The organism is Peribacillus sp. CSMR9 (assembly GCF_033141925.1).
Classification (GTDB): Bacteria; Bacillota; Bacilli; order Bacillales; family DSM-1321; genus Peribacillus; species Peribacillus simplex_A.
Window position 1 is genome coordinate 1 of the sequence record NZ_JAOPHO010000007.1, and the last position, 55,341, is coordinate 55,341.

General features: G+C 41.7%; 68 protein-coding genes (1 of these 68 only partly in view). 37 read left to right on the plus strand and 31 right to left on the minus strand.

The window, feature by feature from the left end:
* Positions 1-78: 78 nt before the first annotated feature.
* A complete protein-coding gene (locus N9I19_RS06260) occupies positions 79-738 on the minus strand; it encodes a YhcN/YlaJ family sporulation lipoprotein (protein WP_317777283.1) in 660 nt (219 codons plus the stop codon).
* A 112-nt stretch (positions 739-850) separates the two neighbouring features.
* Between N9I19_RS06260 and N9I19_RS06265 the strand changes: the two genes are divergently transcribed.
* The gene (locus N9I19_RS06265; RefSeq protein WP_061465475.1) at positions 851-1,126 is read left to right on the plus strand and encodes a YutD family protein; all 276 of its coding nucleotides are present in this window, start codon (positions 851-853) and stop codon (positions 1,124-1,126) included.
* Positions 1,127-1,157: 31 nt separating this feature from the next.
* Here the strand turns inward: N9I19_RS06265 and N9I19_RS06270 are convergent, their stop codons facing one another.
* Positions 1,158-1,451 carry a cytosolic protein gene (locus N9I19_RS06270; RefSeq protein ID WP_125162572.1) on the minus strand — a complete coding sequence of 98 codons (294 nt, stop codon included), beginning with the start codon at positions 1,449-1,451 and terminating at the stop codon, positions 1,158-1,160.
* Positions 1,452-1,517: 66 nt separating this feature from the next.
* Positions 1,518-1,784 (minus strand): DUF3055 domain-containing protein, encoded by a 267-nt coding sequence (locus N9I19_RS06275; RefSeq protein WP_061465473.1) that lies wholly within the window; start codon positions 1,782-1,784, stop codon positions 1,518-1,520.
* 447 nt (positions 1,785-2,231) lie between these two features.
* Between N9I19_RS06275 and N9I19_RS06280 the strand changes: the two genes are divergently transcribed.
* A complete protein-coding gene (locus N9I19_RS06280; RefSeq protein ID WP_061465472.1) occupies positions 2,232-2,669 on the plus strand; it encodes a DUF86 domain-containing protein in 438 nt (145 codons plus the stop codon).
* Between the two features lie 23 nt (positions 2,670-2,692).
* A complete protein-coding gene (locus tag N9I19_RS06285) occupies positions 2,693-3,460 on the plus strand; it encodes a TIGR01457 family HAD-type hydrolase (protein WP_284469325.1) in 768 nt (255 codons plus the stop codon).
* Positions 3,461-3,538: 78 nt separating this feature from the next.
* Here N9I19_RS06285 and N9I19_RS06290 read toward each other — a convergent pair whose 3' ends face one another.
* Positions 3,539-4,036, minus strand: coding sequence for a phosphatidylglycerophosphatase A family protein (locus N9I19_RS06290; protein WP_061465470.1), 498 nt, complete (start codon positions 4,034-4,036; stop codon positions 3,539-3,541).
* A 200-nt stretch (positions 4,037-4,236) separates the two neighbouring features.
* Here N9I19_RS06290 and yutH point away from each other — a divergent pair, with 200 nt between their 5' ends.
* From yutH to thrB, 5 genes are all read left to right on the plus strand, one after another.
* Complete coding sequence (gene yutH, locus N9I19_RS06295; protein ID WP_317777284.1) at positions 4,237-5,238, plus strand: spore coat putative kinase YutH; 1,002 nt, start codon at positions 4,237-4,239, stop codon at positions 5,236-5,238.
* Positions 5,239-5,346: 108 nt separating this feature from the next.
* Complete coding sequence (locus N9I19_RS06300; protein ID WP_317777285.1) at positions 5,347-6,261, plus strand: L,D-transpeptidase family protein; 915 nt, start codon at positions 5,347-5,349, stop codon at positions 6,259-6,261.
* A gap of 178 nt (positions 6,262-6,439) precedes the next feature.
* Complete coding sequence (locus tag N9I19_RS06305; RefSeq protein WP_317777286.1) at positions 6,440-7,738, plus strand: homoserine dehydrogenase; 1,299 nt, start codon at positions 6,440-6,442, stop codon at positions 7,736-7,738.
* Positions 7,735-8,796: a threonine synthase gene (gene thrC / locus N9I19_RS06310; RefSeq protein WP_061465467.1), complete on the plus strand. Its 1,062-nt coding sequence runs from the start codon at positions 7,735-7,737 to the stop codon at positions 8,794-8,796. Before N9I19_RS06305 ends, thrC begins: the two co-directional genes overlap by 4 nt.
* Positions 8,793-9,737, plus strand: coding sequence for a homoserine kinase (gene thrB, locus N9I19_RS06315; RefSeq protein WP_317777287.1), 945 nt, complete (start codon positions 8,793-8,795; stop codon positions 9,735-9,737). The genes thrC and thrB overlap by 4 nt, the downstream gene beginning before the upstream one ends.
* A gap of 193 nt (positions 9,738-9,930) precedes the next feature.
* Here thrB and N9I19_RS06320 read toward each other — a convergent pair whose 3' ends face one another.
* Positions 9,931-10,167, minus strand: coding sequence for a NifU family protein (locus N9I19_RS06320; RefSeq protein ID WP_034310199.1), 237 nt, complete (start codon positions 10,165-10,167; stop codon positions 9,931-9,933).
* Positions 10,168-10,340: 173 nt separating this feature from the next.
* On the opposite strand from N9I19_RS06320, the gene N9I19_RS06325 reads away from it, so the two are divergent.
* Positions 10,341-10,664: a YuzD family protein gene (locus tag N9I19_RS06325; RefSeq protein ID WP_089361877.1), complete on the plus strand. Its 324-nt coding sequence runs from the start codon at positions 10,341-10,343 to the stop codon at positions 10,662-10,664.
* A 102-nt stretch (positions 10,665-10,766) separates the two neighbouring features.
* Here the strand turns inward: N9I19_RS06325 and N9I19_RS06330 are convergent, their stop codons facing one another.
* Entirely contained in the window at positions 10,767-11,834 is a 1,068-nt protein-coding gene (locus N9I19_RS06330; protein WP_061465464.1) for an NAD(P)/FAD-dependent oxidoreductase, read from the minus strand.
* A 302-nt stretch (positions 11,835-12,136) separates the two neighbouring features.
* On the opposite strand from N9I19_RS06330, the gene N9I19_RS06335 reads away from it, so the two are divergent.
* Positions 12,137-12,373, plus strand: a complete 237-nt coding sequence (locus N9I19_RS06335) for a YuzB family protein (protein WP_284469332.1) — start codon at positions 12,137-12,139, stop codon at positions 12,371-12,373.
* A 67-nt stretch (positions 12,374-12,440) separates the two neighbouring features.
* Here the strand turns inward: N9I19_RS06335 and N9I19_RS06340 are convergent, their stop codons facing one another.
* Positions 12,441-13,175: a DUF2225 domain-containing protein gene (locus N9I19_RS06340; protein WP_317777327.1), complete on the minus strand. Its 735-nt coding sequence runs from the start codon at positions 13,173-13,175 to the stop codon at positions 12,441-12,443.
* Between the two features lie 188 nt (positions 13,176-13,363).
* Here N9I19_RS06340 and N9I19_RS06345 point away from each other — a divergent pair, with 188 nt between their 5' ends.
* Positions 13,364-13,726, plus strand: a complete 363-nt coding sequence (locus N9I19_RS06345) for a HesB/IscA family protein (RefSeq protein ID WP_317777288.1) — start codon at positions 13,364-13,366, stop codon at positions 13,724-13,726.
* Between the two features lie 214 nt (positions 13,727-13,940).
* Here N9I19_RS06345 and N9I19_RS06350 read toward each other — a convergent pair whose 3' ends face one another.
* On the minus strand, positions 13,941-14,933 hold the full coding sequence (locus N9I19_RS06350) for an NAD(P)/FAD-dependent oxidoreductase (protein ID WP_061465460.1): 993 nt from the start codon (positions 14,931-14,933) through the stop codon (positions 13,941-13,943).
* 464 nt (positions 14,934-15,397) lie between these two features.
* Here N9I19_RS06350 and N9I19_RS06355 point away from each other — a divergent pair, with 464 nt between their 5' ends.
* A complete protein-coding gene (locus N9I19_RS06355; RefSeq protein WP_317777289.1) occupies positions 15,398-16,615 on the plus strand; it encodes an NAD(P)/FAD-dependent oxidoreductase in 1,218 nt (405 codons plus the stop codon).
* Here the strand turns inward: N9I19_RS06355 and N9I19_RS06360 are convergent.
* Positions 16,602-16,763, minus strand: coding sequence for a hypothetical protein (locus tag N9I19_RS06360; protein ID WP_317777290.1), 162 nt, complete (start codon positions 16,761-16,763; stop codon positions 16,602-16,604). The two genes, N9I19_RS06355 and N9I19_RS06360, sit on opposite strands and share 14 nt — an antisense overlap.
* 100 nt (positions 16,764-16,863) lie before the next feature.
* Between N9I19_RS06360 and N9I19_RS06365 the strand changes: the two genes are divergently transcribed.
* From N9I19_RS06365 to N9I19_RS06375, 3 genes are all read left to right on the plus strand, one after another.
* Positions 16,864-17,346 carry an NUDIX domain-containing protein gene (locus tag N9I19_RS06365; RefSeq protein WP_375166192.1) on the plus strand — a complete coding sequence of 161 codons (483 nt, stop codon included), beginning with the start codon at positions 16,864-16,866 and terminating at the stop codon, positions 17,344-17,346.
* Positions 17,347-17,454: 108 nt separating this feature from the next.
* Positions 17,455-17,772, plus strand: a complete 318-nt coding sequence (locus tag N9I19_RS06370) for a YuiB family protein (RefSeq protein ID WP_061465457.1) — start codon at positions 17,455-17,457, stop codon at positions 17,770-17,772.
* Between the two features lie 130 nt (positions 17,773-17,902).
* The gene (locus N9I19_RS06375) at positions 17,903-18,598 is read left to right on the plus strand and encodes a 3D domain-containing protein (RefSeq protein ID WP_061465455.1); all 696 of its coding nucleotides are present in this window, start codon (positions 17,903-17,905) and stop codon (positions 18,596-18,598) included.
* Positions 18,599-18,662: 64 nt separating this feature from the next.
* Here the strand turns inward: N9I19_RS06375 and N9I19_RS06380 are convergent, their stop codons facing one another.
* Together N9I19_RS06380 and N9I19_RS06385 are read right to left on the minus strand one after the other, a co-directional pair.
* Positions 18,663-19,451 carry a cobalamin-binding protein gene (locus tag N9I19_RS06380; protein WP_284469337.1) on the minus strand — a complete coding sequence of 263 codons (789 nt, stop codon included), beginning with the start codon at positions 19,449-19,451 and terminating at the stop codon, positions 18,663-18,665.
* A gap of 9 nt (positions 19,452-19,460) precedes the next feature.
* Positions 19,461-19,943 carry a divergent PAP2 family protein gene (locus tag N9I19_RS06385; RefSeq protein ID WP_061465453.1) on the minus strand — a complete coding sequence of 161 codons (483 nt, stop codon included), beginning with the start codon at positions 19,941-19,943 and terminating at the stop codon, positions 19,461-19,463.
* A gap of 275 nt (positions 19,944-20,218) precedes the next feature.
* On the opposite strand from N9I19_RS06385, the gene N9I19_RS06390 reads away from it, so the two are divergent.
* A complete protein-coding gene (locus tag N9I19_RS06390; protein WP_317777291.1) occupies positions 20,219-21,724 on the plus strand; it encodes a leucyl aminopeptidase in 1,506 nt (501 codons plus the stop codon).
* A 61-nt stretch (positions 21,725-21,785) separates the two neighbouring features.
* Here the strand turns inward: N9I19_RS06390 and N9I19_RS06395 are convergent, their stop codons facing one another.
* The gene (locus N9I19_RS06395; RefSeq protein ID WP_141133612.1) at positions 21,786-22,115 is read right to left on the minus strand and encodes a YuzC family spore coat inner layer protein; all 330 of its coding nucleotides are present in this window, start codon (positions 22,113-22,115) and stop codon (positions 21,786-21,788) included.
* Between the two features lie 320 nt (positions 22,116-22,435).
* Here N9I19_RS06395 and N9I19_RS06400 point away from each other — a divergent pair, with 320 nt between their 5' ends.
* The 6 genes from N9I19_RS06400 to N9I19_RS06425 all read left to right on the plus strand — a co-directional run bounded on the left by N9I19_RS06400 (position 22,436) and on the right by N9I19_RS06425 (position 27,341).
* A complete protein-coding gene (locus N9I19_RS06400) occupies positions 22,436-23,185 on the plus strand; it encodes a GTP cyclohydrolase II (protein ID WP_089361870.1) in 750 nt (249 codons plus the stop codon).
* A gap of 14 nt (positions 23,186-23,199) precedes the next feature.
* Complete coding sequence (ribD, locus tag N9I19_RS06405; RefSeq protein WP_317777292.1) at positions 23,200-24,300, plus strand: bifunctional diaminohydroxyphosphoribosylaminopyrimidine deaminase/5-amino-6-(5-phosphoribosylamino)uracil reductase RibD; 1,101 nt, start codon at positions 23,200-23,202, stop codon at positions 24,298-24,300.
* 16 nt (positions 24,301-24,316) lie between these two features.
* The gene (locus N9I19_RS06410; protein ID WP_317777293.1) at positions 24,317-25,411 is read left to right on the plus strand and encodes an FAD-dependent monooxygenase; all 1,095 of its coding nucleotides are present in this window, start codon (positions 24,317-24,319) and stop codon (positions 25,409-25,411) included.
* A 15-nt stretch (positions 25,412-25,426) separates the two neighbouring features.
* Complete coding sequence (locus N9I19_RS06415) at positions 25,427-25,990, plus strand: 5' nucleotidase, NT5C type (RefSeq protein WP_089361868.1); 564 nt, start codon at positions 25,427-25,429, stop codon at positions 25,988-25,990.
* 140 nt (positions 25,991-26,130) lie between these two features.
* Positions 26,131-26,523, plus strand: a complete 393-nt coding sequence (locus N9I19_RS06420; protein WP_061465446.1) for a hotdog fold thioesterase — start codon at positions 26,131-26,133, stop codon at positions 26,521-26,523.
* Positions 26,524-26,621: 98 nt separating this feature from the next.
* Positions 26,622-27,341: an MOSC domain-containing protein gene (locus N9I19_RS06425; RefSeq protein ID WP_317777294.1), complete on the plus strand. Its 720-nt coding sequence runs from the start codon at positions 26,622-26,624 to the stop codon at positions 27,339-27,341.
* Positions 27,342-27,395: 54 nt separating this feature from the next.
* Here N9I19_RS06425 and mnhG read toward each other — a convergent pair whose 3' ends face one another.
* From mnhG to N9I19_RS06460, 7 genes are read right to left on the minus strand one after another with little or no spacing between them, the layout of a single operon-like run.
* Complete coding sequence (mnhG, locus tag N9I19_RS06430; RefSeq protein ID WP_317777295.1) at positions 27,396-27,734, minus strand: monovalent cation/H(+) antiporter subunit G; 339 nt, start codon at positions 27,732-27,734, stop codon at positions 27,396-27,398.
* On the minus strand, positions 27,718-28,002 hold the full coding sequence (locus N9I19_RS06435; RefSeq protein WP_061465443.1) for a Na(+)/H(+) antiporter subunit F1: 285 nt from the start codon (positions 28,000-28,002) through the stop codon (positions 27,718-27,720). Before N9I19_RS06435 ends, mnhG begins: the two co-directional genes overlap by 17 nt.
* Positions 28,002-28,478, minus strand: coding sequence for a Na+/H+ antiporter subunit E (locus N9I19_RS06440; protein WP_317777296.1), 477 nt, complete (start codon positions 28,476-28,478; stop codon positions 28,002-28,004). The genes N9I19_RS06435 and N9I19_RS06440 overlap by 1 nt, the downstream gene beginning before the upstream one ends.
* Positions 28,479-28,484: 6 nt before the next feature.
* Positions 28,485-29,966, minus strand: a complete 1,482-nt coding sequence (locus N9I19_RS06445) for a Na+/H+ antiporter subunit D (RefSeq protein ID WP_089361864.1) — start codon at positions 29,964-29,966, stop codon at positions 28,485-28,487.
* Positions 29,959-30,300, minus strand: a complete 342-nt coding sequence (locus N9I19_RS06450) for a Na(+)/H(+) antiporter subunit C (protein ID WP_317777297.1) — start codon at positions 30,298-30,300, stop codon at positions 29,959-29,961. The genes N9I19_RS06445 and N9I19_RS06450 overlap by 8 nt, the downstream gene beginning before the upstream one ends.
* Positions 30,300-30,722 carry a Na(+)/H(+) antiporter subunit B gene (locus N9I19_RS06455; protein ID WP_089361862.1) on the minus strand — a complete coding sequence of 141 codons (423 nt, stop codon included), beginning with the start codon at positions 30,720-30,722 and terminating at the stop codon, positions 30,300-30,302. Before N9I19_RS06455 ends, N9I19_RS06450 begins: the two co-directional genes overlap by 1 nt.
* Entirely contained in the window at positions 30,719-33,124 is a 2,406-nt protein-coding gene (locus N9I19_RS06460; protein WP_317777298.1) for a Na+/H+ antiporter subunit A, read from the minus strand. Before N9I19_RS06460 ends, N9I19_RS06455 begins: the two co-directional genes overlap by 4 nt.
* A 505-nt stretch (positions 33,125-33,629) precedes the next feature.
* Here N9I19_RS06460 and N9I19_RS25190 point away from each other — a divergent pair.
* Positions 33,630-33,761: a DUF5366 family protein gene (locus N9I19_RS25190; RefSeq protein WP_353957958.1), complete on the plus strand. Its 132-nt coding sequence runs from the start codon at positions 33,630-33,632 to the stop codon at positions 33,759-33,761.
* A gap of 552 nt (positions 33,762-34,313) precedes the next feature.
* Here N9I19_RS25190 and N9I19_RS25195 read toward each other — a convergent pair.
* Positions 34,314-34,490, minus strand: a complete 177-nt coding sequence (locus N9I19_RS25195) for a transglycosylase domain-containing protein (protein ID WP_411730411.1) — start codon at positions 34,488-34,490, stop codon at positions 34,314-34,316.
* Positions 34,471-34,710, minus strand: coding sequence for a transglycosylase domain-containing protein (locus N9I19_RS06465; protein WP_284469348.1), 240 nt, complete (start codon positions 34,708-34,710; stop codon positions 34,471-34,473). The genes N9I19_RS25195 and N9I19_RS06465 overlap by 20 nt, the downstream gene beginning before the upstream one ends.
* Positions 34,711-35,280: 570 nt before the next feature.
* Between N9I19_RS06465 and kapD the strand changes: the two genes are divergently transcribed.
* Positions 35,281-35,904, plus strand: a complete 624-nt coding sequence (gene kapD / locus N9I19_RS06470) for a 3'-5' exonuclease KapD (protein WP_061465435.1) — start codon at positions 35,281-35,283, stop codon at positions 35,902-35,904.
* Positions 35,905-35,941: 37 nt separating this feature from the next.
* Here kapD and kapB read toward each other — a convergent pair whose 3' ends face one another.
* Positions 35,942-36,328 carry a kinase-associated lipoprotein KapB gene (gene kapB / locus N9I19_RS06475; protein WP_317777299.1) on the minus strand — a complete coding sequence of 129 codons (387 nt, stop codon included), beginning with the start codon at positions 36,326-36,328 and terminating at the stop codon, positions 35,942-35,944.
* Positions 36,329-36,506: 178 nt separating this feature from the next.
* Between kapB and N9I19_RS06480 the strand changes: the two genes are divergently transcribed.
* The 4 genes from N9I19_RS06480 to N9I19_RS06495 all read left to right on the plus strand — a co-directional run bounded on the left by N9I19_RS06480 (position 36,507) and on the right by N9I19_RS06495 (position 38,760).
* Positions 36,507-37,097, plus strand: a complete 591-nt coding sequence (locus N9I19_RS06480) for a peptidylprolyl isomerase (RefSeq protein WP_284469350.1) — start codon at positions 36,507-36,509, stop codon at positions 37,095-37,097.
* A gap of 133 nt (positions 37,098-37,230) precedes the next feature.
* Positions 37,231-37,455, plus strand: coding sequence for a hypothetical protein (locus N9I19_RS06485; RefSeq protein ID WP_089361857.1), 225 nt, complete (start codon positions 37,231-37,233; stop codon positions 37,453-37,455).
* Positions 37,456-37,640: 185 nt separating this feature from the next.
* Complete coding sequence (locus N9I19_RS06490; RefSeq protein WP_089361856.1) at positions 37,641-38,117, plus strand: GNAT family N-acetyltransferase; 477 nt, start codon at positions 37,641-37,643, stop codon at positions 38,115-38,117.
* A 28-nt stretch (positions 38,118-38,145) separates the two neighbouring features.
* Positions 38,146-38,760: a PH domain-containing protein gene (locus N9I19_RS06495; protein ID WP_061465430.1), complete on the plus strand. Its 615-nt coding sequence runs from the start codon at positions 38,146-38,148 to the stop codon at positions 38,758-38,760.
* 41 nt (positions 38,761-38,801) lie between these two features.
* Here N9I19_RS06495 and N9I19_RS06500 read toward each other — a convergent pair whose 3' ends face one another.
* Positions 38,802-39,659, minus strand: a complete 858-nt coding sequence (locus N9I19_RS06500) for a manganese catalase family protein (protein ID WP_317777300.1) — start codon at positions 39,657-39,659, stop codon at positions 38,802-38,804.
* A 141-nt stretch (positions 39,660-39,800) separates the two neighbouring features.
* On the opposite strand from N9I19_RS06500, the gene N9I19_RS06505 reads away from it, so the two are divergent.
* Positions 39,801-40,556, plus strand: a complete 756-nt coding sequence (locus N9I19_RS06505) for a TraR/DksA C4-type zinc finger protein (protein ID WP_317777301.1) — start codon at positions 39,801-39,803, stop codon at positions 40,554-40,556.
* Positions 40,557-40,594: 38 nt separating this feature from the next.
* Here N9I19_RS06505 and N9I19_RS06510 read toward each other — a convergent pair whose 3' ends face one another.
* A complete protein-coding gene (locus N9I19_RS06510; protein ID WP_317777302.1) occupies positions 40,595-41,770 on the minus strand; it encodes a MalY/PatB family protein in 1,176 nt (391 codons plus the stop codon).
* Between the two features lie 101 nt (positions 41,771-41,871).
* Between N9I19_RS06510 and N9I19_RS06515 the strand changes: the two genes are divergently transcribed.
* Positions 41,872-42,132, plus strand: coding sequence for a DUF1871 family protein (locus tag N9I19_RS06515; protein ID WP_089361851.1), 261 nt, complete (start codon positions 41,872-41,874; stop codon positions 42,130-42,132).
* Between the two features lie 479 nt (positions 42,133-42,611).
* Here N9I19_RS06515 and N9I19_RS06520 read toward each other — a convergent pair whose 3' ends face one another.
* The gene (locus N9I19_RS06520; protein WP_284469353.1) at positions 42,612-43,454 is read right to left on the minus strand and encodes an alpha/beta fold hydrolase; all 843 of its coding nucleotides are present in this window, start codon (positions 43,452-43,454) and stop codon (positions 42,612-42,614) included.
* A 308-nt stretch (positions 43,455-43,762) separates the two neighbouring features.
* On the opposite strand from N9I19_RS06520, the gene N9I19_RS06525 reads away from it, so the two are divergent.
* Both N9I19_RS06525 and N9I19_RS06530 read left to right on the plus strand, forming a co-directional pair.
* A complete protein-coding gene (locus N9I19_RS06525) occupies positions 43,763-44,263 on the plus strand; it encodes an Lrp/AsnC family transcriptional regulator (RefSeq protein ID WP_061465425.1) in 501 nt (166 codons plus the stop codon).
* Positions 44,260-45,429 (plus strand): aminotransferase, encoded by a 1,170-nt coding sequence (locus N9I19_RS06530; RefSeq protein ID WP_317777303.1) that lies wholly within the window; start codon positions 44,260-44,262, stop codon positions 45,427-45,429. Before N9I19_RS06525 ends, N9I19_RS06530 begins: the two co-directional genes overlap by 4 nt.
* 156 nt (positions 45,430-45,585) lie before the next feature.
* Here N9I19_RS06530 and N9I19_RS06535 read toward each other — a convergent pair whose 3' ends face one another.
* Together N9I19_RS06535 and N9I19_RS06540 are read right to left on the minus strand one after the other, a co-directional pair.
* Positions 45,586-45,942: a helix-turn-helix domain-containing protein gene (locus N9I19_RS06535; protein WP_317777304.1), complete on the minus strand. Its 357-nt coding sequence runs from the start codon at positions 45,940-45,942 to the stop codon at positions 45,586-45,588.
* A gap of 141 nt (positions 45,943-46,083) precedes the next feature.
* Positions 46,084-47,427 (minus strand): sodium-dependent transporter, encoded by a 1,344-nt coding sequence (locus N9I19_RS06540; RefSeq protein ID WP_289336886.1) that lies wholly within the window; start codon positions 47,425-47,427, stop codon positions 46,084-46,086.
* Between the two features lie 347 nt (positions 47,428-47,774).
* Between N9I19_RS06540 and yugI the strand changes: the two genes are divergently transcribed.
* Entirely contained in the window at positions 47,775-48,179 is a 405-nt protein-coding gene (gene yugI, locus N9I19_RS06545) for a S1 domain-containing post-transcriptional regulator GSP13 (protein ID WP_061465421.1), read from the plus strand.
* A gap of 142 nt (positions 48,180-48,321) precedes the next feature.
* Here yugI and N9I19_RS06550 read toward each other — a convergent pair whose 3' ends face one another.
* Positions 48,322-48,555, minus strand: coding sequence for a DUF378 domain-containing protein (locus N9I19_RS06550; protein WP_061465420.1), 234 nt, complete (start codon positions 48,553-48,555; stop codon positions 48,322-48,324).
* A gap of 202 nt (positions 48,556-48,757) precedes the next feature.
* On the opposite strand from N9I19_RS06550, the gene N9I19_RS06555 reads away from it, so the two are divergent.
* From N9I19_RS06555 to N9I19_RS06565, 3 genes are all read left to right on the plus strand, one after another.
* Positions 48,758-49,921 carry an iron-containing alcohol dehydrogenase gene (locus N9I19_RS06555; RefSeq protein ID WP_289336887.1) on the plus strand — a complete coding sequence of 388 codons (1,164 nt, stop codon included), beginning with the start codon at positions 48,758-48,760 and terminating at the stop codon, positions 49,919-49,921.
* A gap of 147 nt (positions 49,922-50,068) precedes the next feature.
* Positions 50,069-51,415, plus strand: a complete 1,347-nt coding sequence (locus N9I19_RS06560) for a glucose-6-phosphate isomerase (protein WP_317777305.1) — start codon at positions 50,069-50,071, stop codon at positions 51,413-51,415.
* A gap of 400 nt (positions 51,416-51,815) precedes the next feature.
* Positions 51,816-52,220, plus strand: a complete 405-nt coding sequence (locus N9I19_RS06565) for a YugN-like family protein (protein WP_125161597.1) — start codon at positions 51,816-51,818, stop codon at positions 52,218-52,220.
* On the opposite strand, the gene N9I19_RS06570 is transcribed toward N9I19_RS06565, so the two are convergent.
* Together N9I19_RS06570 and N9I19_RS06575 are read right to left on the minus strand one after the other, a co-directional pair.
* Positions 52,217-53,209 (minus strand): potassium channel family protein, encoded by a 993-nt coding sequence (locus N9I19_RS06570; RefSeq protein ID WP_317777306.1) that lies wholly within the window; start codon positions 53,207-53,209, stop codon positions 52,217-52,219. The genes N9I19_RS06565 and N9I19_RS06570 overlap by 4 nt on opposite strands.
* Before the next feature lie 273 nt (positions 53,210-53,482).
* Entirely contained in the window at positions 53,483-54,769 is a 1,287-nt protein-coding gene (locus N9I19_RS06575) for a glycosyl hydrolase family 18 protein (protein WP_317777307.1), read from the minus strand.
* 168 nt (positions 54,770-54,937) lie between these two features.
* On the opposite strand from N9I19_RS06575, the gene N9I19_RS06580 reads away from it, so the two are divergent.
* The gene (locus N9I19_RS06580; protein ID WP_061465414.1) at positions 54,938-55,147 is read left to right on the plus strand and encodes an alpha/beta-type small acid-soluble spore protein; all 210 of its coding nucleotides are present in this window, start codon (positions 54,938-54,940) and stop codon (positions 55,145-55,147) included.
* A 59-nt stretch (positions 55,148-55,206) separates the two neighbouring features.
* Here N9I19_RS06580 and N9I19_RS06585 read toward each other — a convergent pair whose 3' ends face one another.
* On the minus strand, positions 55,207-55,341 hold the 3' portion of the coding sequence (locus N9I19_RS06585) for a glycerophosphodiester phosphodiesterase (RefSeq protein ID WP_289336890.1). The gene runs 615 nt beyond the window's last position; only the last 135 of its 750 coding nucleotides appear in the window; the start codon falls outside the window, past its right edge; its stop codon occupies positions 55,207-55,209.

Sequence of the window (55,341 nt, forward strand, 5' to 3'; positions counted from 1 at the left end):
GTCTCGCACTTCCGCTCCAATCAACCTTAAATAGTTTCGTTTTAAAAACAACAATCTTTACGAAAAGAGCCTTTTTAATTAACGATTATCCATTTTTTGATTGATGTTATCGTGATGATCCCTTTTATCGTTAACCATTTCTCCGTTTTCATTTTCTGCGTTACTCATTTTGTATCCTTGAGGCGATTTCAGCATTCTTTTGATGGTTTGTTCAATCGTATAGTCGATCCCTTTGCTGCCGGATTTCAATGTAGCGAAATTCTCGACATCTTGGGAAAGGTTTTGAAAATCATCACTGACGTAGACGTGATAGTAGCGAGGAACGACGGACATAGCTGTTCGTTTAACTTGGTCAGCGGTTTCAGTCCGATCCTTGGTATTTGTATCGTATACGACAAGAACTTCCTCATCCGTTACGAGGGTAGCCGCATCATTGACATTTGGAATCTGTACACTGAGCTTAGAAATGACATCAGACAATTGTTCACGGTCAATGGAAGCAGCCTTGTTAGAAATGTTACGGCCGTCAATGGTTGTACTATTGGTGCGGGTAAAACCGAAATCATCACTTTTATTGTCATGATTGCGATAATCCTCGTCATAATATTGGGTCGGATTATTTACGTTTGTTGGGTTACCAGCATGATTTTTTGCACCGAGCCCCTGATCATGTTTATTAGAACATCCGGTCAGTGCAATAATCGAACTTAAACCTATTGTTATTATCGTTTTTTTCATCAATAACACCCCCATAACTTTAGGATGAACATATTTCTCTATTTTTCGCTTAGTAATTGATGGGGAATCAGTTATAATTTAAGAAGGAATGTATTTTTGAGAGGTGAAAGCAATGATTAACATCAATAACATGACCTATGAAATAATTGAGGATGAAAGGGAAGGCTATAACGAAGAAGCGTTTAAAGCCAGATACAGTGAGATTTTAACGAAGTATGATTATATTGTAGGGGATTGGGGTTACGGCCAATTGAGGCTGCGTGGATTTTTTGATGATTCTAATCAGAAAGCGACCTTCGATACAAAAATAAGCACGCTTACTGAATATTTATATGAATACTGCAATTTTGGCTGTCCATATTTCGTCATGAAGAAAATAAAGAAATGAAAAAGGCCAGAATTTACTCTGGCCATCCATGTTAAGAGCTTCCGTATCCTTTATAAGGAGGCTGCTCATGGTTTTCTGGATCATCATGTGTCGGATGAGCACCAGGATATTTTCGAGGTAAGTCTTCGTGCAACGATTTATTTTCAAAATTAAAGGCACTTTGATATCGTTGCCCTTCCTGCCATGGTGTGTTTTTATTTTGAACTGGTGCATCCTTTGCTATGGATGATCCAAAAGGTCCTTCGGGAAATTCTTCAGGAATTAAATAATCCCGCTGTTTTTCGACATTGGAGAAATCGTGGTATATTTCCTCTTCTTTGCCCAAGGTAATCCCCCCTCATGTAATCGTACATTCAGTAGGTTTTCCCGATTAAGAAAAAAACTTCAGCTTTCAGACGATTTCCATTAAAAAGTGACTTAATTCTTCCGCTTCCGCTTCTGACAACTGAAAGGCATGCTCAAGATAGCCTTCCTCTTCTAAATCATCAGGTCCAATGATCGCGAATCGGTTACTCTGCATATTTAAAACAAGTTTCTTCCCATAAAAACGATCAGTTGTCGTAATGGCCAAATCGAATCTTGATTCTTCGCCCATGAAACTTATGAACCGGGTTTTTGAATCAACGACGTCATTGTATAAATAAAAACGATCTTCCATAATATCATTCCCTTCTTATGTTCACATTTGTAATTCCATCATAACAAAGTGACTTCAATAGGGGAACAGACATTTTCGGGCTCCAAAGGTGGAGGAACTTCGTCACGCGTCTTAATGCATTAGGATCGTCCAGCAATCATGCCGCGAGAGAGTTTTCCTCGATTAAAGGAAAATTGTCAAGAATGCAAATAGGACGTAATTTTGGTTACTTTTATTTCAATGGATGACGGGAAATGCGACCCCTGTAAAAAAGTCAATGTACGTTTCTGCCGATGTTTAGTAGAGGGATCGGTTCAAAGGTTGTGGCTGAAGGAATTGAGAGTAGGGGAGAAGCTATGGTATTATCAAGGAATAAGGTTGTTTTTGGTACAGGGTTATAACTCGGCTGGCCAATCAACCATAGTAATGCTTCCTATATCATCTTAGATCAGAAAGGATCTGGAAAAAATGTACTTTGTAGACCGCCAAAAGATTGAACAAATATTAGGTTTTCTTGAAAAGCAGCTTGGACTTTTTGAAGGGCATGATAATTGGGATGGAGACATTGAGGAACTTATCGCTGAAAGGCTCATACAGACTTCCATCGATTCCGTGTTGGATGTAGGAAATGCAGTAATTGATGGTTTTATTATGCGTGATCCGGGAAGTTACGAAGATATTATCGATATCCTTCATGATGAAAAAGTCATTTCAGAAGAAAAAGCGATACAATTTAAAAAGGTTTTGCCGCTAAGGAAAATGCTGGTTCAAGACTTCATTGAAGTTGATCACAACGAATTGCATAAGGTATTCTCGGAAAATATCGCGGCATTTAAGCAATTCCCGAATTTGGTGAGGAACTATTTAACAAACGAATTGGGACCTGTATCTGCTTTTAAAAACTAGTATTGTTAGGAAGGCGAATTCAAATGAAGTCGTATAAAGGGTATTTAATTGACTTAGATGGCACCATGTATCGCGGGACTGAGCAAATTGCGGAAGCTGCAGGTTTTATAAATGACCTAAAAAAAAGGGATATCCCTTATTTATTCGTCACCAACAACTCGTCCCGGACTCCGGCACAGGTAGCGGATAAATTGAGAAGCATCGGCATATCAACGGAAGATGATCAGGTTTTCACGACAAGCATGGCCACAGCGAATTACATAGCTGAACAAAAGGAAGCTGCATCGGTCTATGTAGTGGGTGAAGAAGGCATTATCGAGGCTCTCAAGGAAAAAGGAATGAAGCTTGTGGATGAGCATCCAGACTTTTTGGTAATGGGCATCGACCGCGGCATCAATTATGAAAAGTTGTCAAAAGCCTGCCTTGCAGTTAGAAATGGCGCAGTTTTCATTTCAACAAATGGCGATATTGCCATTCCTACTGAACAAGGCCTTTTGCCGGGGAATGGTGCTTTGACATCCGTTGTTTCCGTTTCGACTCAGGTACAGCCGATTTTCATTGGAAAACCTGAATCCGTCATAGTGGAACAGGCTCTAAGAGTATTAGGGGTACCTAAAGAAGAGACAATCATGGTTGGGGATAACTATGATACGGATATCCTCGCCGGCATTAATGCAGGGATCGATACATTGCTTGTACATACTGGGGTAACGACCAAAGAACGCTTGAAGCAATATAAGGAGCAGCCGACGCATGTGGTGGACACGCTCGACCTATGGCGCTTCGAATGAAAAAACCAGGCCTGCGAAAGCAGCCCTGGTTTTTTTATGTCGCAAAACAGTGAAAATCAATGAATGAATTATGGCTTACTATTCTGCATTTTCGGTTCTGTGGGCAAGCCGGCTTGAAGCGGCAGCTGCAATTGCTCCAACAATATCATCTAGAAAGGTATTTACCTTACCTGTGCTTTTATCGTTCAAATATTTTAAGATACCCGGCTTTTGCTTATCGATGAAACCATAATTAGTAAAGCCGATGGATCCGTAAACATTCACAATAGAAAAAGCTAATATTTCATCCACCCCATATAGGCCTTCATCTATTTCAATGATGCTTAGCAAGGGTTCCTCGAGCAGTTTTTTCTCGGCTAGAATATCCAACTGTATGCCGGTCAGTATGGCATTTTGGACCTCGCGTTTTGAAAGGACCCGTTCTACATTGTGAAGGCAATCAGCCATTTGGAGATTTTCATGGTAACCTGATTGTAAATACATGACAAGTTCAGCGATATCCTCCAATTTCACTCCTCTTTCAATTAACCATCTTCGAGCCGTTTGTTCAGATATTGATTGTTCAATATTAGCCATGTAATCACCCATTTCTCTATATTTTAAAGGGATAGTTCTAATGCCGGCAGTTTTTAGTTGATCAAAATGAAAACCCATGTTTTAATGCGAATTTCCAATAAGGTTTCGATAATCATTCAGAAAACGGATTATTCCACATATATATAAGTATATGATGTCCAATATTTCTATTATATCCATTTAATGAGGGGGGCCATTCCATGATAGAAGAAATCATTTTTAATAATTATGGTATACAGGTAGGGCTTGAAGAAACCAATAGCAGGTTTCCAAGCTTCCGTTCAGGGAATATGGTTTACAGCATCGTTCCCATTGGAAATATGGAGCAGGAGGAATTAGTGGAACGGCATAAAATGTCTCAACACCTGATTTCACAAGGAGATCGCTACGTATCGGCCTTTGTCCTTGCCAATCATGGAAGTTTTGTTTCGGAAGCGGATGAACAATTATTCATCCTTCTTGCCAATCAGGCTTTAGAAGGCCCGAAAAATTTCAACCCAGGAAGACGGCTGGCAAGATTTCACCAGCGTGGGAGAAATATTACTGAAACGATTCGAACATGTTCAAGGATTGGTAAATGGAAAGAGTTATGGGAACAAAGGATCGATCAGTTAGAAATGATTTGGAGGGATAAGCTCAATGCCCATCCTGATAACCAGTTTGAAAAATTATTTATAGAAACCTTTCCCTATTATATGGTGCTTGGTGAAAATGCGATTCAATATTTGGTCGACACGGAAATTGATGATACCCCGCAAATTGTCGATAGTGGAACAGTATGTTATGAACGTTTTTTACATGATACCTGGAAAAGCAATAAATGGATGAAAAATCCGTTTGATTGGGTGTTCGACCACGGCACCAGGGATGTGGCGGAATGGGTGAGGGAACACTATTTTCAAAATGTACATACCCATCAGAAAGGCATTGGCCATTTCTTTCACGAATATCAGGCTATTGAACAATTCTCCAGCTTTTCAGCCCGATTGTTATATTCAAGAATACTATTTCCCATTCATTATTTTGAAACAGTAGAAGAGTATTTTTCAAAAACGACGGAATCAAGGTCAAATGAATTGGAGGACAAAATATCGTCGATCACGAAATCCTCCCAACAATATGAATCATTCCTCAAACATTTTTATGAATTGGCGGAAGTTCCGGCCAAGCAATATAATTTACCTCAAATTGACTGGATTTAGGAAAGAAATATGATTCATCCTTAATTACTATGTTATGATGATAACAAGATTTTTTTGAATAGTTAGATATTTAAAGTGAATTACTTAAAGATGTGGAAAGGTGAGTCCATGAAAAGATTGATAATGGCGGCCCTTTTATTCCTTTTAGTCATCCAGTCGACAAATCTTGCGAAAGCTGAAACGAAAATAAGTTGTGAAGCAACTCAATTCAAGATTGTCATGAAGTCTACTACTGATATGAAAGAAAAGGCGTCGGCTGCAAGTAAAACATTAAAGAGTTATAACAAAAATAAAGAATTATCGGCAAGTGGGAGAACTGGAAACTGGTATAAGGTCTGTCACTCAAAAAAGACTGCATATATCAAGATGGCAGATGCAAAAGAGGTTTTCAGTTCCGATGAAAAAACCCTTCTGAAGAAATTCGATATGAGAAAGGGTGTTAACCAAGTTGTATCGGTAAAAGGGAAATCGATGAGTGATACGGAGGTCACGATCCAAACGTATGAAAAGAAACAAGGTGAATGGAGACGGGCATTAAAGGGGATGGAAGGCGTCATTGGGAAGAACGGCTTCACGAAGAGCAAAAAAGAGGGCGATGGAAAATCACCGGTTGGGATTTATTCATTTGGTACTGCTTTTGGAAGCGAAACGAAGCCGGCCGGTATGAAAATGAGCTATAGGAAAACGACCAATTATGACTACTGGATTGATGATCAAACCTCAAAGGATTATAACAATTGGAAAACCTATAAAGGGAATCCGGTAGATAAATGGAAGTCTTTCGAAAGGATGAATCATGAACTATATAAGTATGGGGCGGTCATCAATTATAATACGAATCCCATCATAAAAGGAAAAGGCAGTGCAATCTTTCTTCATATATGGAGAGGGGAAACAAAGCCGACGGCGGGATGTATAGCCACTTCCGAAAAGAACGTCCTCAGTTTACTGAAATGGATGGATCCCTTGCAAAAGCCACATATAGTAATGGGTACAAATGATTCATTAAAGAGCGTTAAGTAATAATCTTCAAATGGTTAAATTTAGTGTTATCCGTTCTTACTCATTCTAGGGATGGACAAAAAAGTTCGTACATCCATCTTTTCTAACTATTGATAATTATATGAATTAATCTTATAATGTCTACTATACAAATACAAATGTTTTCTTCAGGTAAACAGTTCTTAAGGGGGAACCAAATATGAAAGCCATCTCGATCGGTTTATTGGGGTTAGGTACAGTCGGATCAGGAGTCGTACAAATCATCGAAAGTCATCAGGACAAGCTCACGCATCAAGTGGGCTGTTCCATATCCATTAAGAAGATTCTAGTCAAAGACACGACGAAGGAGCGGCTTGTCGATATTGAAAAAGGTATGTTAACTGACAATCCTGAGGATATCCTTTCGAATCCCGAGATTGATGTTGTAATTGAAGTTATGGGTGGAATTGAAGAAACACGCGGTTATCTGGTTGAAGCAATAAAAAATAAAAAGCATATCGTTACGGCCAATAAAGACCTAATGGCTTTATATGGACCGGAACTGCTGGAATTGGCCACCGAGAATCAATGTGATTTATTCTATGAAGCAAGTGTTGCAGGCGGAATTCCGATTTTACGCGGTCTTGTCGATGGATTATCTTCTGACCGCATCACGAAAATGATGGGAATCGTCAATGGAACGACAAACTTCATTTTAACGAAAATGAGCAAGGAAGGCAGAGCTTATGATGACGTATTGAAGGAAGCTCAGGAGCTGGGATTCGCTGAAGCCGATCCTACAGCCGATGTAGGAGGATTGGATGCTGCCCGTAAAATGGCGATACTATCCACTCTCGGGTTCTCAATGAACATTGGCTTGAATGATGTGGATGTACAGGGCATCACCGAGATATCCGAAGAGGATTTGAGCTATAGTAAAAAGCTTGGCTATACAATGAAGTTGATTGGCGTTGCTTCTAGGGCAGGGGATAGGGTCGAAGTAAGCGTCCAGCCTGCACTTCTTCCGGAGTCACATCCGTTAGCATCGGTAAATAATGAATATAATGCGGTATACGTTTATGGTGAAGCTGTAGGGGAGACGATGTTTTATGGACCAGGAGCGGGCAGTTTACCGACCGCGACTGCAGTCGTTTCGGATATGGTGACGGTCATCAAGAATATGAGGCTGGGCGTAAATGGCCGTAGTGCGGTTTCACCGCAATACCCGAAACAATTAAAAGCTGCAACTGAGATCTTCGCTAAGTTCTTCATTCGATTGCATGTTCAGGATGAAGTTGGCGTTTTAGCCCGAATCACGAATTTATTTGCCGAGCATGGGGTAGGGTTCGATAAAATCCTTCAATTGCCGCTGGATGAAAAGGAATCTTCCGAAATCGTATTAGTTACGCATACTGCCACATTGGCTGCGTTTGAGCAAATAATACAGAAATTACATGATTACAATATGGTAAAAGAAGTGAAGAGCACATACAGAGTTGAAGGAGAGGACATCAAATGAGCTGGCAAGGACTTATAAGCACATATAAAGATTTTTTACCTGTCAATGAAAATACACCTGCACTATCCCTTTTGGAGGGTAATACACCTTTAATTAGACTGAATCGATTATCCGAAGAGTGGGGAATCGACTTACATGTAAAATATGAAGGGGCGAATCCAACTGGATCTTTTAAAGACCGCGGAATGGTCATGGCCGTCGCCAAAGCGATCGAAGCGGGTAGCGACACGATCATCTGTGCTTCTACTGGGAATACATCGGCTGCTGCCGCAGCTTATGCCGCTCGTGCCAACCTGCGCTGTATCGTTGTCATTCCAGAAGGCAAAATAGCAATGGGCAAGCTCGCTCAAGCCGTTATGTACGGAGCGGAAATCATCTCGATCGAAGGGAACTTCGACCAGGCTTTAAAAATCGTCCGTTCACTTAGTGAAAGCTCACCGATAACTCTTGTGAATTCGGTCAACCCATATCGGATTGAAGGGCAGAAGACAGCGGCTTTCGAAATTTGTGACGCTCTCGGCTCTGCACCGGATATATTGGCGCTCCCAGTCGGCAATGCAGGTAATATCACGGCTTACTGGAAAGGGTTTAAAGAATATAATGAATCGAAACAAACGGGCCTTCCTGAAATGAGAGGGTTCGAAGCGGAAGGTGCGGCTGCAATTGTCAGGGATACCATTATCGAAAACCCCGAAACGATTGCAACTGCCATCCGGATTGGTAATCCAGCCAGTTGGAACTTCGCTGTGGAAGCAGCAAATGAATCCAAAGGTAAAATTGATGAGGTGACAGACGAAGAAATTCTGGAAGCCTATCATTTCCTCGCTAAAAAAGAGGGAGTATTTGCTGAGCCAGCATCATGTGCTTCCATTGCAGGCATCTATAAACAATTAAAAAGCGGTGAAATCAAAAAAGGAAGTAAGATCGTTGCTGTACTTACAGGAAATGGATTGAAAGATCCGAATGTGGCAGTCGATACAAGCACGATTCAACCGACATTGTTGCCAATGGATGAAGAGGTCATTTTAGAACATCTGCAAGGTGTGAACCAGGCATGAGTGCAGATTCCGAGATGTTCTTGATCCGTGTACCAGCGAGTACGGCCAACTTAGGACCAGGATTCGATTCCATCGGCCTGGCCTTAGGACTTTACTTGGAAATACACGGATCTACATCAGATCATTGGGAAGTCGTTCCGCTCTCAGAAGAGATGTCTGTTTTTCCAAGGGATGACCATAATTATATCGTCCAAATTGCCAAGAAAACGGCTGCCTTTTATGGAAGGGAACTATCCCCATGCCGGCTTTTCGTCTCTAGTGAAATTCCACTGGCACGGGGGCTTGGAAGCAGTGCCTCTGCCATTGTAGCTGGTATTGAATTAGCGAACATCGTTGGTGAACTCCATTTATCCGATGAGGAAAAGAATAGGCATGCTTCCCTCTTTGAAGGGCACCCGGATAATGCAGGGGCATCTGTGTATGGTGGAATGGTTGTGGGTCTGCATACAGAGGAAAGAACGGATGTCGTTTCGTTTCCGATCGAAGGAGTTAAGGTGATTGCAGTCATTCCCAATTTTGAATTGCTTACTGAGGATTCAAGAGAAGTCCTTCCTAATTCGCTTTCCTATAAAGAAGCGATAAACGGAAGTGCAGCCGCCAATGTTTTGCTTGCGGGAATTTTATCCAAAGATTGGAAGATTGTTGGTAAAATGATGCAAAGCGATCGTTTCCATCAACCCTATAGGGCGCGGTTAGTCCCTCATTTAGCACTTATAGAAGAAGTTGTCCATAAAGAAGGCGGATTTGGTACAGCCCTAAGCGGAGCAGGTCCTACTGTTTTATGCTTGGCATCCGCAGAAAAATGTGAAAGTGTGTTCACGGGATTGAAGGGGAAATTTCCGGAATTTCTTGTGAAAGAGCTGGAAATCGATAATGATGGCAGCCATACGGCAATCCTTTCGGAACAAGAAAAAAAGGAATTGAAATTTTTGAAATCGTAAGCCATGCTTGATTTAAGTAGATTATAAAAAAGCTGACCCGCGTCAAGCCGTATCAAATCATTTGATAGGGCAAAAGCCGAGTCAGCTTTATTTTATAACAGTCCAGAAAAGGTTCCGGTCTGCACGAAAAAGGTTGAACGTTTATAGATGAGGTGATCCTTCATCCATACGCTGCATGTTATTTAAAGGGCTATTAGAAAACTTGTTCAACTTCCACTACACCAGGGACTTCTTCAAGAAGGGCACGCTCAATCCCAGCTTTTAGCGTAATGGTCGAACTAGGACAGCTTCCGCAGGCTCCTAGTAATCGTAATTTTACAATTCCATCTTCTACGTCAACTAGTTCACAGTCACCGCCATCACGAAGAAGAAACGGACGAAGTTTATCTAGGACTTCTTGAACTTGAACTTCCATTGTTTGTTCAGACATTGCAATCGACTCCTTTCCTAATCATATTATAATGCGAAGGTAGTAAAAAATCCAACTGTAACTTTGCGGAAATATAATCTATATTATTCTGGTAAGATGGAAACAGGTGAATGTTTCTTAAAAGTATTCAAAATGAAGTGAAAATATTAAAATGATGGAGGTAGAGTATAGTAATGAAAGAAATTGAGATAGAAGTGTATGGAGCGGAGCAAATTTGCGCGAGCTGTGTAAATCTTCCCTCTTCGAAAGATACTTGTGAGTGGCTTGAGGCTGCATTAACGAGAAAGTTTCCTGAGCAGAAATTCAAAATAACCTATATAGATATATACAATCCTCCAGAAAAGGTGAAGCAAAAGAGCTTTGCCATGAAGATGATCGAAGAAGATTTATTTTATCCACTGGTCCTCATTGAAGATGAAATTATTGAAGAAGGAAATGTGCGGCTCAAAAAAGTGGTAGAAACTATGGAAAAACATGGATATACAATACAAGTGTGATATATAAAGGTAGAAAAAAGAAAATGACCCAAAGTGAGCTGCGCTCAGCTCATTTATGGGTCATTTTATAAAATGTAATCACATAAGAAGGTTTGGAATCAATCAACCGTTATGGTATTTATACATCCAGAGAATGCCTGATTTCATTAATCGTGCCACTCTTCCCGTAATAGGGCGGTTTGCAACAAGACCAAAACCTTGTTTCTTCCCAAGAGAACCTAGTGTCCCTTTTAATTTCATGGTAGGGAAGCTTTCTGGAAGTGGTTCATTTGCCCATTTTTTCACAAGGACCTGGACGATTTGCTCAGCTTGGGACTCCGCTAATTGAGCACTAGGTGCATGAGGCAGGCTTGCACAGTCACCGACCACAAAGATGCTGTCATTAGTAGGAAGGAAATGCTGAGGAGTCAGAACCGCTCTTCCTTGACGGTCTTTTTCAATATCCATATCACGGATGATTTTGCTTGGCTGAATTCCAGCAGTCCAAACGATGACGTCACTTTGAACTGCTTCGTCGCCATTATAAAGAAGGTTTGGCTCAACTTTGGTTATATTTGAATGATGGACGATATCGATTGTATGTTTATCGAACCAAGACTCGACAAATGTGCTTAATCTTTCTGGGAAAGCAGATAGAATATGCGGTCCACGGTCAAATAGCTTAACGTTTAAATCTGAACGGCTTTCAATCAATTCACTTGCAAGCTCAACACCGCTAAGTCCGCCACCTACGATAGAAACGGTTGCACCAGCCCCTAAATTATTCAAAGCTGAATATGTGCTGCGTGATTTATCGATTGTTTGGATACTATAGGTGTGTGTGTCTGCTCCAGGAATATTGTGGTATTTATCTTCGCAGCCAAGGCCGATGACTAAATCATCATAAACGACAGGGTCTTGATTTTCTATAATGACTTGTTTATTTTCCATATCGATGGAAAGTACTTCTCCGTATACGTTCTTCAAGCGAGGATGTTCAGGAAATGCAACACGGATGTGCTGATCAGGAATGGTACCTGCTGCTAAAGCATAATATTCCGTTTTTAAGCAGTGATAAGGATTACGGTCGATAAGCGTGATGCTCACATTTTCAGGAAGCTGATTAGGCAGCAATCTTTGCAACATGCGCATACCACCATACCCACCACCAAGTATGACTAAATTCTTCATATTATTTTCCCCTTTATTTGATCTCTTAAAAATTTGATAAATGCTTCACTTGTGAAAACAACTATCCCATTATAGGATTTCCCCAAATGAACCTTTTAAGTTTATTTACATATATATACCCCAATAGTAGTAAGAATAAAAAATTAATTAATATTCTTTTTTACGTTCCCCGACAAAAGTATAACGAATATAAAAGGAAATCACAACCTGTATCTTAAAATCGGCTTATTTTATATTCGTAAATATTGACTGTAATTGGGAAAAGTAATAAGATGGTTTGTTAGTAACTGTGAGGTGAAACAATGTACCCGATTATTGAATTTTGTGTAAGCAATCTGGCCAGCGGTGCTCAAGAGGCTATGGAAAGATTGGAGCGGGATCCGAATTTAGATATCTTAGAATACGGTTGTTTGGGATATTGCGGCAAATGCTCCAGTAACTTATATGCGCTTGTAAACGGTGAAGTGGTTTCCGGTGACACAACGGATGAATTGGTAGATAAAATATATAAGTTCATTGATGAATTTGACATGTTTTAATCATCAACGGCGTAAAAAGGCTGTTCCTGCCTGGGACAGCCTTTTCATTGCTTTATCCATTCATAGCTCAAGCAACGGGTGGGGAGTTGCCCTGATCTTGCTTAATTTCCTGAAAGCGGTCCCTGGCCATCTGGATGATGGAGGTTTCACGGGCATTTCTTTGTCTTTCGAATACTAACGAAAAATACTTGATTGCTGCCTTTTCATTCCCTATTCTCTTGGAGATGTCGCCAGCGAGATATAGGATTCTGGCTTCAGATACCTGGGTACCGCTGAAGTCCCCCGTTGAATAGGATGCTTCATATTCCTTAAGTGCGAATCTCAAAAACCTTTTTTCTTGTTCCTTGGACCGATTGATCCTATTTAGCCAGGCAATCCGTAAATGGATTCCGGCCAGGATAATATGTTTTTCCTTTTTTAAAGCCCCGCAATAACTAGCCAGCTTGTAAGTATTGATAGCGTCTTTAATGGATCTCTCATTGCTGAAATGATGGGGAACCCACTTGGAGCTTACCTTTTCCATAATGATTTCCTTTGTGGCTTGAGGGAAGTACCGGGAGAAATCATCGGAATAGGAAAAGCCACAGTGAGGGCAAACAAAAATATTATAGTAAAGGGCATTAACGGCTGAATCAGCATAAATGGGGCAAAAGTCCGTGTCATATTTTGCTACTTTTACAAAATGCGATCGTACCCTTTTTGTGGTTGATTTTTGTTTGCATAGAAGGCATTCCATGTTTTTGTCATATAGAGGCTGTATATCTTCGATGGAGATTACCTCCCTTACTTTAAATTTTTTTATTGGGTCAAAATATTCAGTCCTATATACCCATAAACCTTATTATAAACCATTTTTTAAATAATGTTGGTAAAATAGGTGCGGGAATATGAATTTTTTCAAGCCGGAAAATTGAGCGTGGGAAATTCTTTGGTATATACTATAAAGAGAAATAGTTCTATCTCACTTATAAGAAGAAGGAGGGATTTATTGTGAGTGAAGTTGTTCAAATAACGGAAGCTGCTGCTTTTCAGATAAAAGAAATGATGAAACAAAATGGTGAAGAGGGTTCCTTTTTAAGAGTGGCCGTCAAAGGCGGGGGCTGCAGTGGATTATCCTATGGAATGGGTTTTGAAAATGAGCCCGGACAGAAAGATAGCCAGCTGGAACAGTTTGAAATTAAGATCCTTGTTGATAACGGGGATGCAGATATATTGAATGGAACGGTAATTGATTATAAACAAACGATGATGGGTGGAGGCTTTACGATCGAAAACCCAAATGCCATCGCTTCATGCGGTTGCGGGTCTTCTTTCAAAACGGCAAAAAACGCCGGTACGCCGGAGAATTGCTAACAATTTCTGTTCATTTGGAAAAGGGGGGCACTTTAACAAGTGCCCCCCTTCAGTTTGTTTGGGTTGAAGTGCCATGAAGGTCGAATAAAATCGTGAACGGTCGAAAGAAGTGTGGGAAAGGACGAAAAAGTGCTCCGATGGAAAACAGTTATCCACAATCATGGAATTAGGGACACAAAAACCGGCCATGAAAGCCGGTTTTTGCGTACTATAATTAAAACATGGAAGAACTGTGCATGGGCTGGACTTTTGCTTTTGGGTCAATATATTGCTTGGCGTGATTGACAGCAGTGGGGGCCTCGCCAAAACCACTTGCGATTAATTTGACTTTGCCATCATATGTTGCGATATCTCCGGCTGCATAAATTCCTGGAATATTCGTTTCCATTCTTGAATTCACCAAAATACTGTTCTTCTGGATATCAAGTCCCCATTCCTTAATGGGGCCAAGAGAAGAAACGAAGCCGTAGTTGACGATGACTGCATCTACCTCCATCGTCTCTGTATCTTCACCATTTGTATCCTTAATGACAACTGTATGGATCCGGCCGTCTGTACCAATCAACTCTGAAGGTATGTAAGGAGTCTTTATATCAACTTTTGAATTTTTAAGGTTTTCTACACTATGTTCGTGGGCACGGAATTTATCTCTTCTGTGAATGATGCTCACTTTCTCGGCGATCGGCTCAAGCATAAGTGCCCAGTCGACTGCTGAATCCCCACCTCCGAAGATCACCACTTTTTTGCCAGCAAAATGATTGAGGTCATCGATGAAATAGTGAAGGTTGCTGCTTTCATATTTTTTTGCATCATCAATTTCGATGCGGCGGGGTTGGAAAGCCCCATTTCCAGCTGTGATGATAATGGTTTTGGAATAATGGATTTCTTTATCCGTCGTTAACTTGAAAACTCCATCTGCTTGCCTTTCCACTTCTTGAACGGCTTGCTCCAAGACAACAGTCTGTTCAAATTTTGCCATTTGTTCTTTCAAATTATTCACTAGCTCCTGAGCACGCACCTTGGGGAAACCTGCGATATCATAGATGTATTTCTCAGGATAAAGGGCCGACAATTGTCCGCCTAATTGCGGTAGGCTCTCGATGATTTTTACGGATGCTTGCCTCATGCCGCCATAAAATGCAGTAAATAATCCAACTGGGCCTCCGCCAATGATGGTGATGTCATAAACTTTTTCGTTAACTTCCAACTTTATCCCTCCGATATACTAGGTTTGCTGAAATTTATTCTCTTATTTTAACATAGATAATCTTTTAAAAAACGGAGAAAGATTAGAAAAGTTAGAAAGTTTTGACTATAACGGGACGGTTACATTATGAATGCTGTTCACCCCCTTTCATAAGTGGGTAAAAATACTCTTTACCAAGGTTGAACATATAGTATGAATATGGTCCTTTACGGGGTGAAAAGCATCGTTTTTCAGCTTTATTTTCACGCGAAAAAGTTCGGTTTGTTACTTGAAAAAGGTATGGAAAAAGACTAAAATTTACTTAGACATCATTTAGTGAATTTTTTATGACAATTTCGAAGTATTACGTGAAATACGTCACAAATGTATAAGAGTGCTTTTTATAATGGAAATTAAAAAGATAGACAATAGATTTAGTTATGGAAAGCATCACAAGAAAATATCGTAAAGGTGGACGAATACTTTTGAAAAAGCCAACTATCGTTGTTTTAGGAGCAGGTTATGGTGGACTGATGACTGTTACTCGCTTACAGAAGGCATTAGGTCAAAATGAAGCTGAAATCGTATTAGTTAACAAAAATGATTACCACTATGAAACAACATGGCTGCATGAAGCATCTGCTGGTACGCTTCATCATGATCGTGTGCGCTATCCAATCAAAAGTGTCATTAACGGCAGCAAAGTTAAATTCATCCAAGATTCTGTTTTGGAAGTGAAAGCAGAAGACAAAAAAGTCATCCTTGAAAAAAGCGAAATTTCTTATGATTACCTAGTGATTGGACTTGGACCGGAATCGGAAACATTCGGGATCCAAGGACTAAAAGAATATGCTTTCTCTATCTCTAACGTGAACACTGCACGTGAAATCCGTGATCATATCCAATTGCAATTTGCTACGTACAGTTCTGAGGTCGAGAAAAATGAAGACCGCTTGACGATCGTTGTTGGCGGAGCAGGATTTACGGGTATCGAATTCCTTGGCGAATTAGCTAACCGTGTCCCTGAACTTTGTAAAGAATACGATATCGATTTCCAAAAGGTTCGTATGTACTGTGTAGAGGCAGCACCAGCCGTCCTCCCTGGCTTCGATCCGGAATTAGTGGATTATGCAGTTTCCTACCTTGAGAAAAAAGGTGTGGAATTCAAAATCGGTACACCGATCAAGGGGGCAACTCCCGAAGGTATCATCGTCGCAAGAGGCGAAGATGAAGTGGAAGAAATCAAGGCGGGGACCGTTGTATGGGCAGCTGGCGTGCGTGGTAATTCAGTGATTGAAGCATCAGGTTTTGAAGCAATGCGCGGACGTATTAAAGTGAACCTTGACATGCGTGCACCGGGTCATGACGATATTTTCATCGTAGGGGATTGCGCGTTGATCATCAATGAAGAAATTAATCGCCCATACCCGCCTACTGCACAAATCGCCATGCAACAAGGTGAAGTCATTGCGAAGAACCTGACTAAATTGGTTCGTAACGAAAGTGATCTTGAAACGTTCACTTTCGAAAACAAAGGAACGGTATGTTCACTTGGTGATGACAATGCGATTGGAGTTGTATTCGGCAAGAAAGTTACAGGCAAGACTGCATCATTCATGAAGAAAATGGTTGATAACAGAGCATTGCTAATGATTGGCGGAGCTTCCTTGGTTGCTAAGAAAGGTAAATTCAACGTCCTTTGATTTTTTCGATATATAAGTGATGGCCATTTGGGGATTGTCCCTGAATGGCCTTTTCAATGGCATCTATCGATGAGCGTCCATGAAGCGGAGACGGGGAGTATGCACCTATCATATGTGGAATATAATGGGGGTAAGGATGACGAAGCACTAGATTAAAGAATCCTCCCCTTTGACCGCTTTGGCATTACGTATGTACTCTAGCGGTTTGGAGTTTACACTACTTATAATGAATGTAGGGGAAGTGGGTTTTGGTGGAAAGATGCAAAAATGTTTGGTTGGCAGTGTCCGGCCTTGTGATATCTGCTAAAGGCGAGTGGCTGGTCGTGAACAAAAGGTATGGCGGATTGAAAGGGCAGTGGTCGCTTCCGGCAGGTTTTGTCAAAAATGATGAAACCGTTGACGAAGCTGTCGTAAGGGAAGTGTTGGAGGAGACGGGCATTCATACAGAAATCGAAGGCATTGTTGGTGTTAGAAGCGGAGTCATCAAAGGGGATATAAGTGATAATATGTTGGTATTTTTACTTAAACCGATCAGTTTTGAAGTCACCGCTCAATTGGATGAGTTATATGAGGCTAAATTTTATGACCCTGATTTACTCATACAAGAGGGGAAGCAATCGTTATTATTGGAACAGCTTTTAGCTTTTAAAAAGGAAAGAGTGCAGACGATGCTTGATGGGTTGAATCCGGGAAATCATTTTGGCTATACATCATATAAATTATTCATGTGATTTGGGTAATTATCTTTTCTTCGGTATTATTTGGCATTAAGTCGTTGACGTAGCAATTATTTTTTCAGTAAACTAAAGGTGTCGCTTTTAAGGAGGGTCAAGAATAACATGCCATTGCCTGTTTTAATTATCTCAATACTCTTATTTTTCATATTGTTTTTCGGAATTGGCTTTTTGCTGAATATGCTCTTTCGTTCTTCTTGGATCATGGTCATCTTATTTCCAATCGTCTTCATCATCATTGTCAATGAAACAAAGCTAATTGAATATTTTAGAAATCCGGGAATATCTTTTTCTAATCTTGGAACGAACCTTACAGCCCTGCATACGGCAGACATCATTATTTTATCAAGCGGGCTGCTTGGCGCGGTTTTAGCTGGTGTGGTCATCAGGATTCTAAGGAATAAAGGATATCAAATGTTTTGATAATGGGAAGGGCCGTCATTTATGGACGGTCCTTTTTTTGTAAGAAAAATTGGATCTTTTCATGCTTTATGAATACTTTCACTCTGGAAAGGGAACAAATATCCTTGTGAGAGGAGTGGAATTAATACATATGAAGATTGTAAAGGCATTATTTTTGAGGGTTGCTATTATCATATTATTTATCTTGGCCATCGATTCAACCTTAAATCATGTTTTTGGGGCTATGCCTGAAGATCATCCTTTTGAAGGGGCAATGAGACAACATCGAATGCTTGGTCTCGAATATAAAGCGATCCATAGTGGAGGTCAAGTGGCAACGCTAATGTCATCCGCATCCACGGGCAATGGTGGTCCCACGACGATATTGGAGGCAATCGAGCTCTTGAAATATCCGAAGCATGAAGTTTTGGCTACAGGATATACAGCAGGGTATGAATCAACGGGAAAGTACCCGGAGAGCCCATCTTATGGAATCACTTATTCAGGTGTGAAGGTGAAACGGGATCTGTTTTCAACCATTGCCGCTGATCTTGCCGTATTCCCCCTCGGAACCATCCTTTGGATTCCGGGCTATGGATATGGGGTTGTAGCGGACAAGGGCGGGGCGATCAAAGGAAACCATCTGGATCTATACTATGACACCGTACAAGATGTGTACGAGAAGTGGGGAAAGAAAACCCTTGAAGTATATGTTGTGCAAAAAGGGAACGGCGAGTTATCTGAAGAACAGCTAAACAAGTTGAATGAAACCAAGATCAGGCAAGTATTCAAGCCTAAAATCGCCGGAAAAACATTGAACGAGAATGTATCTTCCTTTGCCTTTTAATGAAATGATGGAGTTAAAAAAGCTGCCACAATTGGGGCAGCTTTTTTGTTCATTCGAAACGCCTTTAAGCCATGCCTTTGTACTCCTCAGGGTGCAGAGTCTTTGCCAATTTTGACAGCCCATCCAGTAAACGGGGGGAAGGCCGGCAGAATAAGGGTTCTTCCATAATGTGGATATTGTTAGCCCGGACTGCCTTCATATCGGCCCAACCTTGCCGTTTCTTGACAAGCGCCGGGTTGACTTTTCGTAATGGGACACCGACCCAAGCTAAGCAAATATGGTCGGGATCCTTTTTCTGAACCTCCTCGGACGTGACTTGAATGCTTGCCATTTCCACATCTTCGAAAAGATTATATCCTCCCGCAAGAAGGCTGATCTCGGATAACCAGTTAACTCCCCCAGGGCTGAATAAGGGATTTGGCCACCATTCCCAATATAGGGACGGCTTTGTTTCGATTTTGTCGGCGACATTTTTATATTGAAGGATGGCATCCCGGAATTTTGCTGCCTGCTCCTCTGCTTTATCATTAAGATCCATGGCCCCGCCCAAGGTCAGCAAATCCTTTGCGATATCTTCAAGTGATTGCGGATTGAAGATGATGTGAGGGAGGTTCCGTTCTTTTAATCCTTCAATATTTTTTTCCATACCCGGTACACTAAGGGAAGCCAGCACCAAATCGGGTTTCAGTGATTCTACATGATCGATATCAATCGATAAATCCGGCCCCACTCTAGGAAGGTGCTGTATGGTTTCAGGCCAATCAGAGTAGTCATCGATAGCGATCAGCTGATCTTCTATCCCTAGATATGTGCAGAGTTCCGTATTGCTGGGGCAAAGAGAGATTATTTTCAAATTGACCACCTACCCTTGAAAGATGAAAAAGTGAAGTGCCAGTGCAATGAATACTCCGGTCAAGGCTCCGAAAAATACCTCGATTGGCTTATGGCCCAACAGTTCCTTTAATTGTTGCTGTTTCTGTTTATCCGCTTTTTTCTGCCAGTTTTTTGCTTGCTCGACTAATGTATTGAAGTCCGTGACGAGCTGGTTCAAGACGGCTGCCTGTTCTCCTGCCTGCCGTCTTACTCCTGTCGCATCGAACATCGTGATGACGGCAAAGATCGCTGCAACGGCAAATACAGGAGAATCCATTCCGGTCTCAATCCCTACTGCTACGGTTAAAGCTGACACGGCCGCAGAGTGGGAACTTGGCATACCGCCTGTGGAGTTAAGAAGTGACCAGTTAACTTTACGAAAAGCTATGAAGTGGATGGGCACTTTAATGAATTGAGCAAAGAAAATGGCAATCAATGCTGCGATTAAAGGGAAGTTGAGAAATAATTCCAAGAGTATCAGCCTTCTTTCTAGTTATAAGTAACGATGAAATCCATATATGGGTAAATAAGAAATCCTGCTCGGTACAAGGCCCTTATTATTAGTTCCATTCAGTCCTGTCGATTCCCTGCTGGTTATTAGTATTAAATATGATCTTCCTTATACTATTACTCTAAAGTGGCACATTCTAAACAATATCCCTTGTTAATATTATTTTCATGGGCCTTATTCGAAAATTTCGAAAGATTTCGTTATAATGAAGGTAATCGAATGGAGGAGGTAGCAGAATGTTCACAGTAAAAGATTCCTTGAATATAGATTTGATTGACGAATGCCTGATTCTAGGCGTATTTGACAGACCCGTAAAATTCACAGGCATAGGGAAAGAGGCAGATGAACGATTAGATGGTCAGCTAACCGAGTTAGTGAAAGCGGGAGAAATCCCTTCCAAGAAAAAATCAGTAGTTAAAATACATACATTAGGTAAATTAGGCATAAAGAGATTGATTTTTGTAGGTTTGGGCAAGGAAAAGGAGCTATCCTTTGAAACGCTGCGCGAAGCATTTGGAAAAGCGCGTAAAACGATCAAAGAATCCAGGCTAACGACGCTATCTATTGCTTTGGATACATTCACGACCGAAAATTTGGATGCATTGGACGCAGCGCATGCTTGTTCCGAGGCTTTTGAACTTGCTTCCTATAAATTTGACGGATACAAGCAAAAATCGAACCAGGTCGAAAAAAGCCTTGAATCGATTACGGTTTACAGTGAATCGGATAAAGAAGAGGTCGGGGCCGCACTTCATGTAGGGAAAGTCTTCGGAAGGGCGACGAACTCTGCAAGAACATTGGTTAACACACCAGGCAATTTGTTGACTTCCACGGATATGGCGGATTATTCATCTGCTTTGGGCGAACGTTATGGCTTTGAAGTGGAAATCCTGGGGAAGGAGGATATGCTCAAATTGGGAATGGGAGCCCTTCTTGCTGTCAATCAAGGTTCCGTTGAACCTCCGAAAATGATCGTCCTGAAGTACCAAGGTAAAGATGAATGGAAAGATGTTATCGGGTTGGTTGGTAAAGGCATCACATTCGATACCGGTGGATACTCATTGAAAACGAAGGCCGGAATCGTTGGAATGAAGACGGATATGGGCGGTGCCGCAGCTGTTTTAGGTGCAATGGAAATTATCGGCGAATTAGGGCCGGATCAAAATGTCGTGGCTGTCATTCCATCCACTGATAACATGATCAGCGGTGAAGCACTCAAGCCGGATGATGTGATCACTGCCATGAGCGGCAAGACGATAGAGATATTGAATACGGATGCGGAAGGCCGGCTCGTTTTGGCGGATGCCATAACTTACGCTAAACATCATGGTGCCGACTACCTTATTGACGTTGCTACTTTAACGGGGGGTGTTATAACGGCCTTGGGCATGGATATGACGGGTTCAATGACCAATGACGCAGAATTCTATGAACAAGTGGTTAAAGCCTCAGAGGAGGCCGGGGAGCCTATGTGGAGATTGCCTATTACAGAAAAGGACAAAGAGCGGGTACGCAATAGTAAAATAGCGGATTTAAATAATTCACCTGGCGGGGCAGGACATGCCATCATGGGTGGAGCCTTCATAGGCGAATTTGCCGAAGACACTCCGTGGGTCCATCTGGATATTGCCGGAACATCCACAACCTCGAGCGGCTCCGAATTGTGCACGGCGGGGGCGACAGGTGTGATGGCACGAACGCTTGCACTATTTGTTGAAACCTTTGAATCGAAAACAAAATGAACCAAAAAGGATCCGAAGCCGAAAATAGGCTTCGTTTTTTTTACAAAAAAGGTGTTGGACGTTATATATCCCTCCATTTCAAGCTGATGATGATATGACAATTTTCATCCCCTGTTTTGGGATAGAAATCAAAACGGATCCCATCAGGGTTATACTTGATATCAGGTTCGTTTTTAATCCCTATCTTTCGGATCATATCAACCACTAAACTCTTATTCGATGCTTGGGCGGCAGTCATCAACCTGTTTGAGAAAGGCTTGGATGTGGCTAATGTATCCATGACTTTTTTTACATCAAGCAATAAAGCTTGCGATGACTTTGCCGATTTAACTAACAGATCTGGATTGGTTGCCAAGTATGGACGCAATGTTCCTTCAAGTTCCCGATTCATGTTCACTGACCCTACGGGAAGCGGAAATAGGCCAGGGTCATATAAAAAATAAGGGAAATCCTCCAAAAGGTTTCCTTCCTTTCCTAAAGTCTGTCTATAGACACGTTTTCTTTATACGTTAAAATATGTATAAAGGCCAGCCGTTATGATTACGGATTATGGATAACCCTTTTCCGAAAAAAAATCTTCTTGAATTTATGAAGAAAGACACACTATTATTTGTAAACTGCTTAATTGACAGGTATAGTGTATAGTAATATACTTACTTACCTAAAGTAAGCAGTGGCACACTATAAAATTATAAAATAGGTGATGTTAACATGAAAATAACCCAGCAAACAAAAGACCTTTTAATAGATAAAATGAATATTCTTAAAACCCCGGGAAAGGCTGATATATGCCTAGTGGGGCCTGTGAACCTACCTATTGAACAAGGAGAATTCTCAACGGTTTTTCAATGGTATACATGGCTCCAGCTCGATGGCGAGGATAATGACAAGGAAGCGGTGCTTGATTCGCTTTCGGAAGCCAATCTTGCTTTTGGCCAGCAATCGTCCGTGTTGGTGTATGGGGATTTTAAAAAGTCGGATGATGCACTGGTCCGGATGCATAGCATCTGTCACACAGGTGATATCTTTGGCAGTAAACGCTGTGATTGCGGCTACCAGCTCCACCAATCGATGAAGATGATAGCCGAGCATGGGTGCGGGGCCATTTTTTACCTTGCGGACCATGAAGGAAGAGGGATCGGCCTTTTTTCCAAATCTCTTGCATATTTACTTCAGCAGGAAGGTTATGACACGGTCGAGGCGAATCAGGCTTTAGGATTCGAAGACGATACGCGGTCTTACGAGGGAGCCATTCGAGTGCTGAAGGAACTGCGTGAGGATCCGGTCACTTTAATTACGAATAACCCTAAAAAGTTGGACGCACTTATGAAGCATGGACTAGCGGCAAAGGACCATATCCCGCTTTGGGGCGGTTTGACGGAAGATAATAGTTTCTATCTGGATACAAAGGTTAAGAAGTCTGGACACATACCACACAAGAAGCCAACTTTGATTGTATAAGGAGAGCTAAACGCATGAATGATGATCAATATTACATGAAGCTGGCATTGGATTTGGCGGCAAGTGCTAAAGGAAAGACGAATCCAAATCCAGTTGTCGGTGCAGTCATAGTTAAAGACGGTGTGATAGCCGGGACAGGAATCCACCGTAAAGCGGGTGAACCGCATGCAGAGGTACATGCTTTCAAAATGGCGGGTGAGTATGCAGAAGGGGCAACGCTATACGTGACTCTTGAGCCGTGTTCCCATTATGGAAAAACCCCTCCTTGTGCAAATTTAGTGAAAGAATCAGGTGTACGGCGGGTTGTAGTGGCTACGCAAGATCCGAATCCGGAAGTTGCGGGCAGAGGTATATCGATCATAAAGGATGCAGGCATTGAAGTGGAAGTTGGCGTCCTGGAAAAGGAAGCTCAAAGACTGAATGAGCGTTTTATTCACAATATGCTGACGAGCCGTCCATTTGTCATTTCGAAGTATGCGATGACACTCGATGGAAAACTTGCAACACACACAGGCCATTCAAAATGGATAACAGGAGAAGAATCCCGTCATTCCGTTCATTTGCTCCGGGATGAGGTCGATGCCATTCTCGTTGGAATCGGGACTGTTTTGGCCGATGATCCATCACTTACGACCAGACTTCCGGAGGGCGGAGGGAAAAATCCGATCCGAATCATTTTAGACAGTGAATTACGTGTTCCAATGGAAGCCAATGTTGTCCAGGTATCAGATGCGAGGACCATGATCGTAACGCAGGATCATGCACCTGCCGATAAAATGGCAGCTCTACGTGAAAAAGGGATCGAATTCATTTTCGTCCCCAAAAACGATTCGGGCCTGAATTTAAGGACCTTGATGGAAGAGCTGTATAAAAAGGGGATTACGGATATCTTGCTGGAAGGTGGAAGCGAAGTGAATGCCTCTTTCCTAAGGGCAGGGCTCATCGATAAATACTTGATTTATATAGCTCCTAAACTATTGGGCGGACGAAACTCACTAACACCGTATAGTGGAATGAATGTAGATACGATGGATGAAGCGATGGATGTTTCCTTCTCTGGCGTGGACACGTTTGGAGAGGACATACGCATCACGGCTTATCCTAAATTAAAATAGACAACAGGTGATAGGCATGATGGTTAAGTCAGATGTATGCATAGTCGGATCGGGGCCTGGAGGAGCGCTGCTAGCCTATCTATTGGCCAAACAGGACATTTCAGTCGTCCTGCTCGAGAGGCATTCTGAAGTTGCACGGGAGTTCAGGGGCGAATTCCTGAACGAAGAAGGAGAAGGCATTCTGAAAAAGCACGGTTTATTCGAGAGTGTGGAAAGGCTTGGCTTGCTTAGGATGGAACAAATTGAATATTGGCATGACGGCCAAATGTTTAAAAGGATTTTCCCAGAATTGCCGGTAGATCATGTTGGGATACATGTCCCTCAGAATCATCTGCTTACTGCTATATTGAATGAAGCTGAAAAGCTGGACTCTTTTCAATTGATGATGAATACGAGGGTTACGGACTTGATTCAGAATGAAATGGGCCGGTTTTCGGGTGTTAAGGCCCGAAAGGATGGAAATGACCTGGAAGTGCATAGTTCATTGATAATCGGAGCGGACGGCAGATTTTCCATGGTTCGAAAAAAAGCGGGGATACCAGTAGTTATTAAAAATCATGGCTATGATTTACTGTGGGCAAAAATTCCCGCTCCAGAGGGGTGGAAGCCCTCGATCAAGATGGCATTGGTCAATGACTCCCAGGTTGCCCTCTTCACCCAGGCTGGAGGTTTCATCCAAATTGGATGGAATATAGAACATGGTTCATTTCCCCATTTGCGAAAACAGCCCTTTGAGCAATTCATTGAAGATTTGCTTATCGCCTTTCCTGAACTAAAAAAGGTTGTGTGTGAAAATATCCGCTCTTGGAATGACTTCATTTTATTGGATGTTTACAGCAGCTATTGTGAAACGTGGACAAAGGATGGCGTTGCTTTATTGGGTGATGCAGCCCATACGATGACGCCTACAGGTGCGTTTGGACTCAATTGTGCCATGAAAGATGCCGATATATTAGCCGATCTTATTAAAGGGTGCATCATGTGGGAGGATACTGGCTTCCTTGGACTTAAAATCGCTGAACCGGAAAGAAAAGCCGAAATTGAAAGATTACAGGCCATGCAGGTGGACAAGGAAATTTCCTTCGCAGCACAGTTTGCCGCTAATGTTTGAATAGGAGTGAAGGATATGAAATTCGGTTTTGATATTGACGATACCCTTATTAATTTGAGGGAGTTCGCTTTCCATCTTTATAATAAAAAGCTTAATAAGAACATAGAGTTAACGAAATTCAGAGCTTTAAAGACGTTAGAGATCCATGAAGCTTTCGGGCTTGATAAAGAGGCTGGGGGCAAGATGTGGAACAGCCTTGCCGAGGAAGTGTATTATTCATCCTGTCCAGCCTTCGAGGGAGCAGTGGAAACGCTGCAGGAGCTTGAACGCGATGGCCATGAAGTCTATTACATCACAGCCAGAAAAGCGGAGCATGGTGAACGGACGAAAAAATGGTTGATTGAAAACGGCTTTCCCGTTAAGGATGACCAATTTTACTGCGGCATGAAGGATCATGAAAAAATTGATACGATTCGCAGATTGGAATTGGATTATTATTTTGATGATAAACCGGCAGTGCTGGAAACTTTATTGGATATCCCAACGAAAGTGTATGCAATGGATAACTCCTATAACAGGGATTTGGATATTCCAAGACTGACAAGCTGGTTTGAATTAAAAGAAATACTCTCCAAATAATCGAATTCTCATAATGAGGGATGACTTGAATAGACTTGAGTCATCCTTTTTATGTATACTATAATGAATGGTTATTCATTTTTTTGGAATTTAAGAATCAATTCGTTGTAGAAAAAAACATAAGAGTTGGGGGTATTGGGATGGAGAGAAATATTGAAAGTTCTTTGATAGGCACGCTTGGGATAGAAATGAAGGAAATCGGTGATGGGAAAGTCATTGCGACGATGCCGGTGGATGAACGAACTAGGCAGCCATATGGATTATTGCATGGGGGGGCGTCCGTTGCCCTTGCGGAATCCGTTGCGAGTTTTGGCGGAATCCAGCTTGTAGATAGGACAAAACAAGCTGTCGTCGGTCTTGAAATCAATGCCAACCATGTAAGGAGCGTCCGTTCTGGTTTGGTTACAGCAGAAGGGAACATAATCCATCGCGGGAAGACGACGATGGTATGGGACGTGAAAATCCGTGATGAAGAGGATCGTCTTATCTGCATTTCACGCTGTACATTGGCCGTTATCGACTTACCAAAGTGAATCAGGGAACTATCGCTTTGAAATGTAACGTAATGATTTTACAGTGTCCGGTTTAAGTATAATATGGCAGTAGACTATTGTTTGAAAGGAGTTTTTTTATGCTGGTTGGTCATATACAAGAAATCACCCGCCATCCTGTAAAATCATTCACCGGTGAGCATGTACTGAAAACGAAGGTGATGGACTATGGGCTATATGGAGATCGCAGTCATGCCTTTAAAGACAAGCACGGGAAGTTCCTAACGATAACCCAAGTTCCCGAAATGGTCCGTTATCAAGCTGTTTTCTCTGGTGAGGAAACCCTGGAACAATATCCGGAAATAAAAGTGAAGACCCCTTCAGGAAACGTGCTGGCTTGGGGTGAAGAGGCCTTTAAGGAGGAAATGGAACGGTTGTTGAAACAGGAGGCAACATCCGTTGTTTATCCGCCTGCACATATCCCGTTCGGTGCGATTGAGGAAGAAAACATCCTGCTTGTCAGTGATGCCTCGATTGGCGAATTGAAAAAGCTTTGGGGAAAAGAAGTGGATGGCAGGAGATTCAGGCAAAATTTGGTGTTATCTTTAGTGGACAAAACACCCTTTTTAGAAGAGCAATGGTTCGGAAAAAGGATTCTGATTGGAAATGATGTAGAATTGGAGATAAAAAGGCATTGTGAGCGTTGTATGATCATAACAGTCAATCCAAGCGATTCCCAAAGAGATTCATCACTCTTGAAAACTGTCGTCAAGGAAAGGAACAATCATTTTGGCGTATATGCCTCGGTCATTCGAACGGGTGAAATCAGTTTAGGGGACCAAGTATTTTTAAAGGATTGATACATGAAAAGAGCTGCTCCTGTAATCAGGGCAGCTCTTTTGCAATGGCAGGAATCACCGGGTTTTCCTTAAATCATCCCGGACACTTCGATCCCACATTTTAACGCCTGAATGGTAAGCCGAGCGATTGATTAAATGCCCGGCAACAGGGCTGGTCATGAAGATAAAGATGATCGCGAGCACGACCCGGAAATCGAAAAGGCTATGTTTATAATAAAAATATAACAAGGTGCCAATCAGGATGAACATGATTCCAAGTGTCGAGCTTTTTGAGGCAGCGTGATTTCTTGTATAGACGTCGGGCAGACGGATGACTCCGAAAGCCGAGACTAAAAAGAGAAAGACCCCCATTAAAAGGAATAAGGCTGATAGTATTTCAACGATTGCGGTCATTTTCGATAATCTCCCCTTTCTCAAGGAATTTGGCGAAAGCGACCGTTCCGATGAAAGATAGGATTCCGAGCAGAAGAATGGCTTCCAGATAAGCGCTTGTATCCATGACAATGGATACAAGTGCGACGATTGCGATAAGATTTATTCCCATCGCATCGAGCGCGACGACCCGATCCGGTACAGATGGCCCTTTGATTAAACGGTATAAGAATCCTATCATGGAAAGCGAAACACCGAGCAACGCGATTTTAAGTATAAGATCGAACATTATTTGCTCACCTCCATGATCGCCTTTTCAAATGTATTTTTAATGCTGTCCACGGCTTCTTCTTTGTCGGCAATATCCATCGCATGGATATAAAGAATCCGATTATCCTCCGATACTTCAACGACAAGTGTTCCTGGTGTCAGTGTAATTAAATTCGATAGTATCGTAATTTCCCAATCCTTAGTTAGCGCGGTTTCGAATGCGAATATTCCAGGTCTCATATCAAGGCTCGGTTTAAGCACGACCATAAGGACGCTAACGTTGGAAAGTAAGAGTTCCCTTGCGAATATAAGCAGCAATTGAACGACGGCATTCACCCTGTTCAGGTAAAAACGGTCATTGAAAAAATGACGGAAGACGAACATGATGCCGAGCCCCAATACATATCCGATGATAAAAGTGCTCCCGTTAAACTCATTTTTCAAAAACATCCAGATAAACGCAAGGAACACATTCAGTAAAATTTGGAATGACATCAGGCACTACTCCTTTAAAACCGCTTTAATATAAATATCGGGATTGATTAATGTTTCTGCAGCTTGTGTAATGAATGGGTAAATCGATTCTGTTCCTACTCCGAATAAAACGGAAATGATAACAAGGAGGACGGCAGGAACCAGCATTTTATTCACCGTATTATTAGTTAAGGCATAATCAGCTTTTGGGGTTCCCCAGAAGCCATTCATGAATATTTTCATAACGGAATATAGAACCATCAGGCTGGAAAGTAAGACAACGGCCATTCCAAAGTAGGCCCCTTTTTCTGCAGCTCCCTGAAGAATCAAAAGCTTACCGGCAAAACCGCTGAACGGTGGTATTCCCGCCAATGATATGGCAGCTATGAAGAAAGTCCATGCAAGGGCCGGGTATCGCTTGATCAAGCCGCCCATATCCCGTAAATCATCCGATCCGCTGATTTTGATCATGATGCCAACCAGCAGGAAGAGCGCAGCCTTGATCAGCATGTCATGAATGATATATAGGATGGAGCCCGATAAGGCCTGTTCATTCATGACGGAGATGCCGAAAATGATAACCCCGACGGCGATGATGATATTGTAAATGATGATTTTTTTAACATCCCAATAGGCTATCGCACCAATGACACCGATGATGATGGTCAAGATCGCAAGTATCGCAAGGAAAGTATGAGTGAAATCCTGGTCATGGTAAAACATGAGTGTATAGGTCCTGAAAATGGAATATATCCCGACCTTTGTCAGCAATGCCCCGAATAGTGCCATCACCGGGATTGGTGGAGCATAATAGGACCCAGGGAGCCATTGGAATAGCGGGAAAATGGCTCCCTTCAAACCGAATACGATCAAGAAGCCAATTGCTATTACCGAGATGATTCCAGGTTGGTTTACCTCCGCTATCCTTTGGCTGATGTCCGCCATGTTCAATGTACCTAGAACTGAATAAAGGTACGCCACCATGATGACGAAAAAGGACGAGGAAAGCACATTGACGATGATATACTTCAATGATTCCCTCAGTTGGATTTTCGTCCCCCCCAGTACAAGCAGCACGTAAGAAGCCATCAGCATGACTTCGAAAAAGACGAATAGATTGAAAAGGTCCCCCGTAAGGAAAGCACCGTTAACACCAATCAGCAAGAATTGAAATACAGGATAATAATAGTGTCTTTCACGTTCTTCACCTATGGAGTAAAACGAGTAAAGCAGTATGGCAAATCCAATGATATTCGTGGTCAGGACCAGTAGCGAAGAAAGCATGTCTGCGACGATCACGATCCCGAATGGCGCATCCCAGCTGCCGACACCGAGAGTCAAGATCCCATGAGTATGAACCGAGAACACTAGATAAAGGGAAATCGCAATTCCTATAAGAGAGGAAAAAAGGGATATCCCTCTTTGCAGCTTGATTTTTTTTGAAAAGAAAATAAGAAAGATGGCTGTGAAAAGCGGCCATAAAACAGGCATGAAGGTAAGATTATTCATTCGTTTTCGTACCTCTCATTTCTTCCATGTCATCCGTACCGAGTTCCTGGTAGGTCCGGTAAGCAAGAACCAGCAGAAATGATGTGACTCCGAAACTAATGACGATCGCAGTCAAGATAAGCGCTTGCGGAAGCGGATCGACATAGGATGCAACTTTATCACTTAGCAATGGAACGGAATCGCCTTTCAGGCCGCCCATCGTCAAAATCAAAAGGTGGGCGCCGTGACTGAGCAGCCCAGTACCGATTATGATTCTTAAAATGCTTTTTGAAAGAATTAAATAGGTCGCACACATAAATAGTATTCCAATGACAATGGCCATTAAAAGTTCCATTATTCACTCTCCCCTATCGTTTGAATAATGGTCATCGTTACACCAACAACCACAAGATAAACACCCAGATCAAACAGTACCGCGGTATGAAGCGAGATGTGCCCAAGAAGAGGCAAATCGATATAATGATATACATGTGTCATGAGCGGCACCCCGAAAAATAACCCGCCGGCAACAGTCAGGCTTGATATGAGCAAGCCTGAACCAATCATTAGCTTATAGTCAATCGGCAAGATCCCTGCGACGGTTTTAATGTCGAAAGCGAGCAACAGCAAGACTATGGCAGCTGAAGTCATTAAACCGCCGACAAACCCGCCTCCTGGCGAATAATGCCCTCCTAAAAAGATGGCTACCGCAAAAAGCAAGATAACAAAGGCGGCGACTTTCGTAACCGTTTGGAGAATCAGGTCATTTTGCTTCATGATTTATTTCTCCCCCCTGTCAAACGCAATTTGATCATCGCGAATATTCCGAGCGCAGCGATGGAAAGGACACTGATTTCAAACATCGTATCAAGTCCGCGGAAGTCAACAAGAATGACATTTACGACGTTTTTCCCGCCTGCTTCCTTATAAGCATTTTCAAGATAGTAACTTGATATGGAATCAAATAGTTTATTGCTATGTGCCGATAAGGCAATCAGTGTCACGATGACTCCTACACCAATGGATATCAGGGCGTTATTCAACCTGAATGTCATCCGTTCTTCCTTTCTGCTTGCCATTAACGGAAGGTGGAAGAAACAGAGCAAAAACAGGGATACCGAAATCGTTTCGATGACCAGTTGAGTCAAGGCTAAATCCGGTGCCCGCAGCAAAACGAAAAATAAGGAAATCGTATAACCGACCGCTCCTAGAATGATAATGGAAGTTAAACGGGATCTTGCAAACAAGATGGCGATCGAGCTAATCACGATGATTGCCGCTAATACCAATTCATATAAGCCGATCGGGGCAAAATTTCCTGTATCCAATTTAAAGGCATCCTTCCAATAGAGTGTAAAGCCCAATGAAAGAATGAAGAAAAGGAATATGGAAAGCAAATACGTCCGAATCGAACCTGTCATTAAAAATTTCATGACGGAGGATGCTGATCGTTCCAGCCCCCTTATCCCGTTATCATAAAGAGCATTCAGGGATAAACGTTCAGGCATCCACTGGTGGATCTTTTGCCACCTCGGAAACGTTTTGTATAAAATGATTCCAAATGCAATGATGCCGACCGTCATCCAAAATTCAGGTTTAAATCCATGCCAGAATTCGATATGGACTTGGAAATCCGGACCCGCCAAGCTTGGCTGTATGCTAGCTACAGCAGGTTCAATGATCGATGAAGATAGCAAGTTTGGAAAAATACCAAAAATGATGACCAACGAAGCAAGGATGACCGGGGAAATCAACATCCCGATCGGTGCCTCGTGGGGCTTCTTGTCCAATAGTTGTAACTGAAGTTTGCCTGTAAAGGGCTTGAGCACGACGATCATGCTGTAAATAAAAGTGAATACACTGGCAACCCATGCTATAACAGGGAACAGTATGCCCCATGTCTCCATATTGAAGATATTCAATTCCAATACATGCACCATGCTGGCCAAGAACATTTCCTTACTTAAAAAACCATTGAAGGGCGGAAGGCCAGCCATTGAAAAAGCACCTATGGCGGCGACGGTGAAAGTAATCGGCATCAACTGCATCAATCCGCCAAGCTTCCTGATATCACGCGTACCGGTTTCATGATCAATGATGCCTGCAACCATGAAAAGGCTGCCTTTAAAGGTCGCATGATTAATTAGGTGGAATACTGCTGCAACCGTGGCTGCCAAATATATATTTTCCCCTAACGAATCATAGTGGAGAGCCGCCGCACCAAGTCCCAAAAGCGACATGATCAATCCGAGCTGACTGATGGTGGAAAAAGCGAGAATCCCCTTTAAATCAGTCTGCTTTATTGCAGAGAATGAGCCCCAGAACAAGGTAATCAATCCGGCAATCGAAACGAGCCAGAACCATAATCCGGATTCTGCAAAAATAGGACTTAAGCGGGCAACCAGATAAATTCCGGCCTTGACCATTGTCGCGGAATGAAGGTAAGCGCTGACAGGTGTCGGAGCTTCCATCGCGTCAGGAAGCCAGATATGGAACGGGAACTGTGCGGATTTGGTGAATGCGCCAAGCAGCACAAGCAAAAGTGCAGGAATGAAGAGCGAGTGGTCCATAAGTTCCCCGGTTTGTGCTATCAATTCACGTATACTGAATGTGTTCCCCATAATGGAAAGGAGAATGATTCCTCCAAGCAGGCTTAAGCCTCCAAGCACGGTGATCAGCAGGGATTTCTGCGCTCCATAACGTGAACGCTCCCTTTCGTTCCAATATCCTATCAATAGAAAAGATGATAAACTCGTGAATTCCCAAAATGAATAAAGGACAACTAGGTTATCGGAAAGGACTACGCCCAGCATCGCTCCCATGAAAAGCAAAAGGAAGACGTAAAATTGGTTCAGCTTTTCCTTCTCTTTCGATAAATAGAAAACCGAATACAGAACGACAAGTGAACCTATCCCTGTAATGAGCAAGGCGAACAAAAGTCCTAGTCCATCTACATAGAAATCAATATGAATTCCGAGTGAAGGAATCCATGCAGCCCTTTCCGTAATGATATCCCCTTGTTTGGTCAAGGAAATGAACCTTGAAAAATAGGTGAAAAGGAGAATCGGTAAAATCAATACAAACCATCCTGTATGTATTTGTCGGAATAGTTTGTATAATATTGGTACAATAAGTGCAAATAGAAACGGTGATAATACCGCCCAATGCAGTAAAGACATAAACTCCCCCCTTTTTAAAACGAAGTCATTCGTCTTATTATGCTTTTTTTACGCAATCTTAGACGTTAGAGAACCTTCGTTGAATATGCATTTTTGATTCGAATACTGGCCTCGCTTAAAAGTATAACGCAATTTATGTGGGTTTGCATGGCTTTAAGAACAGTGAAGGTCGACTAAAATGGAGTTTTATATATAGGTAGAAAAGGAGGGGAAATCGTCCCGAAAAATTTTAATTTAAAAGTTTTAAAGGGTGAATTAGTAGAAAATTCATTGTTAAAAAGTGGAATTGTTTGCATAATGTAGGGAAAAGGATGCATGGATGGAGAATTCATGAAAAACGCTTATTTACTTAGCTACTTTCCAATCATTTCAATCCTACTATTCAGCCTCTCCTTTGCCATTTATGGGAAAATGCAAATGCTCATGTTATTTAGAAATCTGCTGATCGTATTGCTCCTGAATTTTTTATGGTTTTTGCCGGATTGAAGTTGATCTCCGATACTATATGGAGCAGTCTTTATTATTCCTTTCCAAGGCTTCGGAAGGTAAAGCCCTGAACAGTGTAAGAAGGGAATCTGTCATATATGTAATTGGCGGTGCTTATTCATTGTTCAATACATCCTTATGGCGGGAGTGATATAGGACTGAGCAAAGGCAGTACTTAGTGTGTCCAACGCATAGCTGTCACCGCTATAATTCTTTGGACAATAGTTTTTGCTCAATAGCTTGCTCCGCTAACTGGCTGATTGATGTCAGCATCCGTTTCTTCTATATAGGGGGGCAGAATCAAGGAGTGGGGTTAATGGCTGACCCTGGCTGCCGATAGTTTTGGTATGCCTGATTGAAAGAATTTTTTTTATAATCCTTTTCCCCAATCAAAGAGACAAGCTCGTGCGTATGATGCTGTATAACCACTAAAGCTTCCTCGATATCATTGCACCGATTTTTGATTGTACAGCAGTCTTGGGCTTTAGTTTACAGCTTGGTATCGAGTGCGGTATGGATGGTTACACCGGAATCAAAAGCTTTTCAATCCTTTTATCCAGCTCCGCCTCACCTGATGGCGTATAGCCACATCGGAACCTTGCAGGGATGTTATGAGACCTTCAGACGATGTCACTAGGTTTTTCAATTCCTGATGAGCATATGTCACGTAATCGGGATAATAAGTCGACCGAGGTGGACAAGTCTAATTTAATCGTACTTCCGATCTTCGGCACATTAAGAGTTTATAGTTTTTCGGATTATTAAGGATTACTGCCAGTAAGGTGAGTTCTGCCTTTGATAACTTCCCAGTCGGTTTACTGAAATAATACTGGGAGGCAGCTTCGGTTCCATATGATCCATTACTGGAAATATATCGTATTCAAATATAGCTCCATGATTTCCGGTTTTGAATTTTTTCGCTCTAATTGATAGGCGTAAAAGAGTTCATTAAGTTTTCGGTTATACGTCCTTTCATGGGAAAGGCAAACACTCCTGGTGAATTGCTGGGTAATGGTACTGCCGCCTTGTTCGATCGTTTTATTTTGTGAATTGATAAGATGCGCCTTCCATGCCGGACAGGCCAACACCTGCATGATCATAAAAATTTGTGATCCTCCGTTATGCTGAAAGGGAAATGGTTTTCCAGAAAAAGGGGATGTCATCAAGTTTAAGGTAAGTCCGTTTTTCACCATTGGAAATTTCACTGATCACTTTCCATTTGCAGCCGTCATGTAATTAGTCCTGAGCCAGCTCTATCGAATCAATGGGATTCCTAAGTGAAGTACATGATAGGGAGTTTGGGCTAAGGATCACTTGTGATAGGAAAGGAAAATGAAAAGGACAATACAGGAACTGTGAAGAAAATCGTGATATAACCAAGATACGTGCGCATAGTTCAACTGCCTAACTAATATATTTTTAGTATATTCTTGGCGATAATGCAGGGATTAAAGAATGGTACTTTCGGTTCGTCCAAACACTAAAACCAATTAAGGAAAATAATATATAGTTTTGAGTAAATCAAGAATGATGGCAGAAGTCGTATCTGAATGGTGTAATATGATCCAATGAAAAACTTTCTAAATCTTCTGTTATAATATTCTCATGAGAAAATAAAAACCAATTTTTGTTTGTATGTTGACGTCAAGAATAAGAAGGGGGTCATTAAAATGGAGGAACAACAGCAATATGTATTCATTGATTTTGAATTTACGATGCCGGAAGGAAAAGCGAATCCAGTAGGTTTTTATCCAGAAATCATTGAGGTCGGTTTAGTCAGCGTCATTAATGAGACAATTCAGGAACAATTCTCTTCTTTTGTTAACCCATTGAAATTTCCAGTCCTAACGGGGAGATGCAAGAAGTTCTTGAATATTACCCAAGATCAGGTGGACCGGGGGATTTCATTTGAAGAGTTGATTTCTTTATTGAAGAAAATAGATGAGCAGCACCCGACGACGATTGTGACTTGGGGAAATATGGACATGAAGGTACTTCGCCAGAACTGTCAGAAATCAGGATTGGATTTCCCTTTTTCAGGAAAACAAATAGATCTTTGCCTGGAGTATAAACGCTTTTTCGGAGATCAAAATCAAACCGGACTTTGGAAGGCTGTACAGGCCTATGGCAAAGAAGGGACAGGCAAGCATCACAGGGCGTTGGATGATGCAATTACGACATATAATATATTTAAGTTAGTAGAGAAAGATAAAAGTTATATGCAAAATCATGAACCGACGACAATTGGCGATCGCATTGATTTATCAAAGGTATTGAATCATTTAGCGTTATAAAAGCCAAATCATATACTACTGATTTGGCTTTTATGCTTTATTTGAAATAATCCGCCGCCAGATCTTCAAGCAGCTGTAAGCTTTTATCATTCCACTCTGTGTTTGCTTCGCTTAAGGTGCGTTTCATTTTCTCAACAGCTTCTCTTAAGGACTCCTTATACTCAGGAATTTCCTCTTCAAAGTCCCTTACCATATTCTTAGGTACATTGGTTTGCTCTCGGAATGCAAGAGCACGCCGCTGATGGAACATGGACACTTCTGTTTGCTTCGGGTTATGAAGATCCCCCTGCATGGGATGCTTCATGACAGCCAACACTTTAACAAGATATGCAGCAGGTCTGATATCGGTGATTTCCCCGATGTATTTTCCGGTTTTATATATGGCGGTAACCTTATCGCCGATTTTAAAATCCTGTTCTGACATTTCCCTACCACCTTTCTTTTAACTTCCTTCATGATACATAAGAACAACGATTTTTCACAGCGAATTCGTTCAATTTCGCAAAGATGCTTTTTTTATGAAAATCGTGTAAAGTGTACAAATGAAGATGGAAAATGGCGTTACAGGCCATTTATTTTAAAAAAGAAAGAGGGTATATACAATGACAAATTTTCCACAATTAACAAGTGAAGTTTTGGAAAATGAAAAAGCGGTCATCATGCAAACGACGATGGGCGATATTAAAATTAAATTATTCCCTGAGCTGGCTCCAAAGACAGTGGAAAATTTCATGACTCATGCTGAAAACGGTTACTACGAAGGAATCATTTTCCACCGTGTCATCAAGGATTTCATGCTTCAAGGCGGAGATCCGACAGGTACTGGAATGGGGGGAGAAAGTATTTGGGGAGCTCCATTTGAGGACGAGTTCTCCATGCAATTATTCAATTTGCGTGGAGCTCTTTCCATGGCAAATGCTGGCCCGGGAACAAATGGCAGCCAATTCTTCGTCGTACAGGCCCAGCATGTAGACAGCAGGATGGGTGAGCAGATGAAGCAAGCCGGTTATCCGGAAGAAATCATCAACGCTTATATGGAACAAGGCGGCACACCATGGCTGGACCATAAACACTCTGTTTTTGGACAGGTGGTCGAAGGCCTGGACGTTGTTGATACGATTGCTAATGTAGAGACAGTTGCGGGAGACAAGCCAGCAGTGGATGTAGTCATTAAAGGAATCACCATTTTATAAATAAAAGAGAAGCGGGGGGCTTAGTGCCTCTCGTTTTTTTAGGTTTTAGCGGATTTGCTCCACTAGTGGATTGTTCTGGCAATTGATATAATGGGCTAAAGCATTTTAATTCCTATCAGGAAGGATGTATCGAATGGACTTTCTCAATCATACTTTACTAGGTTTGTTTCTTTACTTTCCAGAAGACAAGACTGAATATATCTCTGCAGGTATAACATGCTTCATCTTTTTAGTAGCAGCCGTTTTAACGATGAGGGCAATTATAAGATATTCAAAAAAAGAAGAACTGAAAACTAAGCAATTCGAAGATGAAGTCACTAAAAGGAACCAGCGTATAAAGGATGATACTATTTCTTGATTCCGGAAGATGCGAGTGGATTCACTAAAGTTCCAGCCTTTTTTTTTGCTAATTAGAATATGAATGGTATTATGTTTTGTTAGAAGGCCGTAAAGGACCTGAATGAAGAATAAACTGTTCCCTTATCAACATAAGCAATTTATACTATAAGCATAGAGATAGAAACTTTGGGGGCGTAAATAGTTATGCAAATCGTAGCTAAAAGAATGATTGCGACGGATACAGTTAAGAGTTTTTTCATTCAGCACTGGGAGACGACTCAAGTCGTTTTTTCAAGAGGTTTGTTTCATTATGCGGAACTTGAGGGTTTTGGAGTGATGGACGAGAATGAAAAAATCATGGGGTTGGGAACGTATAAGTTGTCCGACCATGTATGCCAAATCATTTCTTTGAATAGTGAGCATGAGAATCAAGGAGTGGGCTCATCGTTGCTTTATGTAATGGAAAATACCGCCAAGGAGAAAAATTGCCATACTATTAAAGCGATTACAACGAACGATAATTTACAGGCATTGAAGTTTTTTCAAAAGCGTGGTTATGTCATTGCGGAAATCGTTAAAAATGCGGTTGAAGAATCACGGAAAATCAAACCTGAAATACCATTTTACAGTTTTGAGGGAATTCCTATCCGAGATGAGATAATACTGGAGAAATACTTATAATGCCTGAATTTTGATAGGGGGAATAGGGATGTTTAAGAAAATTGCGGCTGATGCCCTTGGACTTAGTGATATTGGAAGTGTGATTAGCCCTGCCAATTATGACAAGGTGGATGCAGATGACTATATCATGCATGAAGACGAGGAAAAAATTTATTTCCTGATAAAATCGAAAACCGATGAGTACTGTTTCACGAATCAAGCGTTCATACATTTGGACGGGACAAGTGCCATAAGCAAAAAACGTACACTTACAAGATATAGCTACAGCCAGTACAATATTTCCAGCGTAACACTTGAAACGGCAGGGACCGTGGATTTGGATGCGGAAATTAAATTTACGATCGGTGCAAAGACGTTCTCCATTGATGTCCATAAGAAGTTCATTGAAGAATTAAAGGACTTGTTCAAATCATTAGTTAAAATATCGGAAATTTGCCATGAGAATGAATATGCCCTTCAATTTGCACAGCAAAGCGTAAACCTTGCTTCTTCCACTTTGAACCAGGTTCGGACAGAGGGAAGCCAAATGGCTGCAAGTTTCAAGGAAATTAATTCCGCAGCTTTCGAATGGTTGATGGACAGTCGGAAAAAGTACCATGTGAAAGATTTTGGCTATGTTTTTGAGAAATATATAAATAATTAAAACAAGGAGGCGAACACGGAATGATGTGTCCGCCTTCTTTTTTAATTGTTCAAATCACTCAAACCAGGGCTGTGTTCATTTGGCATATCTGGCATTTCCGGGACCGGGAATCCTTTTGGCGGCTCGGTAACGGCAAGGTTTCCGCCATTTCGGCTCGGTGTCTCCCCTTGGAAAATTTCGCCGATTTGAGTTTGATCCAGCCTGAAATTGAATTGAGCATTATGATAGCCCAAATCCACATATTTTCGGCATTCAGGATATTTGTTCAAATCATAATTAGGTATAGGGAAGATCTTCCCCCAGCTGACCCCAAGAGTTTCCAATGCCTTGGCAAATGCATTTTGATGGGCATTGTCGCGGACCATTAAAAATGCCAGTGTTTCACGCATTGCTTTATTGGAGCTCATTTCATATATCCTCGACTTTTGCAGAACCCCCGTAGATTCAAGGATGACATTATTCAAAAGGTTCGCCACAAGATTGCCGTGATCATAAACCCAAGATCCATTCCATGGATTGCCGCCAGCGTCGACGGGCAGGGACGCTTTCGCACCGATTATGAAATGATGTGGATTTGCACCACTCTGGATGGCATCATCCAATGGGGCACCATCGATCCCGGAATCTCCGGGCATATCCCCACCAGCCTCATTCAGCAACTGGTTGATGGTTGATTGGACAAGTTCTACGTGGCTTAGTTCCTCTAGGAAAACCCCGCGGATTAAATCACGATATTGTTTAGCGTTGCCGCGGAAGTTGGCACCTTGGAAAGAATACTGCATCATCGTCCGCATTTCACCGAATTGCCCTCCAAGCGTTTCCTGAAGAACCTTTGCTGCATTGGGATCAGGCTTATCTGGAACGATCATATTGATTAAATCTTCTTTATAGAAATACAATGAAAGCCCTCCTAGAATCAATATTTCTAATTTAGCTTCTGTTGCCTCAATTAAATTATTCCTAAGGTAAAAAGTACCTTTATGGAATGAAGGGAAGAGAGAAATACTAGAGGGAAGAACGATTTTGAAAGGATGTTGCACATGCTATCCAATCAGCAGCTAAAAGAATTTCAACAGCAATTGCAGCAAACGAAGCAAGAGTTGAAAGAGCGATTAAATGATTCAGGCAACTACGATTTAAGAAGAAGCTTGGAGGATTCGACAGGTGAGCTATCGAGTTACGATAATCATCCCGGCGATGAAGGAACCGAGTTATATGAACGGGAAAAGGATTTGGCCCTTTCCGAGCATGATCGGGATGAAATAAGGGATATTGATCGAGCGCTTTCTGCCATCGAGGCAGGTGAGTATGGAAAGTGCGAGGTTTGTTCAAAGGAAATACCTATTGAACGTTTGAAAGCCATGCCTACAACGACTTATTGTGTCGAGCATACCCCATCACAGGAAACTTCCGGCAATCGGCCGATCGAAGAGGAAGTGCTGGGCCCCCCATTTGGAAAGTTTGATTATGATGACCGGCACGAATCGGTTGCTTACGATGCGGAAGATTCGTGGCAGGATGTTGCCAGTTATGGAACATCTGAATCGCCTTCCGATTTTGTAAATCCGCCAAGCGATTACGAAGATATGTATGTTGAGTCCGAAGAAAATATCGGATATGTCGAAGATTATGAAAATTTTGTTGGTGTGGATATATACGGTAAAGAGGTAACGGTTTACCCGAACTCCCAATATCAAGAATTGAAGGAAGAACTTTTTGAAGAAAATATTCAAACCCCGTTTGGTGATTTGCCGCGATATGAGCATGATCCTTATGTTGATGAAGAGAAAGATTGAAAAAAAGAACCAGGATTTTTTAAACCTGGTTCTTTCTTTTATGAAAAAGCCAATTTTAAACGGTTTAGACCTTCCATCATCATGCTGCGTGAGCAACCTAGATTCATTCGGACGAAACCTTCTCCGCCAGGTCCATATTTTGAACCAGGCTCCAATGCGAGCTTCCCTTGATGGATCAGCCGTTCCTTAATTTCCTTGTCATTCAATCCAAGATCACGGCAGTCAATCCATAAAAGGTAAGAAGCATCCGGATGCATGACATGCAAGGAAGGGATTTCAGCAGCAATGAATTCCTCAGCCACTTTTATATTATCCTCAATGTAGCCAATCATGTCTTCCAGCCAGTCTAAGCCCTCTCGATACGCAGCTTCCATCGCTGTTAAAGCGAGGATGTTAAGGCCATGGAATGCCAATTTCGTTTGTGCCTTTTGCAATTTCTTCTGCAATTTTTCATTACTGCTGATCAGGAATGAAGCCTGAAGGCCGGCAATATTGAATGTTTTACTCGGCGCCATTAACGTGACGGTTATGTCGGCTAACTTCTCTGAAAGCGACCCTATCGGATAATGTCTGGATGTTGTATGGAATAAATCAGCATGAATCTCATCACTGACGATGACTACATCATATTTTTCACAGAGCTCCCCGATTCGGAGGAGTTCTTCTTTTGTCCAAACGCGTCCGCCAGGGTTATGTGGACTGCAAAAAAGGAAAAGCTTCACTCCGCTTTTCAGCTTGTCCTCAAAATCAGCGAAATCAATCTGAAAGCGATCTTCTTCTATGATAAGGGGACTATTGACCACTTCCCTGTCATTATTTTTGATCATATCAAAAAATGGTGTGTAGACGGGTGATTGTAATAATATTTTATCGCCCGGGTCCGTGAAAGCTTGGATTGTTGTACCAATTGCAGAAACGACGCCAGAGCTAAATGAAATCCACTCTTTATCGATTTGCCAGGAGTGCCGGTCTCTTAGCCAGCGTTGAATTTCGGTGAAAACCGCTTCGGAAGGGACGGTATAACCGAAAATTGGATGATTCAAGCGTTCTATTAACGCTTTTTGAATGCCCTCAGGAGATGGGAAGTCCATATCGGCAACCCACATTGGCAGAACATCTTCGCGCCCATACAATGATTTGAGCGAGTTTTTATCCCATTTTACGGATCCTGAGTTTTCTCTGTTAATGTGTTCTTCAAAAATTGACTTGTTCAAAATGTCCACCACCGAATAAAAATTTGTCGTCTTCGTGAAAAGCCTGTTGTTATGATACTATGATAACATGTTCTTTGAAAATATTGAGCAGGTGATGAATTATGGATACACAGCAAATGAATTTAGCGTTGGTTGCCGTTTTGCAAGAATGGGACCCTTTCCAGATAGGATGGGATCTATATGAACCGGAAATTGCGGATACGGTCGTAGCAATCCGGGATATAGATAGCCCGCAGGAACTGGCGGAAAAAATAAAGTCCATTTACGAGTTCGCTTTCGATGAAACCGTTAAGATGGAAAAATGCCTGGAAGTTGCACAGAAACTGCTCATCATAAAAAATGATGCCAGCTGTTCGATCTAAAGGTGAAAAAGGGTGTACCCAGAAATAAGGGTCACCTTTTTTACGTTGTTTTTTTGCTATTTACTCATAGTTTGAGCTGTTTACTCGTGAGTTTGAGCTGTTTACTCGTGAGTTTGAGCTGTTTACTCGTGAGTTTGAGCTGTTTACTCTTGAGTTTGAGCTGTTTACTCGTGAGTTTGCGCTGATTACTCGTGAGTTTGAGCTGTTTACTCTTGAGTTTGCGCTGTTTACTCTTGAGTTTGCGCTGTTTACTCGTGAGTTTGCGCTGTTTACTCGTAAGTTTACGCTGTTTACTCGTGAGTTTGAGCTGTTTACTCGTGAGTTTGCGCTGTTTACTCTTGAGTTTGCGCTGTTTACTCGTAAGTTTACGCTGTTTACTCGTGAGTTTGCGCTGTTTACTCGTAAGTTTACGCTGTTTACTCTTGAGTTTGTGCTGTTTACTCGTAAGTTTGAGCTGTTTACTCGTGAGTTTTGTTTTTTTAAGTTGGGGAGGCTACACCAAGAAATTCCTTAATTAATTGATAAACCTCTTCCGGTTTCTCCTCTGGAAGAAGGTGCCCGGTATCCTCAATGACAACAAGCTCGGAATTAGGCAGGTCATCATGGAGCCTTTGGCCAATATCCAACGGTACCACTCTATCATGCCTTCCCCATATAAGCAGGCAAGGCGTATGGATATCACTAAGGTCTTCCTTCAACAAATCGATTTCCTTATCTCGGAGCATCCTCCCCAATGCACGGAAAATATCATGCTTCTTTATGAATGGCCCTAGATAGCCCTGTCGCATTTCATCGTCAATCATGGTCGGGTCATGAACGACATTTTTCAAGTTCTTTTCGATCCCTGACTTTTGTAAATACCGTTTTATCCCGAATGAAAAGAAAGGCAGGTAACTGACCATCTTCATTTTTTCCGAATAGCCGGGCTGATAGCCTGATCCGGCAAGGAGGATGGCATGGTCGACAAGATCAGGATGTGATTTTATGAGCTGCAGGGAAATCTGCCCGCCCATGGAATGGCCGATAATACTGAATTTCCTGATGTTTTTCCCCTCCAAGAACAGAACAACGGATTTAGCAATGTTCCGGAATGAATATGTATATCGATAATCCTTTCCGCTTTGCCCAAATGGGGGAAGGTCTATTGAGATCACATTGAATTCCTTGATCAAATAGGGCACTAATTTACGGAAACTGAAGCTGGATGACAAAAATCCGTGAAGCAGTACAAGTGTGGGGAAGGAATCATCCATATGGTCATATTCAAAATAGATTTCTATATTTTCCACCCGTTCAATGCCTTTGATTGTATGAATTTCCATATAAATCCCTTTCTCCTCCGGTATTAGTCATAGATACAAGTGTGTGTTCACCTGAATATCCCAAAAAAGGTCCTTAAATACTGTTGCATAACAGTAATTGTAATAATTACGATGAAAAAAGACAATTACTATAACAGGTCGCCAACCAATTTTGATATAATAGTATAAGTTTATCCTGACAGAATAGGACTTATTAATTTATATTGTCATATAGGATTCTAAAAAAGTCTAATAAGGTAATTCGTGAGACTATCTGCCAGCCAAACCATCACATCTAAATTAGTGAATTCCAAAAGGGGGGTTTTCCAATGCACTTGAATGAAGAGGAATTGGAAGTCTTGAGAATCATTGAAAATAACAGCCGGATTGATCTGAAGGATTTGGCTAAAATGACCAATCTATCAGAAGCGGGCATTGAAATAACATTGAAGAAATTAGAAGATATGCGGGTTATTGTCCGTTATTTAACAGTCATTAACTGGGCAAAAGTGGATGAATACCATGGTGTCACAGCGATGATTGATGTAAAAGTCACTCCAAAGCGCGGTGTCGGTTTCGATGAGGTAGCAAAAAGGATTTACAAATTCAAAGAAGTCGAGTCCGTTTATTTAATGTCGGGGGCTTATGATTTATCAGTCATTGTCGAAGGGCGTTCTATGAACGAAGTGGCAAACTTTGTTTCAGAAAAACTTTCGACACTGGATTCCGTCATTTCTACGACGACTCACTTCATTATGAAAAAATACAAGCACGATGGCACAATTTTTGATCAAACTGATGAAGATAAGCGGATAGTGGTGTCACCATGATTAAAACGAGTTATGTTTCAAGAACGATTGCAGAGCTTAAACCATCAGGCATCCGCCGCTTTTTCGACCTGGCAGCCAATTTGGAAGGGGTCGTCTCACTTGGTGTGGGTGAACCGGATTTCGTTACATCTTGGGCAGTGAGGGAAGCTGCGATCAACTCCTTGGAGGAAGGGTATACCTCTTATACGGCTAATGCAGGATTATTTGAATTAAGGTCGGAAATCAGCAGGTATATGGAGAAGCAGTTCCATGTTTCATATAGACCAGAGGATCAAATCATTGTCACGGTCGGAGCAAGCCAGGCTCTCGATATTGCACTGAGGACCATCTTGAATCCAGGGGAAGAAGTCATTGTAGTGGAACCTTGTTTCGTCGCCTATGCACCGCTTGTGACCATGGCAGGGGGAATACCGGTCACGGTCCAAACTTCAAAGGATGATGACTTTAAGTTGACTCCCGGGCAACTCGAAGCGGCAATCACGCCTAAAACGAAGGCGGTTTTAATCTGTTCACCGAATAATCCAACTGGCACCCAGCTTGGACAGGAAGAATTAGTGATGCTTGCTGATATCATTAAAAAGCATGACTTGCTTGTCATTTCCGATGAAATCTATGCTGAACTTGCTTATGATGAGAAATTCACCTCTTTTGCTGCCATTGACGGCATGCATGAGCGGACAATTGTCATCAATGGGTTTTCGAAAGGCTTTGCAATGACCGGATGGCGTCTTGGGTTCGTTTGTGCACCTAAGGAAATTTCTGAAGCGATGCTTAAGCTTCATCAATATGCGATGATGTGTGCGCCGACCGTTGCTCAACATGCTGCATTGGAAGCTTTAAGGCACGGAATGCAGGATGTAGAAGAAATGCGTCGGAGTTATCGGAGAAGACGAAATTATATCGTGAATTCATTTAACGATATGGGTCTGGATTGTCACAATCCTGGCGGGGCATTTTATGCTTTTCCTTCCATTGAGAAAACAGGGATGACTTCGTTGGAATTTGCTGAAAAACTTCTGACGGAAGAACTTGTAGCCGTTGTACCGGGAGATGTGTTCGGGGAAAGCGGTGAAGGTCATATCCGCTGTTCCTATGCATCCTCCATGGAACAACTTCAAGAAGCGCTTAGAAGGATGGAACGTTTCATGAAGAACCATAGCCAATAAAAGCAAAAAAATAGGGATCCGGCCGTTATAAGCAGCCGGATCCCTTTCCATAGGGGGAATTAGAAAAAGAGTTAATCTAATGGATTAACATAGAAAGTGTTAATCATAGTATATCCAGCACTCTGAAAAAAAATACACATACTACGACCATTTTTTTCAATTAGCTTGTGTATTATATAAAGTATGCATAACATTCAGAATTTGTTCTTCGCTAAAGTCTTTAGCTGTTCTTAGGATGAGCTCAGCCTTTTTGGATCCGATTTCTTCAATCAGCTTTTTTATGTCCTCGTCAACACCAGAAGCGTTCCTGGTTTGGGCGTCCTTCAAGAACTCTGAAGCTGGAATGTCAAGAACGGTCGAAAGCCTTAAAATGGTTTGAGTATCAGGAATCGATTCACCAGTTTCATACTTTTCAATCTTTTTGGTGCCGATTCGTAATTTCAAAGCCAGTTCCTGTTGAGTGAGGTTATGATCTTCTCGATATTGCCGGATATTCTTCGCGATATTTGACATAGTCAGGCACTCCTTTTTCAGGAAATATTTTCTTTATGCAATGATTTTACCATATTATAACTAAAGGAAATCAAATGAATATGTAGGTTTTGTGAAAAAAAAATGCCGCCTCGAGAAATATCGAAACGGCATTTTGGATTATTAAATGAGATTAATTGAGTTAAGAAATACGAGTATGATCATGATCGGCACAATGTAGCGAATCAGGAAGTACCAAAGTTTAAAAAGTGACCGGCCGGAATCTGCGCCAGTTTCGAACTCTTTTTGGACCTCGATCCTTTTCATTTGATAGCCGATGAAAAGGGATATGAACAAGGCGCCGACTGGCAGTGCGATATTGCTTGTCAGATAATCAGCCAAATCGAATATGGATAAATTGAAAATCTTCACATCTGAAAGCACCCCAAATGATAATGCGCTTGGAATTCCAATCAAGAAAACGACGCTACCAGCTATCCAAGAAGCCTTCTTCCGCTTTGCGGTATCACCTTTGATCATGGCTGCAACGACGATTTCGAGAATGGAGAAGGCCGTTGTAAGTGTGGCGAATAATAATAATATGAAGAAAATGGCCATGAAGATCCCGCCGAGCGCCATTTCATTGAATACGGCAGGCAACACGACGAATACTAGTCCAGGACCGCTAGAAGGGCTGAAGCCCAGTGCGAAAACAGCTGGGAAAATGACTAAACCGGCTAACAAGGAAATGAAGATATTCAGTCCAACCACCGAGAAGGCAGATTTAGTTATATCTTCTTTTTTACTTAAATAGGATGCATAGGTTACCATCACTGAAACACCAACACTAAGTGCAAAGAAGGATTGGCCAAGAGCTAATAGGATCGTTTCCCCTGTTAAAGCGGAAAGGTCCGGCTTCAAGAAGAATTTTACACCCTCCATTGCTCCATCCAGAGTCAAGGAACGGATGAGGAGAATAATGAAAAGAATGAACAATGAAGGCATCATATATTTATTCGCTTTTTCAATTCCTTTGGATACGCCCCCTTGCACGACCCAAATGGTTAAAACCATGAATAATAATTGAGCGATAACCGTTTCATAAGGATTGCTGATTATCGCATTGAAGAAGTTTCCATATTCAGTCTGTGTTAAGTTTGAAAGGGAACCGGTTAAACTTCTTGCTAAATAGGAGATGATCCAGCCGCCAACGACACTGAAGAAGGAAAGCAGAATGATGGAAGCGACGACACCGCCATATCCGATCAAAACCCAAGGTTTTCCTGGGGCGATATATTTATATGCGCTAATGGCATCTTTCTGTGCATTGCGGCCAATTGTGAATTCCGCTATTAATATGGGGGCACCGATAAGCAGTGTGAACAAAATGAAGAGCAGGAAAAAGACCCCTCCACCATTTTCACCAGTCATATATGGGAGCTTCCAGATGGCGCCTAATCCAATAGCGGATCCCGCGGCTGCCAGGATAAACCCAAGTTTTGAAGTCCATTGTTCTTGTTTTGACATGATGGAAAAACTCCTTTAGATGTAAAGATTATCTAGCTGTAAACAATAATTTCTTTAAAACATTTTCTCATCTTACTATGATTATGAGGAAATGGGTAGTGTTTTAATATTACAATCTTTAGAAAAATGAGTAAATATCTTAAGGAAATGGAGGTTATTTGCAAATTTTTAGGATAAATTATAAATAACGTGCTTATAATATTTATTATTTCCAAAAAACAAACATTTTTAATGAGTAAAATTTAAAAAAGTATGGTATACTTAACTTTGATTATTTTCCAATTATGTGATATAATTTTTTATTGCGTGAAAAGACGAAAAAATATATATAAAATAGGAGTGTTACCATGTCTGAAAAATTCGAAATTGGTGCGGTAGTTACTGGTAAAGTAACTGGTATTCAACCATACGGTGCTTTTGTTGCTTTAGATGAATCAACTCAAGGTTTAGTTCATATTTCTGAAATTACTCACGGATTCGTTAAAGATATCAACGAACATTTAAAAGTGAACGATGAAGTAAAAGTTAAAGTGCTATCAATCGATTCAGCTGCTGGAAAAATCGGCTTATCGATCCGCGCAACAGAAGAAGCTCCTGAGCGTACTGAAGCTCCGAAAAAAGCTCCAAAAAAACGCCAAGCATCTGTTAAAGCAACATCTCACATCGAATCTACTGAAGGTTTCAACACATTGAAAGACAAACTTCAAGAGTGGATTGAACAATCTCAACGCGAAGACTTAATCAAAAAATAATTTTGTGAACCGACAGATCAATCGATCAGTCGGTTTTTTTTTGTCATTTTCATGATTTCATGAAAATGAATTAAATAAAGCCGGGTCATGTTTTTTATCCATGGACCGGCTTTATTTTTATAGAATATAAACAAAATCCCTTTCAACGAGTCGGTTTGGTTTCTGGTTCACTGGCAGTTTCAGGACTTGGTTTAAAGAGAAGACCAAGGTTAATTAGGCCGGCAATTCCAACCAATCCATAAATGATACGGGCCATTCCAGCATCTTGCCCTCCGAAAATCGAAGCGACCAAGTCAAATTGGAAAAACCCTATTAATCCCCAGTTGATTGCCCCGATTATTGTAAGAACAAGTGCAATTCTTTGTATTCCGCTCATTGTACAGCCTCCTTTTTTTGAAAAAATCAGTTCTTTACTTATCATGCTTTTTCATCATGTAAATATACATCCTTGCAGAAGTTCCGGACGGATGCTTTGTATTTATATGGAACATTGGTCATAATGAAGAAAAGAAAAAAACTGCCAGTGGCCAAGCGAGCAATTTTCTAGAGGCCGATGTGGCATTAAGGAGAGAAATCTTTTGGAGAATTTCACTTATAAAAACCCTACTAAAATAATTTTCGGGAAAGATCAGCTTGAAAGTTTAAAAACGGAAATTCCTGCATATGGTGATAAGATTTTACTCGTATACGGTGGAGGAAGCATAAAGAAAAATGGCTTATATGAAAAAGTGGTCAATGCCTTGAAAGAGATTGATGCAGAGGTGCACGAACTTTCCGGAGTTGAACCGAATCCACGCATCTCAACAGTCCGGAAGGGTGTGGACCTTTGTAAAGAACATGGGATTGACTTTGTCCTTGCGGTTGGAGGGGGAAGCGTTATAGACGCTACAAAGGCCATCGTTGCAGGTGCTAAATATGAGGGGGATCCATGGGATCTTGTCATTAAGGAGGCATCAGTAGAAGAGGCCCTTCCGTTTGGAACGATACTGACTTTAGCTGCAACAGGCTCTGAGGCAAATTCCGGCTCAGTCATTACAAACTGGGAAACGAAAGAGAAATATGGATGGGGAAGTCCATTGGTATTTCCTCAATTCTCCATTTTGGATCCGGAAAATACTTTTTCGGTACCAAAAAATCAGACTGTATACGGAATGGTCGATATGATGTCACATGTGTTCGAAACGTATTTCCATCCGGAAACGCATGCACCTCTTCAAGACCGTTTCTGTGAATCGCTGTTACTGACAGTGATTGAAACGGCCCCTAAACTATTGGAAAACCTGGAGGATTATGAGCACAGGGCCACTATCCTATATGCAGGAAATATTGCCTTGAATGGTTCGCTTGGGGTTGGCTACAGTGGTGATTGGGCAACGCATAACATTGAACATGCCGTTTCAGCTGTTTATGACATCCCGCATGCCGGAGGATTGGCCATCTTATTTCCAAATTGGATGAAACATGTGCTCCATGAAAATGTTGCACGCTTTAAACAGGTTGCAGTCCGTGTGTTCCATGTTGATCCGGAAGGTAAAACGGATGAGGAAGCGGCCCTTGAGGGCATTGAAAGACTTAGGTCGTTTTGGAGCAGCTTAGGTGCGCCGACCAATCTTTCGGATTATGGCATCGATGACTCACAATTGGAAGTCATGGCTGATAAAGCGATGAGCAGAGGGGGATTTGGGCGATTCAAAATCCTGAACCGTGAAGATGTCCTTGCCATTTTACGGGCTTCATTATAATTCAAGTGAAATGTTCATTTCTCCCGCCTTGTCAGGTGGGAGATTACTTTGAACGTATAATTCGTTATTTACTTGACCGATATCTTGATTATGAGAATTACATCAGATAAAGTGATAGGGAAACTTAAAAATCAAGGAGGAATTTGAATGGCCCATATTCGTTTCGATTATTCAAAAGCCCTACCGTTTTTCGGGGAGCATGAAATTACCTATTTACAGGATGCTGTAAAAGTGGCCCACCATTCTCTGCATGAACAGACAGGGGCAGGCAATGAATATCTTGGCTGGCTTGATTTACCGGCCAATTATGATAAAGAAGAGTTCTCGAGGATCAAAAAAGCAGCGGAAAAAATAAAAAAAGATTCAGATGTGTTACTGGTTATCGGAATCGGTGGATCATACCTGGGAGCGCGCGCGGCAGTTGAAATGCTTCAACATAGTTTTTATAACATTTTGCCGACGGACAAAAGAAAAACACCGCAAATTTTATTTGTAGGTAATAATATAAGCTCTACATATATGCAAGACGTAATGGACCTGTTGGAAAACAGGGATTTCTCGATCAATGTTATCTCTAAATCCGGTACGACGACTGAACCAGCACTGGCCTTCAGGATATTCAGGAAACTGCTGGAACAAAAATATGGTGTTGAAGAAGCTAAAAGCCGAATTTATGCGACCACTGACAAAGAAAAGGGCGCATTAAAAACGGTAGCAACGGAGGAAGGTTTCCAAACTTTCGTCATTCCTGATGATGTTGGCGGACGTTACTCTGTCTTAACGGCAGTTGGGTTGCTTCCGATTGCGGTCAGCGGGGCAGATATCGATCAAATCATGGAGGGAGCCGAGCGTGCAAGGTTGGACTTCAGTTCTTCCGAGCTAGCTGATAATGAGGCATACCAATATGCAGCGGTTCGAAATATCCTTTACAATAAAGGGAAAACCATTGAAATGCTGATAAACTATGAGCCTGGACTTCAATATTTCTCTGAGTGGTGGAAACAATTATTTGGAGAGAGTGAAGGAAAGGATCAAAAGGGGATTTTCCCTTCATCCGCTAACTTTTCGACTGACCTGCATTCATTAGGGCAATATGTTCAGGAAGGGCGGCGTGATCTTTTTGAAACAGTCATCAAAGTGGAAAAGGCCCGTCATGAAATTTTAATTGAAGAAGCGGACAATGACTTGGATGGCCTGAATTACCTTTCAGGTGAAACGGTGCAATTCGTAAATAATAAAGCATTTGAGGGTACCCTTTTAGCTCATACGGACGGTGGCGTTCCCAACCTGATCGTAACGGTTCCTAAGCTTGATGCTTATACATTTGGCTACCTTGTATATTTCTTCGAGAAAGCTTGTGCAATGAGCGGTTACTTACTAGGTGTCAATCCATTTGATCAGCCTGGAGTGGAAGCATATAAGGTGAACATGTTTGCGCTTTTAGGCAAGCCAGGTTATGAAAAGAAAAAAGCGGAGCTAGAACAGCGCTTATAATAAAAAAAGCATGAAGCAGGAATAACATCCAGCTTCATGCTTTTTTATTGAACTCTAAAGTTAAATTAACATATTCGAATGCTTGCATTGAAAAACCGAAAAATTTGGGTTCATGTGTGCACATCCGCAAATTCCGGTTCTTCATGGATGAAAAGGCTTTAAGCAAAGCGGGAGAAAATCCAGCAGCTGCAACAGGAAGTGCGGCAATCTAGGTGCAGATCCAGCAATTGCGATTAAGGAAGCTCAGAAGCTGAAATAAACTTTATAAAAGAGCGTAAGGATACCTTGGGAATCAGAGAGAAAGCCATCCTGATCCGAGGGTACAATCGAGTCATTCCAGGGTTTTTTTAAAGGCCTTTTGGTTAAGCTAATAGAAAAATAGCGAAAGAGGTTTTTTACAATGATTAAAATTTCTTCTGAGTTGGAAGGGAAAACATTCGGTTTGTTCGACCTGGAGACGAAGTTAAAGCCGGAAGGATATGTGATAGGCGGAGGCTGGGACTATGACAACGGGTCGTTTGATTATAAAATGGATGACAGTGATGGGTACCAGTTTTTGCGTGTCCCTTTCAGGGCGGTTGATGGTTCACTCGATCAGGATGGGGTAATGGTCGAACTTTTACAACCGTTTTTGTTATCTCATAAATACGAGGACGGTGTTGACGGTGAAGGAAATATCGGAAACCTCACCGCTTCCTTCAATCAGTTTGCTGAGCCGGAAAATCCAGATGCCGAATTTCCGGAAAACTATATCTCTTATGGAAAATCGCTTGTCCATGATTTGGAAAAGCTTTTATTACATTAATCTTCAATGATGAGCAGGGTGTCATTGCGATGTATGATTACATTTGCAGGGGGCTTGATGAATGTCTCGCCTCCTGAAATGATGCCCACCAATAGAATGTCTTGATCAAATAGCTTGGCGCTCAACTGTTTAAACGTCAATTCCGCCCAGTCACTCTGGATGGCCAGTTGTTTGATGTTCAATCCATCCCATTCATTTTGCTCTTCAGCTTCCACAATGATCCCTCTCGATAAGCAATCCTGCATATAATCACTTGCAAATTTATTCGTTTCGACAATACCATCCGCTCCTGCCCGCAAAGCATTTTCCTTTTGTTCTTGCGTCAATATTTCCACTAGACAATACAAATGCGGATTTAAGCCTTTGACGGCCAGTAACGTTAATATCGAGAACATATCCGTATGCAGCTCGTCTTGCTTGAGGTCAGCGGTGATAAGGACGCGTCTGGCCTGTTTTATATTGGCTTTTTGCAAAACGGAATCCAATGTAGCTTTTCCTTGGATAAAGTGGATATTCGTTCTTGGTAGCGGGTGCTTTTGCAGCGTATCATCTATAAGGACAATAGATTGATGATGAGTTCTATTATGAATGTTTTGGATGATTCTCCTGGAACGGCCATTCCAGCCCACAATGATAATATGGCCACCGCCGCTGAATGCTTTCTTTCCTGTTAGAAATTGCTGTTCATTGGAAATGGACATTTTAGCAATGTATGCAAAATAAGAGGTGATCAGGCCGGCACCTGACAAAATGAGGGTGATCCCAATGACTTTACCAAGATTGGTCACAGGCGTGTAATCTCCGTAACCTACCGTTGACATAGTCACGATTGCCCACCAGATGCCATCGAGTAAAGTAGGGAATCTTTTCGGCTCCACAAGGTGGATCAATACCCCGAAGGAGAGTAAAAATAATGCGATGGTAGAAAGCAATCTGATGAAACGCGGAATTCTAGGAACGGTGCTAATGTATGGACCGAATTTAATCATGTTTTTCACACCCCTTAAGCTGTTCCTTTTAGTATGGTCAAAAAAGGCTTTGCTCATAAGGCAGTCAAACAAACTTTGAATCATGAATTTCGTAGATTATCTAAAAAAGTGCAACTCGGATAACAGGGAAATGATAAAAGCCTTCCGGAAGACGTCGGAAGGCTTTTATGGCTGAGTCACGTATCCTGAACTGGACTTCATGCTCGATGATGGATTATATGTCCGTTTGCGCTTCGGTATTCCAAAAGTTTGATAAATAGGCTCAATCTGTTCTTAGACCCTTCTGCGTACGTTGAAGTTATCACTGATGAGCAGCCAGTTTTGAGGGAAGGCTAGGCCGAGCTTCCAATAACTCATCCCCCTTAAATTCAATTCCTTGATTAAATCGAATTTTGCCTGAATGGATCTGGCATCTTCAAACCACACCTCATGCTGCCTATCCTCAATATCCGTATAATTGAAGTGCGGGGCCTGTGCGGTTTCATCATACTCGATGGCAACATTATTGGCAGCTGCAATCTGGATGGCCTGCTGCGGACTTACAGCCTTGGCAGTGGATCCCTGTACAAAAGGCAGGGTCCAATCATAGCCATATAGATTTTGCCCCATCAGGATTTTGTTGGCAGGAATTTCAGTGACGGCATATTCGAGCACATCCCGAACAGATCCAATTGGCGATACAGCCATTGCCGGTCCCCCGCTATACCCCCATTCATAAGTCATGATGATAACGAAGTCGACGATTTCGCCATGTGCTTTATAGTCATGAGCCTCATACCAACGGCCTTTTTGTTCCGCACTTGTTTTGGGGGCAAGTGCCGTAGAAATGAACCATCCTTCTTTCTTGAAACGTTCCTTGGCTTTTCGGAGAAATTGATTATAAGCTTCTCTATCAGACGGCCTTAAAAACTCAAAGTCAAAGTGGATATCCCGGAATCCATATTTCTTTGCAGTTGAAACGATATTGTTCAGGAACTTATTTTGAACGGAAGTGTTCGTCAAGATGATTTGCCCGAGCTCATCGCTGAATTGGTCATTTTCCTGATTCGTGATCACCATCATCAGGACATTTTTATTTTCTCTGGCGATGGCAGGGAATTCATTGAGCAAAGGCTCTTTTAAGGAGCCGTCACGAAGCGCCTGGAAGCTGAATGGGGCTAAATAGGTTAAATAGGGCCCAGCTTCCCTTGCAGCCGTTTCAAGGGCCGGTGCAACCGATGTACCCCGCGGCTCGACATAACCGTTGAATTCGGCGGTCCTTTTCTTTCGTGCCGGAATATAGAGCCGGTATCCAACGGATAGGTTTTGATTTTCGGGAATGCCATTTATTTTTGCCAACTCTTGAAAAGGGACATCAACCTTTTGGGAAATGGAATAAAGACTATCACCCGGTTGAACGAAATAATAACTGCCGACGATTGGAATGACAAGGGCCTGCCCCGAAACAAGATTATTTGGGTTAGGGATCTTATTTGATTCGACGAGCCTGTCAACGGTTACGCTGTATGTCTGGGCGATGCCATATAACGTCTGGCCTGGCCTAACCACATGTATTTGCAATTCTTTTCCCTCCTGTACTGAAAGTTTCCTAACAGTTTATGAACAAAAAAAGAAAAACATGATAAAGAGCTTTGGATTGAAGGAATCGTAAAGAAAAATAATTCAATAAATTGGCAATAATAATTTAAGCTAAAAATGCTAATTAATATTAGTAGGAGGTGAAAACACATGGCAAACAACAATAACAGCAATCAACTAGTAGTAGCTGGTGCAGAGCAAGCCCTAGAACAAATGAAGAATGAAATCGCTAGTGAATTTGGTGTAAACTTAGGTGCAGACACTACTTCTCGCGCTAACGGATCTGTTGGTGGGGAAATCACAAAACGTTTAGTTCAAATGGCTGAACAACAATTAGGCGGATCAAACTTTTCTCGTTAATAACTGAATAAATATGGATTTGAAAGAGAAGGGGTATCGCTCCTTCTCTTTCGCATTATTCAGCCATGTGACTGCCGAGCCTTTAAAATCTTGATTGCCTTTTCAGGGAAATCGGTCATGATAACGTCGACATCCATCTCTGCGAGCTTGACGATGTCCGCTTCATCATTGGCGACCCAAGGGCGGATTTTGTA

Bases quoted from the DNA above. Each gene is read 5' to 3' on its own strand.
- N9I19_RS06495 (WP_061465430.1), top strand. From the start codon at position 38,146: ATGTTTAAGAAAATTGCGGCTGATGCCCTTGGACTTAGTGATATTGGA.
- N9I19_RS25190 (WP_353957958.1), top strand. From the start codon at position 33,630: ATGGAGCAGTCTTTATTATTCCTTTCCAAGGCTTCGGAAGGTAAAGCC.
- N9I19_RS06465 (WP_284469348.1), bottom strand. From the start codon at position 34,710: ATGATCATGCAGGTGTTGGCCTGTCCGGCATGGAAGGCGCATCTTATC.
- thrB (WP_317777287.1), top strand. From the start codon at position 8,793: ATGAGTGCAGATTCCGAGATGTTCTTGATCCGTGTACCAGCGAGTACG.
- N9I19_RS06515 (WP_089361851.1), top strand. From the start codon at position 41,872: ATGGATACACAGCAAATGAATTTAGCGTTGGTTGCCGTTTTGCAAGAA.
- kapD (WP_061465435.1), top strand. From the start codon at position 35,281: ATGGAGGAACAACAGCAATATGTATTCATTGATTTTGAATTTACGATG.
- N9I19_RS06420 (WP_061465446.1), top strand. From the start codon at position 26,131: ATGGAGAGAAATATTGAAAGTTCTTTGATAGGCACGCTTGGGATAGAA.
- N9I19_RS06305 (WP_317777286.1), top strand. From the start codon at position 6,440: ATGAAAGCCATCTCGATCGGTTTATTGGGGTTAGGTACAGTCGGATCA.
- N9I19_RS06530 (WP_317777303.1), top strand. From the start codon at position 44,260: ATGATTAAAACGAGTTATGTTTCAAGAACGATTGCAGAGCTTAAACCA.
- N9I19_RS06275 (WP_061465473.1), bottom strand. From the start codon at position 1,784: ATGGAAGATCGTTTTTATTTATACAATGACGTCGTTGATTCAAAAACC.
- N9I19_RS06520 (WP_284469353.1), bottom strand. From the start codon at position 43,454: ATGGAAATTCATACAATCAAAGGCATTGAACGGGTGGAAAATATAGAA.
- N9I19_RS06410 (WP_317777293.1), top strand. From the start codon at position 24,317: ATGATGGTTAAGTCAGATGTATGCATAGTCGGATCGGGGCCTGGAGGA.
- N9I19_RS06560 (WP_317777305.1), top strand. From the start codon at position 50,069: ATGGCCCATATTCGTTTCGATTATTCAAAAGCCCTACCGTTTTTCGGG.
- yugI (WP_061465421.1), top strand. From the start codon at position 47,775: ATGTCTGAAAAATTCGAAATTGGTGCGGTAGTTACTGGTAAAGTAACT.
- N9I19_RS06540 (WP_289336886.1), bottom strand. From the start codon at position 47,427: ATGTCAAAACAAGAACAATGGACTTCAAAACTTGGGTTTATCCTGGCA.
- N9I19_RS06490 (WP_089361856.1), top strand. From the start codon at position 37,641: ATGCAAATCGTAGCTAAAAGAATGATTGCGACGGATACAGTTAAGAGT.
- N9I19_RS06535 (WP_317777304.1), bottom strand. From the start codon at position 45,942: ATGTCAAATATCGCGAAGAATATCCGGCAATATCGAGAAGATCATAAC.
- N9I19_RS06325 (WP_089361877.1), top strand. From the start codon at position 10,341: ATGAAAGAAATTGAGATAGAAGTGTATGGAGCGGAGCAAATTTGCGCG.
- N9I19_RS06390 (WP_317777291.1), top strand. From the start codon at position 20,219: ATGTTCACAGTAAAAGATTCCTTGAATATAGATTTGATTGACGAATGC.
- N9I19_RS06525 (WP_061465425.1), top strand. From the start codon at position 43,763: ATGCACTTGAATGAAGAGGAATTGGAAGTCTTGAGAATCATTGAAAAT.
- N9I19_RS06435 (WP_061465443.1), bottom strand. From the start codon at position 28,002: ATGTTCGATCTTATACTTAAAATCGCGTTGCTCGGTGTTTCGCTTTCC.
- mnhG (WP_317777295.1), bottom strand. From the start codon at position 27,734: ATGACCGCAATCGTTGAAATACTATCAGCCTTATTCCTTTTAATGGGG.
- N9I19_RS06300 (WP_317777285.1), top strand. From the start codon at position 5,347: ATGAAAAGATTGATAATGGCGGCCCTTTTATTCCTTTTAGTCATCCAG.
- kapB (WP_317777299.1), bottom strand. From the start codon at position 36,328: ATGTCAGAACAGGATTTTAAAATCGGCGATAAGGTTACCGCCATATAT.
- N9I19_RS06320 (WP_034310199.1), bottom strand. From the start codon at position 10,167: ATGTCTGAACAAACAATGGAAGTTCAAGTTCAAGAAGTCCTAGATAAA.
- N9I19_RS06415 (WP_089361868.1), top strand. From the start codon at position 25,427: ATGAAATTCGGTTTTGATATTGACGATACCCTTATTAATTTGAGGGAG.
- N9I19_RS06580 (WP_061465414.1), top strand. From the start codon at position 54,938: ATGGCAAACAACAATAACAGCAATCAACTAGTAGTAGCTGGTGCAGAG.
- ribD (WP_317777292.1), top strand. From the start codon at position 23,200: ATGAATGATGATCAATATTACATGAAGCTGGCATTGGATTTGGCGGCA.
- thrC (WP_061465467.1), top strand. From the start codon at position 7,735: ATGAGCTGGCAAGGACTTATAAGCACATATAAAGATTTTTTACCTGTC.
- N9I19_RS06450 (WP_317777297.1), bottom strand. From the start codon at position 30,300: ATGGAACTTTTAATGGCCATTGTCATTGGAATACTATTTATGTGTGCG.
- N9I19_RS06455 (WP_089361862.1), bottom strand. From the start codon at position 30,722: ATGAAGCAAAATGACCTGATTCTCCAAACGGTTACGAAAGTCGCCGCC.
- N9I19_RS06570 (WP_317777306.1), bottom strand. From the start codon at position 53,209: ATGATTAAATTCGGTCCATACATTAGCACCGTTCCTAGAATTCCGCGT.
- N9I19_RS06265 (WP_061465475.1), top strand. From the start codon at position 851: ATGATTAACATCAATAACATGACCTATGAAATAATTGAGGATGAAAGG.
- N9I19_RS06260 (WP_317777283.1), bottom strand. From the start codon at position 738: ATGAAAAAAACGATAATAACAATAGGTTTAAGTTCGATTATTGCACTG.
- N9I19_RS06330 (WP_061465464.1), bottom strand. From the start codon at position 11,834: ATGAAGAATTTAGTCATACTTGGTGGTGGGTATGGTGGTATGCGCATG.
- N9I19_RS06425 (WP_317777294.1), top strand. From the start codon at position 26,622: ATGCTGGTTGGTCATATACAAGAAATCACCCGCCATCCTGTAAAATCA.
- N9I19_RS06505 (WP_317777301.1), top strand. From the start codon at position 39,801: ATGCTATCCAATCAGCAGCTAAAAGAATTTCAACAGCAATTGCAGCAA.
- N9I19_RS06280 (WP_061465472.1), top strand. From the start codon at position 2,232: ATGTACTTTGTAGACCGCCAAAAGATTGAACAAATATTAGGTTTTCTT.
- N9I19_RS06285 (WP_284469325.1), top strand. From the start codon at position 2,693: ATGAAGTCGTATAAAGGGTATTTAATTGACTTAGATGGCACCATGTAT.
- N9I19_RS06335 (WP_284469332.1), top strand. From the start codon at position 12,137: ATGTACCCGATTATTGAATTTTGTGTAAGCAATCTGGCCAGCGGTGCT.
- N9I19_RS06550 (WP_061465420.1), bottom strand. From the start codon at position 48,555: ATGAGCGGAATACAAAGAATTGCACTTGTTCTTACAATAATCGGGGCA.
- N9I19_RS06375 (WP_061465455.1), top strand. From the start codon at position 17,903: ATGAAGATTGTAAAGGCATTATTTTTGAGGGTTGCTATTATCATATTA.
- N9I19_RS06395 (WP_141133612.1), bottom strand. From the start codon at position 22,115: ATGAATCGGGAACTTGAAGGAACATTGCGTCCATACTTGGCAACCAAT.
- N9I19_RS06290 (WP_061465470.1), bottom strand. From the start codon at position 4,036: ATGGCTAATATTGAACAATCAATATCTGAACAAACGGCTCGAAGATGG.
- N9I19_RS06565 (WP_125161597.1), top strand. From the start codon at position 51,816: ATGATTAAAATTTCTTCTGAGTTGGAAGGGAAAACATTCGGTTTGTTC.
- N9I19_RS06440 (WP_317777296.1), bottom strand. From the start codon at position 28,478: ATGTCATTCCAAATTTTACTGAATGTGTTCCTTGCGTTTATCTGGATG.
- N9I19_RS06400 (WP_089361870.1), top strand. From the start codon at position 22,436: ATGAAAATAACCCAGCAAACAAAAGACCTTTTAATAGATAAAATGAAT.
- N9I19_RS06370 (WP_061465457.1), top strand. From the start codon at position 17,455: ATGCCATTGCCTGTTTTAATTATCTCAATACTCTTATTTTTCATATTG.
- N9I19_RS06485 (WP_089361857.1), top strand. From the start codon at position 37,231: ATGGACTTTCTCAATCATACTTTACTAGGTTTGTTTCTTTACTTTCCA.
- N9I19_RS06460 (WP_317777298.1), bottom strand. From the start codon at position 33,124: ATGTCTTTACTGCATTGGGCGGTATTATCACCGTTTCTATTTGCACTT.
- yutH (WP_317777284.1), top strand. From the start codon at position 4,237: ATGATAGAAGAAATCATTTTTAATAATTATGGTATACAGGTAGGGCTT.
- N9I19_RS06445 (WP_089361864.1), bottom strand. From the start codon at position 29,966: ATGAATAATCTTACCTTCATGCCTGTTTTATGGCCGCTTTTCACAGCC.
- N9I19_RS06480 (WP_284469350.1), top strand. From the start codon at position 36,507: ATGACAAATTTTCCACAATTAACAAGTGAAGTTTTGGAAAATGAAAAA.